At 60.2% G+C, this 57,671-nt stretch carries 48 protein-coding genes and 1 pseudogene (1 of these 49 running past the window's edge); 22 read left to right on the top strand and 27 right to left on the bottom strand.

The window, feature by feature from the left end; all coding sequences use genetic code 11:
* From BI327_RS35890 to BI327_RS35875, 4 genes are all read left to right on the top strand, one after another.
* A protein-coding gene (locus BI327_RS35890) for an ABC transporter substrate-binding protein (protein ID WP_083742351.1) crosses the window boundary here: on the top strand, positions 1 to 1,227 show its 3' portion. Its footprint begins 435 nt before the window's first position; 1,227 of the gene's 1,662 nt are visible here — the last part of the coding sequence; its start codon lies beyond the left edge, outside the window; its stop codon occupies positions 1,225 to 1,227.
* Between the two features lie 155 nt (positions 1,228 to 1,382).
* On the top strand, positions 1,383 to 2,351 hold the full coding sequence (locus BI327_RS35885; protein WP_076866072.1) for an ABC transporter permease: 969 nt from the start codon (positions 1,383 to 1,385) through the stop codon (positions 2,349 to 2,351).
* 9 nt (positions 2,352 to 2,360) lie between these two features.
* A complete protein-coding gene (locus BI327_RS35880) occupies positions 2,361 to 3,185 on the top strand; it encodes an ABC transporter permease (protein WP_076866071.1) in 825 nt (274 codons plus the stop codon).
* A gap of 4 nt (positions 3,186 to 3,189) precedes the next feature.
* Positions 3,190 to 4,791, top strand: a complete 1,602-nt coding sequence (locus tag BI327_RS35875; protein WP_076866070.1) for an ABC transporter ATP-binding protein — start codon at positions 3,190 to 3,192, stop codon at positions 4,789 to 4,791.
* Positions 4,792 to 5,060: 269 nt separating this feature from the next.
* On the opposite strand, the gene BI327_RS35870 is transcribed toward BI327_RS35875, so the two are convergent.
* The 11 genes from BI327_RS35870 to BI327_RS35820 all read right to left on the bottom strand — a co-directional run bounded on the left by BI327_RS35870 (position 5,061) and on the right by BI327_RS35820 (position 20,378).
* Entirely contained in the window at positions 5,061 to 6,086 is a 1,026-nt protein-coding gene (locus BI327_RS35870) for a LysR family transcriptional regulator (RefSeq protein ID WP_076866069.1), read from the bottom strand.
* Positions 6,087 to 6,209: 123 nt separating this feature from the next.
* The gene (locus tag BI327_RS35865) at positions 6,210 to 7,592 is read right to left on the bottom strand and encodes an aminotransferase (RefSeq protein WP_076866068.1); all 1,383 of its coding nucleotides are present in this window, start codon (positions 7,590 to 7,592) and stop codon (positions 6,210 to 6,212) included.
* A gap of 116 nt (positions 7,593 to 7,708) precedes the next feature.
* The gene (locus tag BI327_RS35860) at positions 7,709 to 8,626 is read right to left on the bottom strand and encodes a LysR family transcriptional regulator (protein ID WP_076866067.1); all 918 of its coding nucleotides are present in this window, start codon (positions 8,624 to 8,626) and stop codon (positions 7,709 to 7,711) included.
* 41 nt (positions 8,627 to 8,667) lie between these two features.
* Positions 8,668 to 9,399, bottom strand: a complete 732-nt coding sequence (locus BI327_RS35855) for an enoyl-CoA hydratase/isomerase family protein (RefSeq protein WP_076866066.1) — start codon at positions 9,397 to 9,399, stop codon at positions 8,668 to 8,670.
* Positions 9,400 to 9,437: 38 nt separating this feature from the next.
* Positions 9,438 to 10,886 carry an NAD-dependent succinate-semialdehyde dehydrogenase gene (locus BI327_RS35850; RefSeq protein WP_076866065.1) on the bottom strand — a complete coding sequence of 483 codons (1,449 nt, stop codon included), beginning with the start codon at positions 10,884 to 10,886 and terminating at the stop codon, positions 9,438 to 9,440.
* Between the two features lie 38 nt (positions 10,887 to 10,924).
* Positions 10,925 to 13,222 (bottom strand): molybdopterin-dependent oxidoreductase, encoded by a 2,298-nt coding sequence (locus tag BI327_RS35845; protein ID WP_076866128.1) that lies wholly within the window; start codon positions 13,220 to 13,222, stop codon positions 10,925 to 10,927.
* Between the two features lie 17 nt (positions 13,223 to 13,239).
* Complete coding sequence (locus BI327_RS35840; RefSeq protein ID WP_076866064.1) at positions 13,240 to 14,010, bottom strand: enoyl-CoA hydratase/isomerase family protein; 771 nt, start codon at positions 14,008 to 14,010, stop codon at positions 13,240 to 13,242.
* A 68-nt stretch (positions 14,011 to 14,078) separates the two neighbouring features.
* Positions 14,079 to 16,175 (bottom strand): hydantoinase/oxoprolinase family protein, encoded by a 2,097-nt coding sequence (locus tag BI327_RS35835; protein WP_076866063.1) that lies wholly within the window; start codon positions 16,173 to 16,175, stop codon positions 14,079 to 14,081.
* A gap of 21 nt (positions 16,176 to 16,196) precedes the next feature.
* Positions 16,197 to 18,020, bottom strand: coding sequence for a hydantoinase B/oxoprolinase family protein (locus tag BI327_RS35830; RefSeq protein ID WP_089025690.1), 1,824 nt, complete (start codon positions 18,018 to 18,020; stop codon positions 16,197 to 16,199).
* A 608-nt stretch (positions 18,021 to 18,628) separates the two neighbouring features.
* Positions 18,629 to 19,180: a cysteine dioxygenase family protein gene (locus tag BI327_RS35825; RefSeq protein WP_076866062.1), complete on the bottom strand. Its 552-nt coding sequence runs from the start codon at positions 19,178 to 19,180 to the stop codon at positions 18,629 to 18,631.
* Complete coding sequence (locus BI327_RS35820) at positions 19,170 to 20,378, bottom strand: CaiB/BaiF CoA transferase family protein (RefSeq protein ID WP_283807828.1); 1,209 nt, start codon at positions 20,376 to 20,378, stop codon at positions 19,170 to 19,172. Before BI327_RS35820 ends, BI327_RS35825 begins: the two co-directional genes overlap by 11 nt.
* Positions 20,379 to 20,458: 80 nt before the next feature.
* Here BI327_RS35820 and BI327_RS35815 point away from each other — a divergent pair, with 80 nt between their 5' ends.
* From BI327_RS35815 to BI327_RS43835, 9 genes are all read left to right on the top strand, one after another.
* The gene (locus BI327_RS35815; protein WP_076866061.1) at positions 20,459 to 21,199 is read left to right on the top strand and encodes an enoyl-CoA hydratase/isomerase family protein; all 741 of its coding nucleotides are present in this window, start codon (positions 20,459 to 20,461) and stop codon (positions 21,197 to 21,199) included.
* 22 nt (positions 21,200 to 21,221) lie between these two features.
* Positions 21,222 to 22,031 (top strand): IclR family transcriptional regulator, encoded by an 810-nt coding sequence (locus BI327_RS35810; protein WP_143271756.1) that lies wholly within the window; start codon positions 21,222 to 21,224, stop codon positions 22,029 to 22,031.
* 643 nt (positions 22,032 to 22,674) lie between these two features.
* Positions 22,675 to 24,288: an ABC transporter substrate-binding protein gene (locus BI327_RS35805; protein WP_076866060.1), complete on the top strand. Its 1,614-nt coding sequence runs from the start codon at positions 22,675 to 22,677 to the stop codon at positions 24,286 to 24,288.
* Entirely contained in the window at positions 24,285 to 25,319 is a 1,035-nt protein-coding gene (locus tag BI327_RS35800; protein WP_076866059.1) for an ABC transporter permease, read from the top strand. Before BI327_RS35805 ends, BI327_RS35800 begins: the two co-directional genes overlap by 4 nt.
* Positions 25,316 to 26,161 carry an ABC transporter permease gene (locus BI327_RS35795; protein WP_076866058.1) on the top strand — a complete coding sequence of 282 codons (846 nt, stop codon included), beginning with the start codon at positions 25,316 to 25,318 and terminating at the stop codon, positions 26,159 to 26,161. Before BI327_RS35800 ends, BI327_RS35795 begins: the two co-directional genes overlap by 4 nt.
* A complete protein-coding gene (locus tag BI327_RS35790) occupies positions 26,158 to 27,855 on the top strand; it encodes a dipeptide ABC transporter ATP-binding protein (protein WP_076866057.1) in 1,698 nt (565 codons plus the stop codon). The genes BI327_RS35795 and BI327_RS35790 overlap by 4 nt, the downstream gene beginning before the upstream one ends.
* A gap of 10 nt (positions 27,856 to 27,865) precedes the next feature.
* Complete coding sequence (locus BI327_RS35785) at positions 27,866 to 29,095, top strand: CaiB/BaiF CoA transferase family protein (RefSeq protein ID WP_174683072.1); 1,230 nt, start codon at positions 27,866 to 27,868, stop codon at positions 29,093 to 29,095.
* 65 nt (positions 29,096 to 29,160) lie between these two features.
* On the top strand, positions 29,161 to 31,572 hold the full coding sequence (locus tag BI327_RS35780; RefSeq protein ID WP_347337686.1) for a molybdopterin guanine dinucleotide-containing S/N-oxide reductase: 2,412 nt from the start codon (positions 29,161 to 29,163) through the stop codon (positions 31,570 to 31,572).
* Positions 31,524 to 31,673 carry a glycoside hydrolase family 3 N-terminal domain-containing protein gene (locus tag BI327_RS43835; RefSeq protein ID WP_143271755.1) on the top strand — a complete coding sequence of 50 codons (150 nt, stop codon included), beginning with the start codon at positions 31,524 to 31,526 and terminating at the stop codon, positions 31,671 to 31,673. The genes BI327_RS35780 and BI327_RS43835 overlap by 49 nt, the downstream gene beginning before the upstream one ends.
* Positions 31,674 to 32,153: 480 nt before the next feature.
* On the opposite strand, the gene BI327_RS35770 is transcribed toward BI327_RS43835, so the two are convergent.
* Genes BI327_RS35770 through BI327_RS35760 form a run of 3 tightly spaced genes read right to left on the bottom strand, consistent with a single transcriptional unit; the run spans position 32,154 to position 35,239 of the window.
* Complete coding sequence (locus BI327_RS35770; protein ID WP_076866055.1) at positions 32,154 to 33,218, bottom strand: phosphotransferase family protein; 1,065 nt, start codon at positions 33,216 to 33,218, stop codon at positions 32,154 to 32,156.
* A complete protein-coding gene (locus tag BI327_RS35765) occupies positions 33,215 to 33,958 on the bottom strand; it encodes an SDR family NAD(P)-dependent oxidoreductase (RefSeq protein WP_076866054.1) in 744 nt (247 codons plus the stop codon). The genes BI327_RS35770 and BI327_RS35765 overlap by 4 nt, the downstream gene beginning before the upstream one ends.
* Before the next feature lie 12 nt (positions 33,959 to 33,970).
* On the bottom strand, positions 33,971 to 35,239 hold the full coding sequence (locus BI327_RS35760) for an acyl-CoA dehydrogenase family protein (protein WP_076866053.1): 1,269 nt from the start codon (positions 35,237 to 35,239) through the stop codon (positions 33,971 to 33,973).
* Between the two features lie 106 nt (positions 35,240 to 35,345).
* Between BI327_RS35760 and BI327_RS35755 the strand changes: the two genes are divergently transcribed.
* The gene (locus BI327_RS35755) at positions 35,346 to 36,332 is read left to right on the top strand and encodes a LysR family transcriptional regulator (protein ID WP_076866052.1); all 987 of its coding nucleotides are present in this window, start codon (positions 35,346 to 35,348) and stop codon (positions 36,330 to 36,332) included.
* Positions 36,333 to 36,651: 319 nt separating this feature from the next.
* On the opposite strand, the gene BI327_RS41210 is transcribed toward BI327_RS35755, so the two are convergent.
* From BI327_RS41210 to purU, 6 genes and pseudogenes are all read right to left on the bottom strand, one after another.
* Positions 36,652 to 37,464, bottom strand: coding sequence for an MFS transporter (locus tag BI327_RS41210; protein ID WP_245335036.1), 813 nt, complete (start codon positions 37,462 to 37,464; stop codon positions 36,652 to 36,654).
* Positions 37,465 to 37,472: 8 nt separating this feature from the next.
* Positions 37,473 to 37,775, bottom strand: a pseudogene (locus tag BI327_RS43830) (MFS transporter); the annotation flags it as partial.
* Positions 37,658 to 38,128: a hypothetical protein gene (locus BI327_RS43380; protein ID WP_245335035.1), complete on the bottom strand. Its 471-nt coding sequence runs from the start codon at positions 38,126 to 38,128 to the stop codon at positions 37,658 to 37,660. The gene BI327_RS43380 and the pseudogene BI327_RS43830, both read right to left, overlap by 118 nt.
* A 93-nt stretch (positions 38,129 to 38,221) precedes the next feature.
* Positions 38,222 to 39,130 (bottom strand): bifunctional 5,10-methylenetetrahydrofolate dehydrogenase/5,10-methenyltetrahydrofolate cyclohydrolase, encoded by a 909-nt coding sequence (locus BI327_RS35745; protein WP_076866051.1) that lies wholly within the window; start codon positions 39,128 to 39,130, stop codon positions 38,222 to 38,224.
* 8 nt (positions 39,131 to 39,138) lie between these two features.
* Positions 39,139 to 40,419 carry a glycine cleavage T C-terminal barrel domain-containing protein gene (locus BI327_RS35740; protein ID WP_245335034.1) on the bottom strand — a complete coding sequence of 427 codons (1,281 nt, stop codon included), beginning with the start codon at positions 40,417 to 40,419 and terminating at the stop codon, positions 39,139 to 39,141.
* Between the two features lie 15 nt (positions 40,420 to 40,434).
* Positions 40,435 to 41,307: a formyltetrahydrofolate deformylase gene (gene purU / locus BI327_RS35735; RefSeq protein ID WP_076866123.1), complete on the bottom strand. Its 873-nt coding sequence runs from the start codon at positions 41,305 to 41,307 to the stop codon at positions 40,435 to 40,437.
* Between the two features lie 263 nt (positions 41,308 to 41,570).
* On the opposite strand from purU, the gene BI327_RS35730 reads away from it, so the two are divergent.
* A complete protein-coding gene (locus BI327_RS35730) occupies positions 41,571 to 42,560 on the top strand; it encodes a LysR family transcriptional regulator (protein ID WP_245335033.1) in 990 nt (329 codons plus the stop codon).
* Positions 42,561 to 42,918: 358 nt separating this feature from the next.
* Here the strand turns inward: BI327_RS35730 and acs are convergent, their stop codons facing one another.
* The 4 genes from acs to madL form a co-directional block, all read right to left on the bottom strand.
* The gene (gene acs / locus BI327_RS35725) at positions 42,919 to 44,892 is read right to left on the bottom strand and encodes an acetate--CoA ligase (protein WP_076866048.1); all 1,974 of its coding nucleotides are present in this window, start codon (positions 44,890 to 44,892) and stop codon (positions 42,919 to 42,921) included.
* Between the two features lie 91 nt (positions 44,893 to 44,983).
* Positions 44,984 to 45,700, bottom strand: a complete 717-nt coding sequence (locus BI327_RS35720; RefSeq protein ID WP_076866047.1) for a GntR family transcriptional regulator — start codon at positions 45,698 to 45,700, stop codon at positions 44,984 to 44,986.
* Positions 45,701 to 46,465, bottom strand: coding sequence for a malonate transporter subunit MadM (madM, locus tag BI327_RS35715; protein ID WP_076866046.1), 765 nt, complete (start codon positions 46,463 to 46,465; stop codon positions 45,701 to 45,703).
* The gene (gene madL / locus BI327_RS35710; protein WP_076866045.1) at positions 46,462 to 46,902 is read right to left on the bottom strand and encodes a malonate transporter subunit MadL; all 441 of its coding nucleotides are present in this window, start codon (positions 46,900 to 46,902) and stop codon (positions 46,462 to 46,464) included. The genes madM and madL overlap by 4 nt, the downstream gene beginning before the upstream one ends.
* A 183-nt stretch (positions 46,903 to 47,085) precedes the next feature.
* Between madL and mdcA the strand changes: the two genes are divergently transcribed.
* The 7 genes from mdcA to BI327_RS35675 are packed head-to-tail and all read left to right on the top strand — an operon-like array spanning position 47,086 to position 53,101.
* Positions 47,086 to 48,732, top strand: a complete 1,647-nt coding sequence (gene mdcA / locus BI327_RS35705; RefSeq protein WP_076866044.1) for a malonate decarboxylase subunit alpha — start codon at positions 47,086 to 47,088, stop codon at positions 48,730 to 48,732.
* A 10-nt stretch (positions 48,733 to 48,742) separates the two neighbouring features.
* Positions 48,743 to 49,060, top strand: a complete 318-nt coding sequence (mdcC, locus tag BI327_RS35700; RefSeq protein ID WP_076866043.1) for a malonate decarboxylase acyl carrier protein — start codon at positions 48,743 to 48,745, stop codon at positions 49,058 to 49,060.
* Positions 49,057 to 49,971, top strand: a complete 915-nt coding sequence (locus BI327_RS35695) for a biotin-independent malonate decarboxylase subunit beta (RefSeq protein ID WP_076866042.1) — start codon at positions 49,057 to 49,059, stop codon at positions 49,969 to 49,971. Before mdcC ends, BI327_RS35695 begins: the two co-directional genes overlap by 4 nt.
* Positions 49,958 to 50,677, top strand: coding sequence for a biotin-independent malonate decarboxylase subunit gamma (gene mdcE, locus BI327_RS35690; protein ID WP_076866122.1), 720 nt, complete (start codon positions 49,958 to 49,960; stop codon positions 50,675 to 50,677). Before BI327_RS35695 ends, mdcE begins: the two co-directional genes overlap by 14 nt.
* A gap of 10 nt (positions 50,678 to 50,687) precedes the next feature.
* Positions 50,688 to 51,335 carry a malonate decarboxylase holo-[acyl-carrier-protein] synthase gene (gene mdcG / locus BI327_RS35685; RefSeq protein ID WP_076866041.1) on the top strand — a complete coding sequence of 216 codons (648 nt, stop codon included), beginning with the start codon at positions 50,688 to 50,690 and terminating at the stop codon, positions 51,333 to 51,335.
* Positions 51,332 to 52,180, top strand: coding sequence for a triphosphoribosyl-dephospho-CoA synthase MdcB (gene mdcB, locus BI327_RS35680; RefSeq protein ID WP_076866040.1), 849 nt, complete (start codon positions 51,332 to 51,334; stop codon positions 52,178 to 52,180). Before mdcG ends, mdcB begins: the two co-directional genes overlap by 4 nt.
* Positions 52,181 to 53,101 (top strand): acyltransferase domain-containing protein, encoded by a 921-nt coding sequence (locus BI327_RS35675; RefSeq protein WP_076866039.1) that lies wholly within the window; start codon positions 52,181 to 52,183, stop codon positions 53,099 to 53,101. It abuts the gene before it with no gap.
* A gap of 84 nt (positions 53,102 to 53,185) precedes the next feature.
* Here the strand turns inward: BI327_RS35675 and mdlC are convergent, their stop codons facing one another.
* The 3 genes from mdlC to BI327_RS35660 are packed head-to-tail and all read right to left on the bottom strand — an operon-like array spanning position 53,186 to position 57,643.
* On the bottom strand, positions 53,186 to 54,799 hold the full coding sequence (mdlC, locus tag BI327_RS35670) for a benzoylformate decarboxylase (RefSeq protein WP_076866038.1): 1,614 nt from the start codon (positions 54,797 to 54,799) through the stop codon (positions 53,186 to 53,188).
* Positions 54,800 to 54,840: 41 nt separating this feature from the next.
* Positions 54,841 to 56,289, bottom strand: a complete 1,449-nt coding sequence (locus BI327_RS35665) for an aldehyde dehydrogenase (RefSeq protein WP_076866037.1) — start codon at positions 56,287 to 56,289, stop codon at positions 54,841 to 54,843.
* 28 nt (positions 56,290 to 56,317) lie between these two features.
* Positions 56,318 to 57,643, bottom strand: a complete 1,326-nt coding sequence (locus tag BI327_RS35660) for an MFS transporter (protein ID WP_076866036.1) — start codon at positions 57,641 to 57,643, stop codon at positions 56,318 to 56,320.
* Positions 57,644 to 57,671 lie beyond the last annotated feature (28 nt).

Below are 57,671 nucleotides of genomic sequence, written 5' to 3'. Positions count from 1 at the left end.
CATCCACGTGGCTCGATCAACTTCAAGGAAGTCACGGCGGTCGACGCGCCGGACGACCTGACTGCTGTTTTCAAGTTGGCGAAGCCGGCCCCCTATATGCTCATGGCACTGTCCGGGTACGAGGCACCGATGGTGCCGAAGCATTTGTTCGTAGGAACGGATATCCGCTCAAACCAGCAAGCCAACGCACCCGTCGGCACCGGTCCGTTCAAGTTCAGAGAGTGGCGCCGCGGGCAGTTCGTAAGGCTCGACAAGAATGAAAAATATTGGCAGCCGGGTCTTCCGAAGGTCGACCGCGTAGTCTTTCGCTACATTCCGGATGCGGGCACGCGCACCGCGGCGTTGGAGAGCGGCGAGGTTCAGGTCGGTGGTTTCGGCGCTGTCTACTATTCAGACGTGCGGTACTTAAAGAAGTTGCCCAACATCGCAGTGACTGAAAAGGGCTACGAGATGATCTCGCCGATCGTTGAGGCCCATTTCAACACGAAGCGCGCGCCGTTTGATCAAGTAAAGGTAAGGCAAGCGATTTCCTATGCGCTCGATCGCCAGTTTATCATCGACAACATCTGGTTCGGGTTTGGAAAGGTGGCGACGGGACCAATGAGTTCGAATTTCGCGGTCTCTGGCCTCTACACCAGTGATGTTCACAATTACAACGTTCCGGATCGGATCGAGATCGCAAAAAAACTGCTAGACGAAGCAGGCTTTCCTTCGAACAAGGACGGCGTCCGTTTTCAGATGACGATCGACCCAACGCCGTATGGGGAGGAATGGCGACGATTCGGAGAGTACGTGATCGAAGCTCTGCGTGCGATCGGTATCCAGGCCAAGATGCGCTACGAGGACGTGCCGACCTGGTTGAAGCGGACCTACACTGATTACGACTTCGACTTGATGCTGTCGTGGGTGTCGAACCTTGCGGATCCGGTTATCGGCATGCACCGCGAGTATCATTCCAACTCGATAAAGCCGGGCGCGGTTTTCGTGAATGCGACTCGCTGGTCGACTCCCGAAACCGATGCGCTGATGGATCACGCCGCGAACGAGCCGGACCCGGCTAAGCGTGGCGAACTTTACCATCAGTTTCAAAAGCTGGTGGTCGAGGCTGCACCGACCGTCTGGATTATGGAGCTTGCATTCAGCACCGTGACAACCAAAGGTATCAAGGATGCTGTGGTTAGCCCCCTCGGACTATACGGCAACTTCGCCAAGCTCGGAATCGGCTGAGGCGAAGGCTGGCGAAGTCACGATCACGGCGGCCTCGCTGGACTTTGGCAACCAACCGCAGCGGAATTTCGTTCAGTGACCGTCACGGCCAGTGCGCCGGAGGCTCGCAGCAATGATTGGACCGCTTTGGCGCGGATCCTCGAGAAAGCTCGTTCATGATACGATTCATCACGCGCAGACTGGCGCAGGCCCTACCGACCGTCCTCCTGATCTTCGCGCTCAGCTTCTTCCTGCTCAAGCTCGCCCCGGGCGACATGGCAGCCGTGATGGCGGGGGAATCGGGCGGGGGCAGCGCCGAATATGTTCAGAATCTTCGCGAGCAGTATGGCCTCGAACGGCCGATGATCCTTCAGCTGTTCAGCTACTTAAAGAACGTCGCAACGCTGAATCTTGGCTACTCGTACCGCCAGAACATGCCTGTCTTCGATCTTATTATGTCTAGACTGGGTCCAACCGCCCTCCTGATGTTGACTAGTTTCGCCGTCTCTATTCTGGCCGGGGTTGCCCTCGGCATCGCGGCGGCGCGTAACGTCAACCGCCCAGTTGACCGCGTCATCTCGGTGATTTCCACGCTGGGTTATGCGACTCCGCTTTTCTGGGTGGGTCTGATGCTCATCCTGCTCTTTTCGATCACCTTTCGGCAGCTTCCGACGAGCGGCATGGAAAACGTCGCGGCCTTCAATGAGGGCTTCGCGCGGGTCAAGGACATCGCCTGGCATCTTGTGCTGCCGGTGGTGTCGCTGTCACTCTTTTACACCGCCGTCTACACCCGGTTGATGCGCGCTTCGCTACTGGAGCAGTCTAAGATGAACTACGTGGTGACGGCCGAAGCTAAGGGACTTGCGCCTCGCAAGGTGATGTACGGCCATGTGTTGCGTAACGCGCTTTTGCCCATCCTGACTATGGCGGGCGTTCAGATCGGCAGCATGCTAGGAGGCTCGATCATCATCGAATCTGTCTTCGGTTGGCCCGGGATGGGCCTGCTGGCCTACGAGGCGCTTTTCGCGCGCGACTTGAACCTTCTTATGGGCATATTGATCGTCTCCTCCGTGATGGTCATTCTCATCAATATCGCTGTCGACGTCCTCTATGCCGTTGTTGATCCGCGCATCCAGCTAAACTAGGCATTGCAAATGAGCTCGACGGCCGAACGTTTCTTCAGTAACAGGACGGCGGCGACCGCGACAATCGTCATCGGACTGATCGTGCTCGTCGCCCTGGTGGGACCGTTCCTATATCCCAACGATCCTTCTGCCGTCGTGGCTAAACCGTTCGAACTTCCATTCGGCGCTTATCCGCTAGGAACGGATGTCCTCGGGCGGGATGTCGCGGCGGGTCTTATCTACGGTGCTCGAACTTCGCTCACCGTCGCGCTGGTAGCCAGTCTCGCGGCGTTGCTGGCGGGCACGCTCATCGGCGCAACCGCAGGCTACTACGGCGGATTGCTGGGCGATATGCTGATGCGCTGTACCGAATTTTTTCAGACGATTCCGACCTTTCTTTTCGCCGTAGTCATCGTTGCGGTCTTGACGCCTTCGATGACGTCCATCGCGGTCGGCGTCGCCGCGGTTTCCTGGCCCCCGGTGGCAAGGCTCGTCCGCGCTGAGTTTCTGTCCATGCGACAAAGGGAATTCGTGCACGCCGCGGAATGCCTTGGAGCGCCGGATCACCAGATCCTGTTCCAGCACATATTGCCCAACTGCCTTGCGCCGATAATTGTCATGGGGTCTCTCACGGTGGCGCAGGCGATCCTGCTTGAATCTGCTCTCTCGTTTCTCGGCCTGAGCGATGGGAGTACCTTTAGCTGGGGATACATGATCGGTGCGGGACGCACTTTCCTGCGCTCCGAATGGTGGCTCTGCGCTATTCCGGGTATGGCCATCCTCGTCACGGTCCTATGCATCAACATCATCGGCGAGGCGCTGAACGATGCTCTCAACCCTCTCCTTAAGGATTGATCGCATGGAGGAGCCCCTCCTCGATGTCCAGAATTTGGCGATTACGTTGCCGAGCGACGCCGACCGGCGCCATGCCGTCAGCGATCTCAATTTCACGCTGCGCCGCGGTGAGACGTTGTGCGTCATTGGCGAGTCGGGATCGGGTAAGTCGCTGACTGGACGGGCGATCCTGCAGCTATTGCCAAAGCCGCATGTCCGTTTGTCGCAAGGCCGGATCCTGTTCGAGGGGACGGATCTGGTCCAACTCGGCGAGGCTGGCATGCGCAAAATCAGGGGGAACAGTATCTCCATGATTTTCCAGGAGCCGATGACGGCGCTCAACCCGGTGCTTAGCATCGGCCGTCAGATCGATGAGGTGCTCATTGCGCACACGTCCCTGAGCAGGACTGAGCGCGGGAGGCGCATGCGCGAGATTCTCGCCGAGACCAACCTCGTCGATCCGGATCGCATTCTTCGCTCCTATCCACATCAGCTTTCGGGCGGGCAGCGACAGAGAGCGATGATCGCCATGGCGCTGATCCTCGAGCCGAAGCTTATCATTGCGGACGAACCCACCACCGCGCTCGATGTGACAACTCAAGCGCAGATCTTGCGCTTAATGAAGCAGATTCAGGAGCGGCATCGAGCCGGTCTCCTTTTCATCACTCACGATTTCGGCGTGGTCGCCGAGATCGCCGACCGGGTGATCGTCATGGAGCGCGGCCGGGCCGTGGAGAGTGGGCCTGCCAAGGAGGTTTTGCATGCTCCCAGCCATCCCTACACGAAGAGCCTCATGGCCGCGGTCCCCTCGCTGACGCCCAGAATCCGGGACGGCCAGACGGCCCTCGAGCCCACCACTCTTCTAGCGGTCGACAGCCTTTCGAAGGCCTACCTGCTTCCCGGAGGCCGTTCCATAAAGGCCGTTGACAACGTCTCGCTACGGCTCGGCGTGGGTGAAACACTGGGTATCGTCGGCGAGTCCGGATCGGGCAAATCGTCGCTGGCGCGTCTGCTTCTGCGATTGTCCGAACCGGACGAGGGCAGCATCCGGCTCGACGACGTAGATCTGCTGGCACTCAACCGGTCGCAGTTGAGAGACAAACGGCATCTCTTCCAGGTTGTCTTTCAGGACCCCTACGGCTCGCTCAACCCTCGCTGGAATGTTGGGCGGATCATCGGCGAGGGGCTGAGGTTGCGCAAGGAGCCCGAGCGAAAGGTCCAAGAGAAATCCGAGGCCATAATCGAACTGGTCGGCCTCGACCGCAGAGCGCTTTCGAGGTTTCCCCACGAATTCTCCGGCGGGCAGCGACAACGAATCGCCATCGCGCGCGCCCTCATTATGGATCCTAAGCTGCTAATCGCAGATGAGGCCGTTTCGGCCCTGGACGTATCCATTCAAGCGCAGATTCTCAAACTTCTCGACAACATCAAGCGACGGCTGAACCTCTCGATGATTTTTATCACGCACGACCTGCGGGTGGCCGCAAATATTTGCGACACCGTCATGGTCATGCAATCTGGGCGGGTCGTTGAGGCCGGACCGGTCGAAATCATCTTCAGGGCGCCCCAGCAGGAATATACGCAGAACCTCTTCGCGGCCGTTCCAGGCCGCCTGGAGACGGATTGACCCCGACGTTCAAGCAGGTGCAGGCGCGCTTCTGCGGGAGTTTCGGCAAGAAACATCTTTGCAGGATGTTCATCACTTGGCACTAGACGACGCCAAATGCGTGAACGCGTCTCGTCACTATGAACCGCGACGACGGACGGCACAAGCTGACGATACCGCGCCCGTCAGGCCAACTTGTCAGCGCGTGGACGTCGCGATCGTGAACGGGCGATCGTCGTTGGTCGCTACGCTATCATAGCCTCAGCCCTGTATCCGGCATCTAGGCAACGCTATCCTGCGTCGTTTGCCGATACTACAGAAGAAGCCCTCTTAGCCTTGTAGGCAGCTTTCCGGGGCATGTCTGCTGACCGAAGTGAGCCTACAGTGGGTAAGGCCTGTCGTAGAAGCGGCTCAGTAACGGATGACAATCGAACGAACCTGCTCTCGGTAAACAACCTTCGAATAGCTGCATCAAACGCTTTGGCTGCACTCGACAGCGGCTTGTCGGATGACCACACGATCCACCGGTCACGTTCGATCGTCGGTTCACAAATGGGAACAACGGAGAACTCCCCAGATTTCATCCCGCAGAAAGCGCTTGCAGGCATGATGGAGAACCAGCCTGGCTGGCGTAGAACTCCAAAGATCAGACTAGCATCATCGACCTCAAGAGCCGGCGAGAGTTCCAGGCCGGCTCGGGCGAAATCATCTTCAAAGCGGCGGCGCAATACTGGACTCAACACGAGACGCCGCTTCATCAGCTCAGCAGCCGAAATGGCCTCCATCCCGCTAATTCCTGAGTCGCTGGCACTTACACAGAGCAAGCGTTCCGAGCCCAGGTACGCGTGCGGAAGCCGCTCATGCTTCCTGATTTTGCTCACAACGGCAATGTCGATTCGGCCTTGCGCCACACCGTCGAGCAATTCCTCGTTGAAACTCTGGCGGCTGGTGATACAGCAGTTGGGAAACAATCCTACGACTTCGTTCAGCGCCGTGGGTATGAAGCTGTATCCGCCAGACGGCAAAGAGCCAACAGCGAGCTTAGTCGGAACCTCGATATCCTTGCTGCGTAAGACCTCCGACGCTGCAGCCACGTGATCCAGAATCTGCAAACATATCTCGTAGAGACCGCGCGCCTTCTGGCTGACAACAACTCCGCGTGCGCTGCGGTCGAACAGGACAACGCCGAACTCGTCTTCAAGTTTGCGCAATGACATGCTTACAGCTGGCTGCACGACGTTCAAACGTCGCGCAGCACCTGTTACGCTGCCTTCTTCGACCACAGCTACGAAGCATTTTATCTGACGGAGATCCAAATTATGCTCCTAGGTCGCGTTGACGAGCGGTACTAAGCCTGCTTCAGGCAACGAGCGCCAATACTCTTGACCTGCAGGTTGGACAGGATGCCTCGCCGCCCTCGGCGTGGTCGATTGTATCGCTTATGACCTTGCGCTTCGAATGTCAGCCAAGGCTCCATTCAAAGCCTTCATTGTTAAACGTTGCATCTCAGCGATCTCGTCTTCGCTGATGATGAGCGGGGGCGAGAACGCAATGCGGTTAGCTGGAGTTGTCCGAAGGATGATACCACTCGCCTCCGCATGCCTGTCGATGATCTCGTTGATGCGCGCTTGCGGCGGAAAGCTCTTGCGCGTTTCCTTACTCTCTACGATCTCAATCCCTCCGAGAAGGCCTACGCCCGACCCTTCGCCGACTAGCGGATGATCCGACAGCGATTTAAGCATCGCGAGGAACGGCGCCTCCAGGGACTTCACCCGCGAGACGATATCAATCTCGTCATAGATCTTGAGCACTTCGAGAGCCACTGCGGAAGCCACGGGATGGCCGGCGTAGGTAAAGCCATGTATGAAAGCTCCGATTCGGGCGCTTTCCCCTACCATAACGTCAAATACGCGCTGATTGATCAGGAGCGCCGAGATCGGCAGCATCGCGGCAGATAGGCCCTTTGCGCATGTGATCATGTCCGGTTTTAGACCGCAGGTCTGACTGCCCCACATGTTGCCTGTCCGACCAAAGCCGCAGATGACTTCATCCGCCACGAAGAGGATGTCATACTTGCGTAGCAGCGCCTGCACTTTCTCGAAATAACCTTTAGGCGGTGGCAGCGCACCGGCGTTGCCCTGGACCGGATCGGCAAAGAAAGCGGCAATCGTATCCGGCCCTTCGCGCAGGATTGTCGCCTCCAAGCTGTCCGCCAGACGCTGCGAGAAGGCCTCCTCAGTCTCTCCCGGCTCCCCGGTACGATAAAAATTGAGGCCATCGACATGGATGAAACCATCGAATGGCAAACCAAAACTGCGGTGATAACTAGTATTGCCGGTCATCGAGATCGCGACACAGGTTGAGCCGTGATAGCTGCCCATGCGCGTGATGATCTTGCGCTTATCAGGCTTGCCGACGCCGTGCCAGTAGTACCACGCCATCTTGACGGCGGTGTCATTGGCTTCAGAGCCCGAGCACTGCAGGAGAACCTTCGACATAGGAACCGGCGCGATCTTGAGCAGCTTTTCGGAGAGCTCGATTGCTGGACCATGCGAGTAACCGCGGAAAATCTGGAAATAGGGCAATTGGTGCATGGCATCATAGGCCACTTTGGCTACGCGCTCATTCTTGAACCCCAGGGCAGCGCACCAGAGCGCGGCGCCACTGTCCAAGAACCGCTTGCCCTTTTCATCGTAGACATAAATGCCTTCACCGTGGGTGATGATGCTTGGCCCCACGGTCAGGTGCTTCTGCAGGTTCGTTTGAGGATGAACGACCGAAGCGATGTCGCGTTCATGGAGGGCTTTGAAATGCCGATTCACCTGATCTCTCCAAGAGCATTTATGGCGAGTCCATTTCTAGCTCGTGAGACCGGGGAACGTGAAATGGTCATTGAGAACCGAGACGTCGCCGTTGGCGATGGCTGGCGACGGCCTCCTTACAGCGAAGTAAGATTACTCGCCTCGATCAAATGATCCAGGACCGCGCGTTGCGCGGGTGCAAGATTCTTGAGTGCACGCACGCAGACATGGTGTTCGCGAAGGGCCCAAGCGTCGGCAATGGGTATGACAAGGAGCCCCAATTGTGGTGCAAAGAACTGCGCGGCACCTTCCGAGACGACCCCGATGGCCAAGCCGTAGCTGACGATCTTGCAAACGGTGTCGTAGCCATCCGCAAATATTCGAACCGTCAGATATTCATTAAAGGCGGCAGCCGCTCGCGCGAGGAGCGTCATGAGGGCCCCTTCCGTCGCCTGCCCTACCACCTCATGCTTCAGGATCTGCTCCATCGACACCGTATCGCAAGCCGCCAGGGGGTGACTGCGGTGTGCCACGAGAACAAGACGATCTCGATAGATCGGTCGGTGCCACAACTCAATCGGAGGAACGTCACCAACGTAGATGCCGATGTCGGCTGCGTTTTGCCAGACCGCGCGCACCACCGCGGGATTTGTTCTTTCGGTCAGAACGATTTCCACCGCGGGGTAGGCTTCGTAAAACCGCGGCAGAATGCGAGGTACGAATTCGGCGAGCGTTGCTTCGTTGGCGCTGACGACGACACGGCCACTCAACCCTTCACGTGTAGCGCTAAGATCGGCTTCCAGCCCGCGTGCTTCGTGCAGCATACTGCGCGCGCGGCGCAGCACTATCATGCCCACGCTGGTCAGACCGACACCGCGCCGGTGACGTTGCAGGAGAGGCGCGCCGATCTCCTCTTCGAGCAGCTTGATGCGCTTGCTAAGAGCCGAGGCCGCGATCCCACTTTGCTGTGCGGCAGCGGCGATGCTCTCACTCTCGACTACCGCAACAAACAGTCGGGCCGTGACCAAGTCAAAGTGAGACAGTTGTCGGCTCATCCGCACTCCACCTACTCTGATGCGGCGGCGATTGCCAACTTTCAGCGTCCCTCGAAAACCGGCTTCCGTTTTTCCTTCAAGGCGGCCAGTCCTTCATCCCTGTCACGACTGGTCTTGATGAGAGCAACATCGCGGCTTACGGCGGCAGCTTGTTCCGCCGGGCCGATGGGAAGGATCGATCTGTTTACGAAGGACTTGAAGATATCCAGTACCATCGGTGCGGCATTGCTCATCCGGTCGGCCCAGTTCAAAGCAACGCTTACATGTTCGCCGTGCGAAGTCACCTGATTGACGAAACCGACCTCGTAGGCGCGGTGAGCACTCAGCTTCTGTCCCATCAACATGACCTCCATCGCGATCTTATGAGGAATTCGCGCTGCCAGCCCCGCGATCATACCGCCGGTAAACCCACGATAAGCCTCGGGATAGTAGAACTGCGTCGTTTCCGAAGCAATGACGATGTCTGACATCATCGCAATTACCATCGCGCCCCCCACACACCATCCGGAAGGTGCCACTATCAACGGCTTGGATATCTCGAAGCCAATCCCCGGAATGCAGCGCCAGAATTCGGGCAAGTCATTTACGTCGGCCCCGGAGCAGAATGAGTCGCCTTTGCCGGCCAAGACAGCAACGCGCTGATCGGATGCCTCGAATTCGCTAAATGCTTGCTGCATGTCAAATGCCGTCGCCCTGTCGATGGCGTTGAGCCGGTCTGGGCGGTTGAGCGAAATCAGTGTGGTCTTGCCATGAGTCTCAATGCTTAATGCCATCGGTTTCTCCCGAAGAGATGTGCGGCGATTTCTGTCGTTCAGGCTTCGAGTGACTGCTCGACGATGAGGCGCTTTACGGTATAGGACTCGATGCCTTCCACGCCGCCTTCGCGCCCATAGCCGCTGTCTTTGATGCCACCGAACGGAGTCTCGGCAAACGAGACCGTCATGCCGTTCACCGCGACCATTCCAGCATCGATCCGGCGCGACAATTCTGCGGACCTCTTTATCGACTTGGTGAAAGCATAGGCTGCCAATCCGAAAGGCAGACGATTAGCCTCCGCTACCGCCGAATCCAACGTGTTGAATCGGTTAATCAGCGCGATCGGGCCGAATGGTTCAGTGTTCATGACATCCGCAGACAAGGGGACGTCGGTCAACACCGTAGGCGAAAAAAAGGAGCCACGATTGTGTAGCCGCTTGCCGCCGATCGCGACGCGCGCGCCCTTTGCTGCCGCATCCGAAACGAGAGTCTCCATAGCAGCGATACGACGCTCGTTCAGCAGAGGTCCCATTTCCGTCGCTGGATCGAATCCGTCGCCAACTCTAATGTTCGCTGCGACCTCGCAGAAGCGCGCCACAAACACGTCGCTGACCGATTCCTGCACGAGAAAGCGCGTCGGCGCCGTACAAACCTGTCCGGCGTTGCGGAATTTTCCCTTGACTGACATCGTTACCACTTCGTCGATATCGACGTCGTCGCAGATGATAACGGGTGAATGCCCACCCAGCTCCATAGTCGATGTCTTCATATTCCGCGCTGCGAGACCGGCCAAATGCTTGCCCACCGGCACCGACCCCGTGAATGTCAGTTTTCGAATGACCTGCGACTCCAGAAGATGAGATGAGATCTGAGCTGGGTCGCCGAAGATCAAGTTTATAGCTCCATCGGGCACGCCTGCCTCTACAAATGCCCTAACAATCTCGACTGCCGCGCCAGGAACCTGCTCGGAAGCCTTGAGAATAACGGAACATCCTGCCGCAAGTGCGCCCGCGAGCTTGCGCGTTGGGGAGATTGCGGGAAAGTTCCAGGGCGAGAAGGCAGCCACTGGCCCTACGGGCTCTTGGATCGTATAGAGCCGTATGCTCTCCTCGGACGGCACGGTGCGTCCGTAGGTCCGCCGACCTTCTTGTGCGCCCCAGTCAACAATTTCCGCAGCCTTGAAGACCTCACCCTTGGCTTCCGCAAACGGCTTGCCCTGCTCCAAAGTCAGGATCTCGGCAATGCGGGCGGCTCTTTCGCGAATCAGCGAAGCTGTCTTTTGCAAGATGGCGCAGCGCCTCGCCGGAGCGATGCTTCGCCAGATCTCGAACCCACGCTCCGTCGAGGAGAGCGCCTCGTTCAAATCGGCGATTGTAGCAAGCGGCAGGTGACCGATGACTTCGTGGGTCGCCGGATTTTGTATCTCAGCGGTTTTTCCTTCCGAACCGCCGCGCCATTTGCCGTCGATGAAGAGTTCAAGGTCTGTATATTTCTGATTTGGCATGGGTGCTTCTTTTCACGATTTTCCGTAGATCCATCGGGTCAAAGAGTTGTAAAGCGCGGCGGTTCGAAGGCCGTGACCGGTGGCGGATCTGCGACCGGCCCGGAAATCTCGACTAAGCATGTCTGGGCCGAACAACCCTGCGAAAGTCCCGAAGAGCCGGTGTCGAGTGTCAGGACATTTGGATTCCCATGTTTCTCGAGATCGTCATCCGGATCGGGGTCGTACCAAGCTCCGGTAGCCAGTCGGACTACTCCGCGCATGATCACATCGGATACGTGAGCGCCCGCCAGGCAGCGACCGCGCTCATTATGGATCATCACGACATCGCCGTGGCGAATGCCCCGCTCGCGGGCATCATCTGGATGAATGAACACCGCTTCACGGTCCGCAATTTTTCCCCTGCGGCTCCAATCCGAGTGATCGAGCTGGCTGTGTAGACGCCGGACCGGCTGGTCGCTGAGTAAATGTAGCGGATAACTTTTCGCCTTTTCACTGCCAAGCCATTCCGGCGGTTCCTGCCAGCGGACGTGCCCTGTGCAATCAGGCAAGCCAAGCAAATCGATCTTGCTGGAATAAAGCTCAATGAGACCCGATGGCGTGGCTAGGGGATTAGCCTCAGGATCGCGCCGAAACTCCTCTAGCATCGAGCGCTGGACCTCTTCGCGTGGGACCTCGAACAGCCCCTGTTCCCAGAAGCTATTAAAGGATGGCGCCTCCACTCCAGCTCTGCCCCACTTCGTACGCGCGTCTTCGTAGAGCGTCTTCAGCCATTCCTCGACGTTACGGTCCTCGGTAAAAGCTTGCTGCGTGCCAAGTCGCTCGGCCAACCGAGAGAAGATCTCATAATCGTCGCGCGCCTCGCCGTTTGGCTCGACGATCTGCCGCATGGCGACCAGGTAGCCCTCCCGATTGGCGAAGGAGATGTCGTTGCGTTCCAAAGTCGTAGTAACAGGAAGAACAATATCGGCTCGCTTTGCCGTTGCCGTCCAGACCTGCTCGTGAACTACGATCGTTTCAGGTCTTTCCCAAGCCGAACGAAGGCGGTTCAAGTCTTGGTGGTGATGAAAAGGATTCCCGCCGGCCCAATAAATAAATCGAATATTTGGGTAAGTGTACTCCATGCCGTCGTAGGTGAACTTGGTGCCGGGGTTCAGCAGCAAATCGGCGATCCGCGCGACGGGAATGAATTCGCGTACGGGATTTGCTCCCTGCGGCAGCGTTGGTCCCGCCAGACTACGCTCGGGGCTGCCAATGCTGTTAGTCATGCCATAGCCTACTCCAAAGCCGCCACCAGGCAGCCCGATTTGTCCCAGCATTGAAGCGACCAGTATTACCCCCCAGTAAGGCTGCTCACCAAAAACCGCACGCTGGAGCGACCAAGCGACATTCATCATCGTGCGCTGCGCTTGCATCTGACGTGCAAGCAGGCGAATTCTTTCGCCTGGCACGCCGCAGATGTTGCTGGCCCACTCCGGCGTCTTCGGCGTCCCGTCCTGGCCTCCGATCAGATATTCGCGCACGATCTCGTAGCCGGTTGTGCATCGTTTGAGAAACGAGCGGTCCGCAAGCCCTTCCGTCTCGAGCACATAGGCTAGCGCAAGCATGAGCGCGACATCGGTGTTAGGTCGAAGTGGAATCCATTCGACATCCACGCCGTCGATGACGAGGTTGTCACGAACCGGGCTGATGTTGACGAATTTGCATCCAGCTGCGGCCATTGCCGCTATGCCTTCTTTCACGCGATGCCGCGCCGCGCCACCCGAGCTGACCTGTGCATTTTTGATTGGCAGACCGCCGAACGCGACGAAAAGGCGGGTATGATCCCGCAAAATGGGCCATGTCGTATGGCAGAATTCCAATTCCGACATAGGAGCCAAGACATGGCGCATAAACACCTGGACCGCGCCTATACTGTAGGAGTCCCGATGTCTGACATAGCCTCCGATGGTATTTAGAAAGCGGTGAATCTGGCTCTGCGCATGATGAAACCGACCTGCACTCGACCAACCATATGAGCCACCAAATATCGATGCGTTGCCGTGGGTCCGACGCACTCTTTCCAGCTCTTGTGCGATCAGATCAAGCGCCTCATTCCATTCCACTTCCACGAATGGCTCGCGGCCTCTTCCTTCGGTTCTGGCACCTGGTCCTTCACGCAGCCAACTTTCTCGAACAGCCGGCCGGACAACGCGACAACGATGCTGCGATGCGGTCAGAAAATGCAGACCGATCTCGGACGGATCAGGGTCTCTATGATAACCCTTCAGGACCGGTCGACCAGCGGCCTCCTCGACCTCGTAGATGCCCCAGTGAGATGAGGTGTACCGTTTGCCCATCGCCATGCTCCTCGCCGCTATCGCCCGACGAAGTTTGGCGGTCGGCGTTCGGCCATAGCTGCGATACCTTCCCGGAAGTCATCGGTACGGAAGTGCGCCTCCTGCTCGGCGAGCTCATGGCGGGTTATGGCAAGAACTTCATCGGCGAGCGCTGCTCTCATTGTCGCTCGCACCGATTGAACGGCTATCGGAGCGGAGACCGTGATTTCGGTTGCCAAGACCATGGCCGCGGTTCGTAGCTCGCTTTGCGGCACGAGTTGATCGGCCAACCCGATACGGTTCGCTTCGTCTCCCGATATACGGCGTCCGGTGTAGAAAAGTCGTTGAGCTTGTTGCCGACCGATTGCCCGTGGCAGGCTGATGCTAAGATCGAAGCCCGGGTGGAAACCCAGTCGGCAAAAATTGGCCGAGAACCGGCTCTCCGAACTCGCGATGCGGAAGTCTGCCACCATCGCGAGCCCCAATCCGCCTCCTATCGCAGCACCTTGGACGGCAGCGATAATTGGAAGGGGGCAGCGGAAGAGCCGTGCAGCATGGGTATAAAGATGATCGTCGTATCCGTCCTTTGCCGAAGCAACCGTCTCCTCAGCCGGCTTGGAGAAATCGGCTCCCGCACAGAAATTCCTGCCGGCCGCGCACAGAAGGATCGCTCGCTTGCCAGATGCCGCAAAGGCATCAAATGCCTCCGCCAGGGCGCGGATCAGCTCCTTGTCGAAGTAATTATGCGGCGGCCGGTTGATCTCGGCTATGCCGACATACCCATTGGTGCTGAGAATAACATCCGACATCACAGGTGAGACCTTTGAAAATCACGTAACGAGGCGCAGCGATGACTGCTTGAAAATCAGATACGGCGTCAGACGGCGAGCTCAATCTGCTTCTGTACAGGCATTGTGATCAGCAGCCCCCCCTGCGCAGTCACCCGACCGGATGCGTCGGGAGGCACAAAGTTGACGGTCACCGGTTCCTGCACCAGTGCGGGACCATTTATCCTCGCACCGACCTCGAGTCTCATGCCGTCATAGACCGGAATCCGGACCTTGCCCCCGCATTCGCGGATATCTCCTTCGGAATGTCCTATCAAAGCCGCTGCGGGATCCTTTTCGCCGTCCGATTCAGTGCGGCGCTCCTCGCCGGAAACTGGTCCCATCGCATCGAGATTCCATTCAGTGAATTCAACCCGTTCTCCCGTCGACCGGACCGCGTAGTAGGTCTCGTGCAGAGCATGGAAATTCTCGACCAGCGTCTCGAGGCCACCGGAGTCGAGTCGATCCGCCGCGAACGGCAAGGTGATCTGCCAGACTTGGCCCGCATAGCGCGCCTCGACGCTGAACTTGAGCTCCCGCGTCTCACGCGAGACGCCCATGCGGTCAAGAAAGGCAAGTCCGTCGGCGCGCAGCTTATCCAGAAGCGCGTTTACTGATTTGAAGTTGAACGCCTCGGAGTGTGTGAAGAGCGAATGGGCGAAGCTCATCTTTTTGGCGCCCGTCATGATGCCGTATGCGCTGAGCACTCCGGCGGCACGCGGTATGAGCACATTGCGGATGCCGAGTTCTCGCGCAATGGCGCTGACATGGAGTCCGCCTGCGGCGCCCCCTGAGACGAGTGTGAAGTTGCGGGGATCAACCCCACGCTTGATCGTGATGTCTTGGATCGCTGAAACCATGTTTTGTTCTGCGACCAAGCAGATAAGGTTAGCGGCCTCCTGCACATCCATGCGCAGAGGTTCGGCAATTTCTTCGCGAATCACCCGCTCTGCTGCGGCCACGTCAAGGACAAGTTGCTTGCTGGCGAACGTATCCGGCAGCAGAAAGCCGCGCACAAGGTTAGCATCTGTTACAGTCGGCCGGTTCCCGCCGCGCCCATAACAGGCAGGCCCTGGGATCGCTCCCGCGCTCTCCGGTCCTACGTGAATAAAGCCGCCAGCATCCAAATAGGCGATTGAACCGCCGCCAGAACCGATCGATTTCACCTCGACGGCGGGAACACCAAACAGGTGATTTCCGAGCATGACCTCGCGATGCATGGGCGTCTTCCAATCGACGCTTACGCTGACTTCAAAGCTTGTGCCCCCCATGTCGGTGGTGAGGATACTACCGGGCACGATCCCTTCGGATCGAGCAAGCCGACAGCCCGCTTGCGGTGCGCCGGATGGCCCGGACAGGCAGAGCGAAATGGGCCGCTCTATGACCTCGTCAGGAGAGGTTCGTCCGCCGCTGCTGGTGATGAAGGTCAATTCGCCAGAGAATCCGGCGCCGGAGAGGCGAGACTTGATCTCCTCGATACGAGCCTGCACAAGCGGTTTCAGCGATGCATCTATCGCAGCCGCTAGCGTCCGCCGATACTCTCGGATCGATGGGTTAACCTGATGTCCAAGACTATAAGGAATTCCGGGCATTTCTGCCTCGATGATCTCTCCGATGCGCTTCTCGTGCGACGGATTGACGATCGACCAGAGCAATGACACTGCGATCGCCTCGACATTTTTCTCTCGCAGTTCTGACAGCGTCTTTTTGACGGCAGCTTCGTTCAACGGTATTTCTACCCCGCCCTCGGCGTTGATCCGCTCAGGTACTCCGATGGTCAAGCAGCGTGGAATGTAAGGCGCGGGATAATCCATGTAGAAATCATAAGAATCCGCCTTTCCGCCTTCGCGGATAAGGAGCGTATCTCGGAAGCCCTCCGAGCAAATCAGTCCTGTCTTAGCCTGCCTGTTTTCCAGAATTGCGTTGGTTGCGATCGTCGTACCGCAAGCAAACGACGTGCACCGCCGGAGGAATGTCTTGATATCCAACCCTAAGGAGGTTGCGATCATCTCGATGCCGTTGAGAATGCCGTTTGAGATGTTCCCAGGCGTTGTGGATGTCTTGTAAATATTGACCTCTCGCCCCCCGACGCGAAGAACGAGATCGGTAAAGGTGCCTCCGACATCAGCGGCAAGTTCATAAGTCATCGTCGGTCGTCCCTCTCAAGGTCAAACATATGCTTTGAGCGGCACCGGTACGCGCGCGCTGATGTCAGCGCGCAGCCTGCCTGTCGCAGCGTGATCGGCGTGGTATTTGAACCCATCGCATTGAAGAACGACCCCGAAGGTCTGGCGAGCGCGCGCGGGACTCACCCAGCCTTCCTGTACATCGCGGGCGACGAGATCAGGATTACGGTCGAGCGGGTTACCATAACCACCGCCTCCCGAACCTTTAGAAACCAGCTTCTCGTCTTTGTTCAGAATGATATCGAAGGAGTTCGCCAAAGTATGACGTGCTCCGTCGCGCCCCTCCCAGAGCACGTCGTTCTGGCTACCGTCTAGGCCACCGGCGACGCCGAACGGCGGGAAGTCATGACCAGCCGCATTGCCCGTGTAACGGATTCCGTCCGTCCGGCTGCGGAATATACAATATGCGCCGGGTGCGCCGCACCATTCGCCCGCCCCGCCGCTATCCTCGATTATCTCGAGTGCCTCGACCAGAACCGGCTGCTGCTGCTCGACGATCTCGATACTTGATTGCCAGAGGGCACCCATTGATCCACTACCGCCATGAGTAAACCATCCGTCGTGGCCTTGAAGGCCAGGCCCACCCCAAAAGCCCATGATGATCTGATTGATAAATCTCTCGCCGTTTCGACGATCGTCCTGCCCACTGACTACGGCGCAGGAAGCTGGCATCCCCAACGTACCGCAAGCGCTGCCAAGACCTTTTCTGAGATCAGCAAAGGCGGAGCGCACCATCGGGCCGAGCAACTGGGTGAGATTCGTCGTCGCGCACGACGTCGCGGCAGGAAATTTCGGTCGTCCAATCGCCGCACCTTCACGGCTCAAGATGCGTATTCTGTTGTACGCTCCTGTACTCCGCGGGACGTCAGGACCCAGCACCGTTAGAACCGCGGTGTAGCAAGTGGCACGCATCGTCGCTTCCGACAAATTTATTCCAAGCGGAAGATTGTCCACATTGTTCATCAGGTCGACCGTAATCATTCCTTCCTCAGGGTCGACGTCGATGGTAACGCGGATCGGAATCCCCTCCGGATAGAGATCGGTTTCAGAATCGTACCTGGCTTCGCGCGTGACGCGACCTGCGGGCAATTTGCGGATTGCCGCGATCGCCATGGTCTTGGCATACTCTTGAAACTGCGCCAGAAACTTGCGAACCCGCGCCACACCGTATTGGCGGCAAATCTGCTGCATTCCGATCTCGCCGGTCCGAACAGCGGCGAGCGTTGCTAAGTAGTCTCCATAGAACTGGTTCGGCGCGCGAATGTTCGCCTGGCAGATATCGATTACTTCTTGGACGTCGACGTAGTTCCGCTGAATGCGGACGCAGGGCAATTTCAGCCCTTCTTCATAGATATCCCGCGAAAGTGGCCCGTATGTTGTAGGGGTCGGAAAGCCAATGTCTCCTAAATGCGCTCGCGCGATCGCATAGAAGATAACCTCGCCATCTAGGAAAACAGGCGCACACAAGGTAAAGTCGCCACAATGCGTGTTGCCGTGATAGGCGCTGTTGTTCGCAAAGCAGTCCCCGGGATGCTGGTCATCTCCGAATTTTTTCGCTATCGCTTTCGGGATAAGGTCGATCGCGCCAACGTGAACGGGCAGCCCGAGTGCGGTACTCACGGTACGAAACTCGCTATCGGTAACGCTGCACGAAAAATCCATCGCGGTGTTAAGAACGCCGGACCGACCTGTTCGGAATAGAGTGTTGATCATGTTGCGAATGACGGCCTCTATGCGACGGCGCAGAACGACCATGGTAAACATGTCTACTTCGTCGTGCTCGACGGTGCCCGCGACATCGTTCATCCGGTCAACTCTCCAATTTTGTAAGCCGTTCAATCGGCAGCACGATGTCGCGCCTTCTCAGCTCACGGCGGACTATCTCACGCGCGAAGTTTGTCTTCCAGAAACTTTAACTTATCAGCTGACTTCAGGATTTGTGATGACCTAATCGGCGCAGACGAGCTGGAGTCGACTGGGCCAGCTCCGCCGGGGCTTGGTTCATCGATAAAGAGAGATAGAGGCTGCTCTTGCCAGTGTTGACCGAGGAGACCAGTTAGCGGCGGGCTGCGGTGCGAATGAGACGATGACAGTTGTTGGGATGATCAATCGGCAAACGGGTCACGTTCCGCCCGCTGGACGCCAGCGCCCGCGTCGGCACTATGTCGAACACCAAGGCGCTCCGAGCGCATGCCCATCCGTTAGCGGCGGCGTCAACTCGCAGAAATGTGGTTGATAGCCTTGATTGTGCAATCGCTGGCCATGCAGGATCGCTTTCCTTCAGAGCCAGACGCTTTTGACGCGCGCACAATGCACCAGACCGGGCAGAGAGCCAGCAGATTCGGGCCGATCAACCACGCGCGCTTCGGTAGCGCAACAGTAAGCTATTTCTCTCGCACCTGGATTTGGCTTCCTCATGCGTTGGAGAAGCCGGAAACGAAGAGCTTTCCGACCCCGGTAGCCGCATCATAGACTTCACGAGCGACCTTGCCGATGTTGGCTCCATAGACATGAACTGAAATCGAGACGCGATCGTCAAAAGCATTTCGCACGGCATGAATGTCACCGACCGTTGGCGAAACGAAGTCGATCATTCCCGGCTCCAGACGCTCCTCGCCAATCGCCTGCATCGGCATACCGGGCGTCGGTCGCGCATATCGAATGCCAATCTCTGCGCCGCGCAGCACGCCGATCATCCCCCATACCGTGTGGTTATGAATTGGCGTTTTCTGTCCGGGACCCCATACGAAACTGACGATGCTGAAGCGTTCTTCCGGATCTGCATGGAGCAGGTACTGCTGGTAATAAGTATGATGTGGCTGCGCGAAGCGCGGCGAGAGCCAATCATCAACAGAGATCAGCTCTCTAAAGGGACCCTGGAGGCACTCAAAGAGTTTGTCCTCGGTTCTGCAACGAGCGAGGACGCTGTTAACTTCACCAACGAACATCTTAAGCTTACTGTCCATTTGCTTTGTCCGCCTCTACAGCATTAGACCTTCTCGCACTGGCCAGAAGCTCAGCGCGGATATCTGCACCATGCTCATCGAGTGCCGGCGGGCTTCGGATATCGGGCCCCACCCAACCGGAAATTCCAACCGGCCAGCCGAAGGTCCGAGTTACCCCGCCCCCCGGCAATTCCAGCTGAGAGACCCAGCCCGCGTGCGCAACTTGTGGATCGGCGAGTGCCTGCGAGATTGAATTAATTGGTCCTGACGGTACACCGGCAGCGGCGAGCAACCGCAGCCAATGCGCGACCGGCTGCGTGCGAAATACCACCTCGATTAGGTCTTTCAGCGCTCGCTGGTTGGTCGCCCGGTCGAGTTGTGTCTTGAAGCGTGAATCGGACGCCAGCCGGGTCAGGCCGGTGATTTCGCAAACCGAGATCCAGAGCTTGTCGTTGCCTGCCGCCATTACGAAATAGCCGTCCCCGGCCTCAAATGCCTGGTACGGCGCATTTCTCGGATGAGCCGACCCCAACGGCCCGGGGTCGATTCCGCTACCGAAGTACTGGCTCGTCTGAAGCGCGCTGACGCCGAGCGTCACCCCCATCATGGGTACGTCTATGTGCGCGCCTTTGCCGGTACGCCGTGCATCGAACAGAGCAGCGAGCGCCGCGTAAGCTGCATAAAGTCCAGCAGTAAAATCGGAGATGGGCACCCCGCACTTGACAGGCGGAGCGCCGGGCTCGCCGGTGACGGACATAACGCCTGCCACACCTTGAATGGTAAGATCGAATCCTCCCTCCGTTGCCCGTGGCCCTGTCTGACCGAAGGCGGAAATCGAGCAATAGACTAAGTCCGGCTTGATCTCGGCGAGTGCCGCATAACCTAGGCCGAGGCGCTCCATTACCTTGGGCCGATTGTTCTCCAACACGATGTCAGCGTCTCGAACAAGCTTGAGAGCTAGGTCGCGTTCTTCTGGCGATTTGAGGTTGAGAACAATGGAACGTTTTGAGCGGTTCAGCGAGGCGAAATTCTCGCTGTAACCGTGGTTGAAGGGAGGCCACTGACGCATGCTGTCGCCGCCTTGTCCTTCGATCTTGATGACGTCAGCGCCAAGGTCGGCAAACAGCATGCCGCAGAACGGTCCGGCCGCCACCTGACAGAACTCAAGCACGCGGATCCCCGAAAGTGGCCCCGCCGCCTTAACGATAGAGCAATCCACTGCGAGCTTTCTCCACTTTTCTATTTTATAGAAATCATTTCCATATTATAGAAATGTGGAAACGTCAACCTGGAGCCCTCATGCTTGATTTGGTTATCTCCGAAACGGTCGGTCGCTTAACCGTTCTGACCCTCAATCAGCCACAGACGGGGAACGCGTTGAGCGGGGCGCTCGTCGCAAGCATCGAAGCTAAACTCGATGCCATCGTGCCGGAGGCCTGCGACACCATAGTGTTTCGCGGGGCCGGCAAAGGCTTTTGTGGCGGACTCGACCTTTCCAACCTCGAGGCCGAGACGGACGACTCGCTTTTTGCGCGCCTGGTTCGAATCGAAATCTTGTTGCAGCGCATTGCTCGCCTGCCGCAAATGACCATCGCATTAGTTCATCGCTTTGCCTTTGGTGCTGGGGCTGATCTGGCCGTGGCTTGCCGCCGCCGAATTGCCGCGCCGGGCACACGCTTCGCGTTTCCGGGTGTGCGCTTCGGGATTGCGCTCGGTACCGGGCGGCTCGCACGTTGCGTCGGACCCGACCGCGCGAGGGAGTTTCTTTCGCGTAAAACCCCGATCGAGCATGACGAGGCGCTTGAGGGGGGGCTGCTTACCCAGTCGCTCGATGAGCCACACTGGCCGCAGCTGATTGCGAGGAGCGGAATGCAATGTAGCGCGTTGGACGCCCGGATGGCATGTATAGTGACGGAACGACTCGCCTCCGGTTGCGACGACTCCGACCTCGCAGCCTTGGTGCGGTCCGCGGCACCAAATGGCCTGCGAAACCGCATCGAGCAATACGTGACTCAGACGAAGGCATCCTGCGGAGAGTAGTGAACTTTATGCAACTGCGCGCTTGCAGGTCCAATTGTTAATCGCGACACTGTCGGCAATGGTGGATAAGGCTTTCATAAAAGGGTTGGGTCTTTTGGTGGCGCTAGCTAAGAGCCGAGAGCCGCGCGCGCTTACCAGCCTCGCCACTCAACTCGGCTTAACGAACAGCAACACGCATCGCCTGCTGACCACGCTGATAGATCAGGGCTTTGCAATGCAGGATGGCGAAAAGGGCCTTTATGGCCCGACCACCCTGATTTGGGAGCTCGGGACTTCGGTTATCGCGCGAATGGATGTGCTGAGCGCTTCACGCCGCGTGATGGCGCGACTAGCTGAAGATACCCGCGAAACGGTCCATCTTTCGATCCTGGCGGAAACCGAGGTCGTTTATCTCAACAAGATCGACGGCGCACATGCTATCCGTGCCTATACTGAGATCGGAGGTCGCGCCCCGGCGCTTTGCGTGGCAACAGGGAAAGCGCTCATGGCTTATCGCTCTGCCGAGGCAATTTCGAAAGCCAGCGCGATAATGCCGCGCGCCACGGCATACACACTTGCCGATCCTGAGACAGTCGCAGCGGAATTAGCGCGGGCGCGTGAGGAAGGCGTTGCATACAACCGCGGAGAATGGCGCGAGGATGTTGCCGGCGTGGCGAGCGTTATTCGGAACGCGAACGGCACGGTGATCGCGGCAGTCGGTATTTCCGGTCCTCGCACAAGATTGCTGCAAGGTGGGATAGAAAGATTTGCCGAACCTGTAAAAGCCGCGGGGCGCGAGATATCGTCGCTAATGGGCTGGCCCGGCACCAAAGCGCAGGCCTTAGAGTGGTAGAGTGCGGCAATATCGACAGCGCACCGCTGCACTCTTTTAACGGCAATCCAATCTCGACGCTTCTATTACTGCTCATTCCGTTCGTGACTTCCGCAAGAGCAAACGCCCCGCTCTTTTGAGGACCGATCAGCAAACTCACGCTTCAAATGGTTACATTGCAAACCATCTTGAACAATGCGGTGACGCGACGCTTGTGCTATTGCACCATCTGAATCGGCGGCTACCGATAATCCGCCTGGAGCGGCGCGGCAGCCTGCACTCAAGACGGCTCGCGAACGGCTGAAGCTTTCGGAAACAACGCGCTTTGCTCGACGCCCCCCGACATCGCAAGGTTGTTTTACCTAGTCCCGCGATCTTAACGATTGCCTCAAGCTCCTCCACACCGTTCTCGTTCTTCGGCGCAATCGGCGCGCGCTGAATGCGCACTATCGGATGATGGGCGTTCATCACTCAAACTTATTTGTGCGGCGGAAACGGCCTTGCGAAGATGGGCAGCCTTGGACCGCCCCCTGCTTGATCAAAGTTTGATTCTAGCTGGGCCAAAGAACCGCTGATCGTTCTACGAGCAGGCTCCTTGGGCGGAGAACACTGTCGGCCGCCTGGTGCACAGGCCTGCAACACGAGCCGTAGGAACGGGGGATACATGAGTCTGAATAGAAGAGAGTATCTTTCGGGAAGCCTCGCACTGGGACTGACTTCACTTGCAGGGCCTACATTTGCGCAAGACCGCAAAGCGACCCTGCGTCACCTCATGGGTGGCAGTGTCAATTCGCTGGATCCTAGTGCCCTAGGGGCCGCGCGCGAGTGCTACAGCGTCACGCAAAGCGTCTACGACCGTCTAATCGGGTTTCGACGCAAGAAGGTTGACGGCCAATGGACTTTCGACGAGAGCGTTATCGTCCCCGAACTCGCCGAGCGCGTCCAAAGGAGCGCTGATGGGCTAAAATTGACATTTCATTTGAGGCCTGACGCTACTTGGCACGACGGAACGCAAGTAACCGCAGAGGACGTCAAATGGTCGCTCGATCGTATGGTGTCCGCAAAATCGAACGCCGCTGCGCAACTCTCCAGCGGAAGCATGACGAAAACGGAACAGTTCGTCATTGCTGGGCCGAATGTGGTCGAGATAAACTTACCTGATGCGAATCGTCTGGCCTTACCCAACCTCGGTTTGCCGTTCTCAGTAATCATCAACTCGAACCTCGCAAAACGACATGCGAGCGCCGATGATCCTTGGGCATTGGACTGGCTGAAGAACAACGCGGCCGGCTCCGGCGCCTATAAGGTCGAGACCTTCCGCCCCAGCGAACAAGTCGTCCTGCGTCGCCATGACAACTGGAAGGGCGGCCGCGACCGAAAGATCGCATTTTTCGAACGGGTGATCGCTCAGACCGTGCCGGAGCCGGCGACCCGGGCCAATCTCGTGGAGCGAGGCGACGCCGACATTTGCCTCGATGTTCAGGCAAGCGACATTGCTTCGCTCCGCAAGCGCGGAGTTGCCAAGATCCTTCCCATCTCACCGACCAACGTCTTTACCCATATCTCCTTCAACACAAAACTGGCGCCTTTCGACAATCCCAAGGTCCGTCAGGCCATCGCCGCAGCCTTACCGTATGAGGAAATGTTCGAAGCAGCCATTTTCGGTCGTGGCCGCAAGCTCTTCGGAGCCAACTGGACAGGCGAGCCGCCGACTTCTGCATTTCCGTTGCCGCTTCCTAACCATACCGATTTGACGCGTGCGAGCGTGCTGCTGGCGGAAGCTGGGCATGCCGCCGGTTTTGATACAACGTTCACCTTTGCGACTGGCTATGCAGCCGTCGCAGAACCAATTGCGGCACTCATCAAGGAATCTCTCTCGAAGATCGGCATCCGCGTGACTATCCAGAAGGTACCGGACGCGCAATTATTCACGATGCAGGCCGAGAAGAAGAACCTACCGTTCTACATCGATACCGGCAGCGCATGGCTCCCTGAGACGTTCTACTTCTTCTGGATCTACTACACCCGTGATCAGCGCTGGAACCTGGGCAACTGGACAAACGCGCGGATCGTCGAATTGGTGACGGCCGCCAGAACCGAGACTGACGCCGCCAAATACGACGCATACTGCAAGGAAATGATCAAGATACTTGCAGAGGAAGCGCCATCGGTTTTGACTTTCCAGGCGGCGATTGACGGGGTGACGACCCCTTCGATCGATGGCTTTACGTACCACTACCATCGCCAGACTGACTATCGGGATCTGATTCGGACATGAGCGTCTGGAGATCAATTGCGCGCCGCTTCATACGACGCGTCATCTCGTCCATTCCGGCAATCATCGGCGTCGTCATTGTTACTTTCATCCTGATGCGCGTCCTGCCCAGTGACCCCGCAGTCTTCTTCACCTCGTCATCGGTTACAGCCGGACAGGCAGAGATTGACTCAATGCGAAAGAAGATGGGGCTCGATCAACCTTTGCCGCTCCAGCTAGGAATGTACTTGAGAGATGTGGCGCGAGGCGATCTTGGCAATTCCCTGACAACTAACCAACCAGTTGTGAAGGATTTGTTGAGACGACTTCCCGCGTCGCTCGAACTGACGTTCGTCGCTTTGGTTCTCGCGCTGGCGACCTCGATCCCACTCGGTGTCTTGTCAGCTCTGAGATCGGGATCGCTCATCGATCACGCCGTCAGGTTTCTCTGTACAATCGGTGTCTGCATGCCGACCTTCGTCTCAGGCCTCATGCTGGTTTACGTGTTCTATTATCTCCTCGGGATCGCACCTGACCCGACCGGCCGGATTGACATCTTCGTTGCATCGCCGCCTGACATCACCGGCTTTCTCCTGATTGACCTTGCACTGATAGGCGACTGGGCGGGTTGGCGCTCTGCCCTGGACAACATCATTCTCCCGGCCTGCACCATGGCTTTGTTCGTCTTGGCTCCGCTAACTCGAATGACCCGCGCTTCGATGCTCGGCGTCCTGGGTAGCGAGTTCGTGCGGACTGCAAAGTCCGTCGGTCTACACAGTTGGCGTATAGTAGTGGTGTATGCCCTGCGCAACGCGTTGTTGCCTGTACTTACCATGGCTGGCGTCGTCTTCTCCACGATGCTTGGCGCCAACGTTCTCGTGGAGAAGGTGTTCTCTTGGCCTGGCGTTGCTTCTTACGCTCTCGACGCGCTGATGGCTTCCGATTATGCGCCGGTCCAGGGCTTCGTCTTGCTAATGGCCTTCATCTTCGTTCTCGTGAACCTCACCGTGGACGTGCTCTACGGCATGGCTGATCCTCGAGTGAGTATAGAATGAGCAGTACTCTTTCTCACGCCGTCTGGGTATTGCGCGGCAACACCATCACTACCTGCGCTATCTTTGGCGTCTTCTGCCTCTGCATTTTTGCGCTGTTTGCCCCTTGGCTCACGCCCTTCAACCCACTTGCGACGGACGTTGCTAACGCGTTGCAACCGCCGAACGCGCGGCACGTTTTTGGGACAGACCAACTGGGTCGCGACATCCTCTCGCGGCTTATCCTGGCGACACGTCTTGATCTCATAATCGCGGCATCCGCCGTCGTTCTATCCTTCGCCATCGGCTCGCTGATCGGCTCCTTCTGCGGCTATTTGGGAGGTTGGATCGACCGTATAGTGGGCCGGATAGTCGACGTCATCATGGCATTCCCTCTCTTTGTGCTTGCAATGGCGATGGTCGCGGTCCTCGGAAACTCGGTCCAAAACATCATCATTGCAACGGCGTTCATCAACCTTCCCATCTACATCCGCTTCGCGCGAGCCGAAGTAAACGTCAAGCGCGACATGGGCTGGGTCGAGGCCGCCCGCGCAAGCGGGCACAGCGACCTTTCCGTGACCGTGAGGTATTTGCTGCCCAACATCATGCCCGCGATGACCGTTCAGATCTCGCTCAATCTGGGTTGGGCGATCATCAACGCTGCTGGGCTTTCCTTTCTTGGCCTCGGAGTCGTCGCGCCCACTCCCGAATGGGGCATCATGGTTGCGGAGGGAGCGCGCTTTATCACGGCTGGACAATGGTGGCTGGTCGCCTTTCCCGGCCTTGCTCTAATGCTGACAGTACTGTGCTTCAACCTGATGGGCGATGGCCTGCGCGATATTCTAGATCCCAGGATGCGCACATGACTGGAGGCCTGAGCATTGACGACCTTCAGGTCGTGTTTTCCACCCGCAACGGACCGGTGGAGGCGCTGCGGGGTATATCGCTGGAACTTGGCGATGGAGAGACCTTGGGCGTCGTCGGCGAGTCCGGTTCGGGCAAGTCGGTTACGGCTTACGCGATCACTCGGCTGCTGGAAACGTCGGGCAAGATCGTCAATGGCCGCATCGTCTACAAGGGCTCCGACATCACACGTCTATCGGAGTCCGACTTGCGAACGATGCGTGGCGCCTCTATTTCAATGATATTCCAGAATCCACGCGCAGCGCTCAATCCGATTCGCGCGATCGGCTTGCAGATCGCGGATGCCATTCGTGCGCACACGGCAGTGACAGCAAAGGAGGCACGAGCGGAAGCTTTGGATCTGTTGAAGTCAGTGATGATTCGGGATCCTGAAGCGCGGCTTGATGCATATCCGCACGAGCTTTCTGGCGGCATGTGCCAACGCGTGATGATCGCGATCGCGATCGCGTGTCGGCCGCATCTTCTCATTGCCGACGAGCCGACGACCGGTCTCGACGTGACCACCCAGAAGACGGTCATGACTTTGCTCGCCCGAATAACGGCCGAACGCAACATGTCCATGATCTTGATCACACATGATCTCGGCCTGGCTGCGCAGTACTGTGACAAAATCGTGGTGATGGAGAACGGCCGCATCGTGGAACGTGGTACGACGCGCACGATCTTCCTGAATCCGCAACATCCGTACACAAGGCGGCTTGTAGCCGCCTCACCCACTCCAACGTCGACAATTGATGACCTCGCTCGTGTTGCGGAGGCGGAGCAGACGACACACGCACTCTCCGCGCGGCCCGCAGCAAAGCCTTATTCAATCACCGACGGGGCAATCCTTTTGCAGATTCGGAACCTGACGAAGCGCTACAGCTCGAACATCATTGCGGTGAACGACGTCTCCTTCGACATTCCAGTGGGCGGGAGCGTTGGCCTTGTGGGAGAGTCGGGCAGCGGCAAGACAACGGTTTCCCGTATGATTAGCCGCCTCATTGAGCCCTCCGATGGCAAGATCATCTTTGACAGCAAGGATATCGGTGCCATCCCAGCGCGCGTATTCCACAGCGTCGCAGAGCGACGGGACATACAATTGGTGTTTCAGGATCCGGACGGAAGCTTGAATCCCCGCTTCTCGGTGTTCGACTGCATCGCAGACCCGCTCCGAAAGCTCGAAAAATTGCGCAATGGCAAAGAACTGCGGGAGCGAGTACGCGAAACAGCTGCCCGCGCCGGCTTGGCGGACAATCTGCTCAGCCGCTTTCCGCACCAACTCTCTGGCGGCCAGAAGGCGCGCGTGGGAATTGCTCGCGCGATATCGATCCGGCCGCGCTTGCTTGTCCTGGATGAGCCCACGGCCGCTCTCGACGTCTCAGTGCAGGCGATCATCCTAAACCTGCTGGACCGGCTTCGACGCGAGGACAACATGGCATTTCTCTTTGTTAGCCATGATCTGAATGTGGTCCGCATGATGTGCGAGAGGGTTGTCGTTATGCGCTTGGGTAAGGTCGAAGAAATCGGCGGAAGCTCGCTATTTGGCAATCCGCAGTCGCCCTACACCCGCTCGCTGCTCGATGCCATTCCGCACTTCGATCCGAACGGGCAGCAAATCAAGGCACTTCCGAAAGCTAATGAGTACTCCCGCTAGGTTTTTTGGCATGATCGAGACGTCACAAATCACCTTCTCTTCCACCCAAGACAAGGGGCCGATGGACGGTATTACCGTCATCGACCTCACTCAGATCTACAACGGACCCTATGCTACATTTCTCGCGGCCATGGCCGGCGCGCGCGTGATCAAAGTCGAGCCGCCTGGCGGGGAGCATTTGCGCAAGCGTAGCGCACGTAGCGGTGCGGCCCTCCCATTTGCATTGCTCAATGCCAACAAGGAGGCGATCACATTAAACCTCAAGAGCCAGGAAGGACGGCGATTGCTGCTTCAGTTGGTCGACAGCGCTGACGTCCTCGTTGAAAACTTCGCTCCGGGAGTCATGGATCGCCTTGGACTGGACCAACGCACCATCAGGCAGCGCAATCCCCGAATAGTCTACGCGTCTGGCTCAGGCTACGGCCAGACCGGCCCGTACCGAAGCTATCCCGCCATGGACCTGACGGTGCAAGCCATGTCAGGCGTCATGAGCATCACCGGCCTCGCCGACGGTCCGCCGCTCAAAGCGGGGCCGGCGATATGCGATTTCTTCGGCGGCGTTCACCTTTACGGCGCCATTGCGACTGCCTTGTTGGGTCGTGAGCGAACCGGTATGGGCCGGTCCGTCGAAGTTTCCATGCTCGAAGCCGTTTACCATTCGCTGAGCTCAAGCTTGGGGATGCTTTATGAGGCTGGCGCCGAAGGTGCCATGCGGACGGGCAACCGTCACGGCGGCATGTCCCTCGCTCCCTACAATGTCTACGGCACGGCGGACGGACACATCGCGATAATCTGCAACAATGACGAGCATTGGCAGGCGCTTGTGGGCGTTATGGATCGGACTGACTTGCTCGAGGATCCGCGCTTTGTAACGATGCGCGCCCGAGTAGCAAACATAGACGTTTTGGACGCACTCATTGAGGATTGGTCGGCTCAACGCTCCAAGAGCCGGCTTTTTGAAGCATTGATCGCCGCTCGTGTGCCTTGTGCCCCGATCCGTACGCTCAATGAAATGACCAACGACCCGCATCTGCACGAGCGCGGCATGCTGCAAAGCTTTAAACATCCGGAGTTCGGAGACATCACTGCGGCACATAGCCCATTGCGGTTCTTAGACACGCCGATGGTACCATTGCGGGCCAGCCCCCGTCTCGGTGAGCATACCGATTCTGTGCTAGGTGGGCTCCTTGGTTACGACGGCGCGCAGATCCGAATATTCCGTGAGCAGGGAGCCGTTTGACAAGAGCATATTTGCGCGGTGCGCAAGGAATGCAGTCGTCCAATTTTGATCAACAAGAGCGACACGTGTCCAAGCCTAAGAAATCGGATTCTCTACGCACCTACACATCCATGCATTGGGGCATCTACGAGGTCACGAAGGACACGGACGGGCAGCCGCTCTTCCAGCCATGGCGCCACGATGGAAACCCTGCGACCATCGGCTTCCGCAAGGTCGATGATGACTTGAATCGAATGAGGGTTCGGCGCCCCGCCATCCGGAGAGGCTGGCTTAAAGATGGTCCCGGGGCGAACGATGGTATGCGCGGGAGTGATGATTTCGTTGAGGTCGGCTGGGATGTGGCACTCGACCTACTTGCTGCCGAATTGGATCGTGTCCGTGTTCGTTACGGCAACAATGCCATTTTCGGCGGCTCTTACGGCTGGGCAAGCGCTGGCCGTTTTCACCACGCGCAGAGCCAGATCCACCGGTTCCTCAACATCACCGGTGGCTATGTTAGTAGCCGCGACACTTACAGCCTCGGGGCCGGTCGCGTATTGATGCCAAATATCGTGGCGCCGATGGACGATCTCATGGCGTCGCATACATCTTGGGAGCTCCTTGCCGAGCACACAGAGCTCTTTGTGGCCTTCGGCGGGGTGCCAGCAAAAAATGCCCAAATATCGTCAGGTGGAGCGAGCGAACATCGAACCCGCCATGGCTTGCTCGGCATGGCTGACGCGGGCATCCGCTTCGTTAATGTTGGACCCGTTCGCGACAATCTAGATACAGGCAGTAAGTGGCGTTGGCTAAAGTTACGACCGAATACAGATACCGCCCTGATGCTTGCGCTCGCACACACGCTTTACGAAGAACACCTGTGGGATAAGGATTTCGTCGAGAGGTACTGCGTCGGATTCGAACAATTCGCAGACTATCTCCTCGGCAAGCTCGACGGAATACCGAAAACCGCGATATGGGCTGCGGAAATTACCGATGTTCCCGCAAACGATATATGTCAACTCGCTCGAGAGATGGCTCGTAGTCGTACGATGCTCAACGCCACGTGGTCGCTCCAACGAGCCGCGCACGGCGAGCAACCCTTTTGGATGCTGGTTGTACTGGCTGCAATGCTAGGGCAGATCGGCCTTCCCGGGGGCGGCTTTGGATTTTATGGCACAACGAACGCCCTTGGCAGCGCGCATCCTCTCTTGCCGGGTCCAACCTTTGGGCAGGGCCAGAATCCGGTCAGAGATTTCATTCCCGTTGCGCGCATAACGGATATGCTGCTCAACCCCGGGACGCCTTTCCAGTACAATGGCGGCAAATACATCTATCCGGACATTCGTTTGATCTACTGGGCCGGTGGAAACCCATTTCATCACCATCAAGATCTCCGTAGGCTACAAACAGCATGGCAGCGGCCGGACACGGTCGTCGTGCATGAGCAGTTCTGGAATGCGAATGCAAAGATGGCTGATATCGTACTGCCGGCGACGCTTTCGGTAGAACGTAACGACATCGGACATGCCAAGCGCGAGGGCGTGCTGATAGCCATGAAACAAGCGTTGCTTCCCTTTGCGGAAGCACGGGACGATTTCGTCATCCTGCGAGATTTGGCCGAACGCCTCGGACACAAGGCGGCCTTCGACGAAGGTCGCGACGAAATGCAATGGCTGGAATTCCTTTATGAAGAGTACCGAGCATCTCCCGCAGCGCCCTCGGTCCCGCCCTTCGCCGAATTCTGGAAGCGAGGTCTGCTGGACTTTCGGGCTGATCCGCAACCTGCCGTGCTGTTGTCAGAATTCAGGGCAGACCCTGATCGTAATCCCTTGCCAACACCGTCTGGTCGCATAGAAATATTCTCGGAAACGATCGCCGGCTTCGGTTTAGAGGACTGCCCAGGGCATCCGGTTTGGCTGGCGCCCTTCGAGTGGTTAGGCTCCGATCTCGCACGGCGTTGGCCATTGCACTTACTCTCGGATCAACCAAAAAGCCGCCTACATAGTCAACTTGATCATGGCTCGGTGAGCCGCTCAGATAAGCTCAATGGCCGCACACCGGTTTATCTGAATACGATCGACGCGAACCTCCGAAGTATTCGTAACGGTGACTTGGTGGAAATCCTAAATGACCGAGGCCGCACGCTCGCTTCAGCCAAGGTAACGAATGATATCATGAGCGGCGTGGCGCGGCTGGAGACCGGAGCGTGGTGCGATCCGGGTGCTGATGCTCATGGTCCGTTGGAAAAACACGGGAATCCGAACGTTGTAACGCTGGACCAGGGTGCATCTGGGCTTTCGCAAGGATGCGCGGCCCAAACCTGTCTTGTACAGGTTCGCCGCTATCGGGAGCAGCCCCCGTCGGTGACTGCATTCGAGATGCCTAGATTCGTTGATTGCCCAGAGATGAGACACTCAACCTCGCCTTTCGCGGCTCGATCGTCGGAATGCGGATCTTCGGGTCGGACCTCGACGCAATCCGCCGCTACTCGATGAAGCACATCGAGGTTCTGCAGGAGCACGGGATGGCAGCAAGCGCCAAGCATTGGCTTGGCGAGGGCCATGACGATCGCAACCAGCATCTGGTGATTGTGTGATCAATCCGCTTTCGATGGCGGAATGATACGGGAAATCAAATCGCAGATCATCGCCAATGGATGCAACGTGATCCTGTGGATGCGCGCGCCCGAGGAAGACGTGGCACGAAGCGCGATCTGCCGTGAGTCGACCGGCCGAACGCCCCACTGCGCGGTAGGCGGTTAAGGCGGCCCTTCGACCACGATCCGGCAGCCGCTCAACCAATCAATAAGGTCGTCGCGGACGCGGCCCTTTGGCACCGCCCCTGATCAAACAGACTTTCAGACTCCTGCAACCGCATGGGCGCGTGCTGGTGATAGCAGGAGGGATCAAAGTAGAAGGGATACGACGCCACGCTATCCTCAACGAATTCCTTCTCGGCGATAATAACCAATAAGCGGCAAGGTCGGCTAACGATTGGAGCGGACAAAGAAGACGGCGGAAGCAAGTCTTCAGAGATCGTTCCGCTTGTACCGGTTCGCGAGTTCAACATGTTTCAGCTATCTTCTCGGCACGCTGTTGTTGCGGCCAATGCGTGCTAAAGCTCGCTCGAAAAGAGCAACGGCAGTCTCGTGCAACAGCCGTCCGGTCTCGATCGGCGCCTTGCCATCGCACGCACGCGCGTAGGTACCCTCAAGGATTATTCCGAGCCGATAGCAAGCCAGCACGACGTACCATTCGATATGGGTCAAATCGCGCGAACTTAGACGGGCATAATGCTCAATCAGATCCTCGGCGCATGGGAACCCGTCCCAGGGCTCGACCTTCAGCACCGGCAGCTCAGGAACACCTTCGTCCCGCCAGGTCGCGATAATCCAGCCGAGGTCGACAAGGGGATCCCCGATGCTCGCAAGCTCCCAGTCCACGATCGCAGCAAGTTCCGGCGCATCGTGGCGAAACATGACATTGGCGAGCTGATAGTCGCCGTGCAGGATTCCCGGTGCAGACGCCGGAGGAAGATGATCGGCGAGCCAAGTCGCGACTTCCGCAACCCCGGGAATTACGGCCGGGCCCGGCCAGTTCTCATGCCGGGCATAGGCATCGAGCTGACGTCGCCAGCGTTCGACCTGACGGTCAAGATAGCCGTCCGGATTCCCGAAACCTTCAAGACCGAGTTTGCGAAAGTCCAGCCTGTGGAGCGCCGCAATCCCCTCGACAAGGGCGAAACCCATCCTGCGCCGCCACCTGGCATCCTCGTTATGGGGCGCGGGCAGGCCCGCGACTGGATTGAAGCCATCGACTGGCTCCATCAGGTAGAACGCTACGCCGAGCGGATCGGTCTCGCCGCAACTGGCGACCAGACGCGGATGGGGAACGTCGCTTTTGGCAATCGCGGCGAGCAGTCGCGCCTCTCGTCGCATGGTCTCGTTGCTGTCGGGTCGCAGCGCTGGCGGTGGTCGGCGCAGGACGTAATTCCGGCCCGATCGGGAGAAGCGGATTAATGCATTCTGCGTGCCGCCGCTCAATCGCGTGATACCGCTCATCGCGCCAGCGCCGAGACCATGAGCGTCCATCCAGCCCGCGAGCCGGTCGAAGTCGACAAGCTCGTTCGCCGCCGCGATCATAGAAGCATCCCGCCGTCGGCAAGGATGGTCTGCCCCGTGACGTAACGAGCCAAGGGAGAGGCGAGAAACAGCGCCACGCCCGCCATTTCCTCGGGCGTTCCGAAGCGTCCCATCGGGATGCGCGCCAGAGCGGCTTCGGAGCGTTTGGCATCGTCCGTCGTGATTGCAGTCAAACGCGTCGGAATGAATCCAGGCGCGATGCCGTTCACGCGGACGCCCTTGTCAGCAAGCGTCTGGGCGAGCGTACGCACAAGACCCACCGCCCCAGCCTTTGAGGCATTATAGGCAGGGTTTCCGCGCGTCGCATGAAAGGCCGCGGACGACGAGACGACGATCATAGATCCGCGCGATTCCGTCAGCATCGGCTCGAACTTGTTCGAGCATGCCATCAGGCTCGTCAAATTGATCCCGAGAACCTTCTGAAATGACGGCATCTCGTATTCCTGCCGCCGGTATAAGACGAAGCCCTGCGATTGGACGAGCACATCGAGCCGATCGAACGCAGGCTGATAGGCTTCGATCGCTCCGAAGTTGGAAACATCCATCTGTTGATAGTGAAGTCCTTCGAGATTCGAGTCGGCGACGTCGGAATAGGCTTTTGCGTCCGGTCTCGTGCCCCAGACGTGAACGGTCGCACCTTGAGCGCGGAAAGTCTGCGCGATTGCGTTGCCAATTCCGCCGCTTCCCCCAACGACGAGGACCGTCCGGCTTGAGAAATCGAGGTTGAACTGGGCGACCATGAGAAGCAACCGTCACTTCAGGCCGAACTGCGCGCGGGCAGTGGGCTCCCGCTTGAAGCGCAGATAGTCGGGAAACATCTGCTCCGTCGGCCGAAACGTCTTGAGGAGTTCGCGCGCGACCACGCCCTTGTGGACTTCGGTGGGACCGTCCGCGAGGCCGATCATGTAGCTGTTCATGATATGCCCGGAGAACGGGGCGTCCGTGGTCAGGCCAAGCGAGCCGTGAAGATGGAGCGCCATCGAGGCCACCTGATGCAGAACCTTCGGCATCGTCGCCTTCACCGCCGAAACGTTCTGACGAATGTCCTTCCAGCTCTTCCCCTGATCGGCGAGCCATGCCGTTTCCAGCACGAGCAGCCGAAACTGACGTAATTTGATCCAAGCGTCGGCGATGCGCTCCTGAACGCTCTGCTGTTTCCAGAGAACGTCACCCTTTGTGCGCCGAGACACCACGCGCTCGCAGGTGTATTCGAGGCATCGTGTCGCCTCGGCAAGCGCGCGCATCGCATGATGAAGCCGCCCTCCACCAAGGCGAGCTTGCGCCACCTCGAAGCCGGCGCCTCGCTCTCCAAGCAGATGGTCAGCCGGCACGCGCACATTGTTCCAGCGGACATGCGCATGCTCGGGCTCGGCTTGACCGAAATAGGTAAACTCGCGCACGATTTCTATGCCCGGCGTGTCGGCGGGTACAATGAACATGGACTGGCGGCGATACGGATCGGCCGCTCCCGCGTCGGTCTTCACCATTATGATGTAGAACGAAGCGAAGCGCGCGTTCGACGAGAACCATTTTTCGCCATTGATGACCCAATGATCGCCGTCGAGCTTTGCCGTGGCCTCTATCTGGAGAGGATCCGCACCACCCTGCGGCTCGGTCATGGCGAAGCAGGAGACGATCTCGTTGTTCAGGAGCGGCTTGAGATAGCGCCTCTTCTGCTCTGGCGTGCCGTACTGCGCTAGGATTTCGGAATTACCGGTGTCAGGGGCCTGCGCGCCAAAAACGATTGGGCCAAAGCGCGAGCGGCCGAACTGCTCGTTCATCAGTGCGAGCCTGAGTTGTCCGTAGCCCTTGCCGCCTAGATGCGGACCGAGATGGCAAGCCCAAAGGCCGCGCTCCTTCACTTCGGCCTGCAGCGGCCGAACCAGCTGCGTGAATCGCTCGTCGTGGATGTTCCACTGGCTACCCAGGACATAGTCCAATGGTTCGATGTTGCGGCGCACAAAGGCAGCAATCCAGTCGAGCTCCTTCTGGAACTCGGGCTCGGTATCAAACGACCACAAAGCACTTCCTCCGCTGGGATGGAGGAATATTGCAAGAAAGCTCCGGTCCTTACCAATACCGCATTGTTCGGCTATCAATAAAGGTTCCTTATGGAAGCACCTCCTGATGGATCTTGATGCCACTCCGTTTCGCGCCTTCCTGCAGGTAGCAAAGAGCCGGTCCTTTACGCGCGCCGCCCAGGAACTGCACGTCTCGCAGCCCGCGCTATCCGCTACGATCCGTGAGCTGGAACGCAGGCTCGGATTCGCGCTTTTCGAACGTACCAGCCGACGGGTGCAGTTGACCTGGGAAGGCCGCGCCTTCCTCGTCAATGCCCGGCGCGTCGTCATGGAGCATGATTGGGCGGCGCAGCGAGCCAAGGAGATTCTCAGCAACGACCTTCGCCTGGCGGTGCAGACCTATTCGGTGCTGATCAGCGATCGTGCCTTGCTGACGGACAGCTATGCCGCCGCAAATCCCGACGTCGACATTCAGATCATGCAGTATGGCAGCGAGCGCATCTACGACGTGGTGCGCGACCATGATGCCGACGTCGCCATCGTCATCGAGCCCTCCGATCGCCTCGAATTGTCGCCACTTAATCGCGCGTTGGGCTCCGAATTGGAAACGCTGCCGCTGGCTTCCCGACAGCTCGGCCTGTACGTCCCCGCAGGCCACCCTCTCGCGGATGTCGCCAGCATTTCGAGCGCCAACCTGAAAGGCGTGCGTATTGCTAAGATCGGTCGAGTTCATGGCGGCCCGCTGGCATCGGCCATCGGTCGCTATCTGGACGAAATCGAGGCCGAACCGGTCCGAATACCGGAAGGCGATGCCTTTTCGGTCGTCCGGCATGCCGAACACCACGCAATCGCGGCCATCGATCTGGGCTGGTTCGACGCCCGCGCCACCCTGCCGAATGTGCGCATGCTCCGCAAGAGCATAGACGGAGCAAGGCTTGAGACCGAAATGGTGGCGATCCGTCTGCGGCGGGAGCAACGGCCTGCTGCCGAGCGATTTTGGCGTTTCGCCATGCACGGTGCGTGGCGCAGCGGCGACGCGGCCGCCAGAGGCAAAGCGCAGTCGGACGAGACGGACTACCTTCGGCTGGCCTGAGCGTATCGAGGTTCGGCCGGAATACCGTCGAAGATCTGGGCGAATCACCTGCAGCTTAGCGTTACGACCAGCAATCCGCACGCCAGCTGTGGGCCTCGTCTGCCCGGCTCGCCCGAAATTGCAGGAAGTCTCGCGCATCCGCAACGCTGATACACCTGCAGTGACGTCCACATGACTTCATGTTTCGTCGGCAAGCCGCGATGGGCTAACAGTGAGACAGCGTGATGTCGGACTCCCGCAATCTGGGCGGATTCGTCTCGGATAATTTCCAACGGCTCACGCAGGGCTCATTGCGAGAGCGCCGCGCGATATTTTGCCCTCATTCAGCGCCATCGTGGCCGGCCGCATCTGCTCGGCCGGTCGTCGAACTGGATCGAAGCCGCGATCGAGGAAGACCGCGGGCTTCGATGATTGCCTGTCGATACCCGGTCAAGCGACGGAGCGCGAAGGCTCGTCCCGGATCGCGGCCTGATGTACGTCGACGATCGCTACCGCGACGAAGGTGATGGCGACGCAGGCGGCGATGACGGCGAAGAACATTGTTGCACCGTAGTTGAGCGCGAACGCGCCGACGTAGGCACTGACGATCGCCTCCCCGGCCGAAACCGGCGGCCGCCCCGACGCCGGTGGAACGGGCGCTCGTCGGATATACGTAGGCGGCCAGCGCGTAAAGCGAGCCTTGAGCGCCGAGCAGAAAAAAGCCTTCAATGCACAGAAGAAACATGATCAGCGGCTTGGTTTCGATCGAAACCGGCACCCAAGCCAAAACCGCCGCTCCCGCTGTCGCGGCGCCGGCGACTGTCAGGATTGGTGCCCGCGTGCCGAACCGGCCGATCGCCCAGCCGGTCACGATGCAACCGGCGACACCGCCAAAGTTGAACAATGCCAACGCGAAGCTCGCTGTCGGCACGTCGAACCCTTTGCCGGTCAGGAGCGTGGGAGCCCAAGCGTATAGAACGTACACGGGCAACAGACAAAAGAAGAATGCGACCCAGAGCGCCGTCGTCGTACGGCGAAGGGCGGCCACGAAAAGGGCGAGGAGCGAAGCTCCTTCCACTCCCGCGTCGCGTCTATCAACGAAGACGCTGGAGGCTGCGAGGGTCTCGTCGAGGATCCGCGCCGACTTCGCCACCTTTGCGCGTCCGCCCCCCGTGCCAGGAGATATTGCGGAGATTCCGGCAACGCTGTCGCGAGGATCACCGCAACGATCATCGGCAATACCCCACTGACCACAAACAACATCCGCCAACCGTAATCGGGCAGCAACTGAGCCGCGAGCACGTCGGCGATCATGCCTCCGATCGGAATGCAGACGATCCCCAATATCACCGAAAGACTGCGGTTACGCTTGGGCGTGAATTCCGCGATAAGTGCGGTCGCAGCCGGAAGCGCACCACCCAGCCCCAAGCCGGCGAGAAAGCGGTTGAGGCTGACCGCTTCCAGGCCATTAGCGAATGAGATGGCAAGCGTGGCCGCTCCGAACAGGAAACTGATGCGATCAGAGCAAACTTGCGTCCGAGCCAATCGCCAATGATGCCTCCGATCGGAGTACCGATCGTCATGCCCACGAAGCCTAGCGCGAGCGCGGGAGCGAAGTCGCCGCGAGCGACGCTCCATTCCTTGATCATGGACGGAATCGCGAAGCCGAGTATCTGGTTGTCCAGTCCATCCAGAATAATCGCGAGCGCGCACAGAAGCAGAACCTGCTTGCGCGCCGTGCTCCATACTCCCTCCTCCGCAAGAACTCCGATGTCGATAACTGGTTTGCGCAGTTCGTCCAGCACTTGTGTGGTCACGTCCTTCCTCCCCTTTGAAAGCTCGCTTCGATGGCTTTTGCTTGAAAATCCGTTGCGCGGATCTTCAAGAACTCTCGGCCGCCAAGCCGCGGTTCAGGCGGCGGTCGCCGGGTCGGCATCCGGCGCTTTGGATCTGGCTGCCTTCATTCTTGCGGCACTCAACGTGTTGGCGAGCAAACAGGCGATCGTCATCGGTCCGACGCCGCCCGGCACAGGCGTGATCGCGCCTGCGACTTTAACCGCCTCGTCGAACGCGACATCTCCGACGAGCTTCTCGGCGCCGGATCCCGATGTAATGCGCGTGATGCCGACATCGATGACCGTTGCGCCAGGCCTGATGAAGTGGCCGCGGATGAGACCGGGGACACCGGTCGCGACGACGAGAATGTCGGCCTCGCTGCACCGTCGTTCCAGGTCGGTCGTGCGAATGTGCGCGATCGACACCGTGCATAATTCCTGCAGCAGAAGCCGGGCCATCGGACGACCGACGACGTTCGACGCCCCCACCACGAGGGCTCCTAGCCCCGCGATGTCTTCATGCACCGACTTGATAAGGCGCATGACGCCGAGCGGCGTGCATGGCACCAACGCGCCTTCGATGCCCGCGGCGGTGCGTCCCACGTTCAACGGATTGAATCCGTCGACGTCCTTGTCGGGACGGATGGTCGTCACGACACGCGCGGTATCGATGTGCGGCGGCAGCGGAAACTGCACCAAGATGCCGCTCACGGTTGCGTCCCGGTTCAACGCCTCGATCAGTTCCAGAAGCCGTCGTTCCGTCGTGTCCGCATCCAGCAGGTATCGACGCGATCGCATGCCGGCGGCTTCGGTCTGTCGTACCTTGTTCGAAACGTAGACGTGGCTGGCGGGATCGTCGCCGAGCAGCACCACGGCCAGTTCCGGGACCGCCGCGCCAGCGCTGACCAGAGCGGCGACGCCCGCGGCGACTTCCTCGCGTACAGCGACAGCAAGTGTCTTTCCGTCGATGATGCGAGCGGTCATGAGCGGCTTTAGACCTTGGAAAGATCCGCGCGGCGATTGTCCTTCTTGTAGGGGGCGGGAGCCACCTTCGCTCGGATGTGCTTCTGCCGTCGACTGGGCTCGCCCCAGACCACAGCCACCTCCGTGCCAATCTCGGAATGCTCGACGTCGATCGTGCAGAGCGAGAGCATCTCGCGAAAGAAGTAGCTGTAGCCCCGCGAAGTGGTCACGCCAACGTCCTTGCCGCCGACCAGCACGCGGTCGGCGTACATGAAGCCACGCTGATCGCGCGGCATTTCCATATACTGGTACGGCTCTTGCTCCTTCTGGAAAAGCGAAGCGTGCACATCGGCGACGTCCTCACCGTTCCAGACCAGCGTCCGGATCAGACGTCGCGGGCTGGCAAGTTCCTTTTCGAGTGCTTCGCGCCCGATGAATTCATGGTCGAACTTGATGTTCTTGCCCCAGCCGAGTTCGACCGGACTTCGGTACCAGTCCCGGATGTCGTCGGACTGGAAGCTGCCGGCGATGTTGAACGTGGCGGCGAATCCTGGCATCGCGGCTCGGAACTCGTCCTGATACTCTTTCATGTCGTCGTGGAAGATCGCCGGCATGTAGTCGGTGACGATCGTGGGGAAGCAAGCTTCCAGATGATTGATGAAGATGGCGCGGCCGCCGATGCGCCGTAGGCCGAACTCCCGGCCGGCGGAGACGATCGCGTCGTAGACCGCAGCGGCCTCTGTCATGGGGCCTTGCAGCTCGAAGCCGATTTCGCCCGACATGCCTTGACGTAGCGCGAGCATCTTGCATCCGGCGATCTCGATTTCGCCGGAGTGCATGAACTTCACGTCCCGCAACGACTGCTTCGAGACCTTCTCGAGGACCGCTAGCGACCTCGGTCCTTGGACCTGGAAATTGAACCAGTCATCGGCCGCGGCAGTAACGTCGTAGTTGCCGTGGCGGCGGACGTAATCCACCCAGAACGTACCGCGTCCGAATAGCATGAATTCATCTTCGGACAGTCGCGTGAGAATACCCTCCGCGATGACCTTGCCCTGCTTGGTTGTGTGGACGACGTGCTTCGACTGCCGGATGTCAAACTTCTGGAAGCTGTTGACGGAGGTATCTGAGAACAGCTTCAAGGTGTCGGGCCCCTTGAAGCGACGCTCCCACAGGAATGACCAGTCACCGATCGCGCAAGTCTCCTTCCAGGACATGCTCTCGTCGATCCAGTCCGTGTACTCGGGAAGGCCCCAGCGCGAGGTGAAATAGCCTTCCGGCGTTTTTCGCATTTCCTTGGGTGTTGGCATTTTTTCTCCGATGGTTCAGTCGGCGAAGACGATGGTTCGCTCGCCGTTGATGATCACGCGATCTTCGAGAAACAAATGAACCGCGCGGGATAGGACCCGGCGCTCGATGTCGCGCCCCTTTCGGACAAGATCTTCCGGTGTGTCGCGATGGCTCACACGTTCGACGTCCTGTTCGATGATCGGTCCCTCGTCTAAATCGCTGGTCGCGAAGTGTGCGGTTGCCCCGATGAGTTTCACCCCGCGCGCATGCGCCTGGTGATAGGGTTTGGCACCTTTGAAACCCGGCAGGAAGCTGTGGTGGATGTTGATGCAGCGACCCTGCAGATGCCGCATGAGATCGTCCGACAGAATCTGCATGTATCGCGCGAGTACCACCAGATCGGCCTTCGTCTCGTCGAGGAGCGCCTTGATCTGAGCCTCCTGCTGCGCCTTCGTTTCCTTCGTGACCGGCAGGTGATGGAATGGAATGTCGCCGATTAGGCTGACCGCGAGCGCGGAGCGCGGATGGTTGGAGACGATGCCGACGACGTCCATCTGGAGCTCGCCGAGCCGATTGCGGTACAGGAGGTCGCCAAGACAATGATCGAATTTGGAGACGAACAGCAGCACGCGTTTGCGCTCGGCCTCGGACCGCAACTTCCACTCCATTCCGAACTTTTGGCCAATTCCCTCGAGATCGGCCCGCGCCCCCTTCGCTCCGTCTTTCGGCAGGGTGACGCCTACCCTCATGAAGAAGCGCTCGCTGATGAGCTCGTCGACCTGCTCGGCCTCGATGATGTTGCCGCCATTATCGAACAGACAGCGCGATACGTCGGCGACAATTCCGGGGACGTCGCGGCACCACAGAGTTAGGATGTACTTATTGGTTATGACACCTCCAGCGTGCATGATCAGGCACATCCTATCCTCGTAGCCACAGGCGTTCTGGTCCGGCGGCACCGAAGTGAGCGGATCGATAAACAATGAGCAGATCGACCGGAGAAATAATCGGCGCCGAGGCTTCGACATGCCGAATGGTTACGTCTCTGATTTCGCTCCCAAAGTCCGCATTTGCAGGACGTTGTCCGTCAACATTGCTTAGAAATCAGACATTGAAAATCCGGTATTATACAATACAAGCTATCAGCATTATGGATATCAGACGCCTCGACTTGAACCTTCTCTTGCTGCTGGACGGACTGTCGCGCGCGCAGAACCTGTCCACGGTTTCCCGTCAGTTGGGAATGAGCCAACCGATGGCGAGCGCCGGCCTGCGCAAGCTACGGGACTTTTTCGGCGATCCGCTCTTCTTGTCCACCGGGCGCGGAATGCGGCCGACGCCGTTTGCGGAATCGATCGCGGAGGCCGTGCGGACGGTGCTCTCGACGGTTGATCAGCAGATCCTCCGTAAACCGTGCTTCGTGCCGGAGGCGAGCGACCGCACCTTCACGGTCACGACTTCAGACATCGGCGTTCTGATCTTCATCCCGCCTATTCTGCAACGTATCCGCGCGATGGCTCCCGGAGCGTACCTTCGATGCGTGCCGACGTCTCACGAACATCTAGAGGATGCTCTCGATAGGGGCGAGATCGATCTCGCGATCGGCTATTTTCCGGATCTCGTCGGCCCGAACGTCGTCACCGAAGCGCTGTTCGATCACCCCTTCACTTGCATCGTCCGAAAGGACCATCCGACCATCGGCAACACGCTGTCGCTCGAGCAGTTTCTCGCGGCGGACCACATCGTCGTGAACCAACAGGGACGGAGCCAGGAGATTTTCGAACGACGTATCCGTGAGCTCAAGCTTCAGCGCCGGGTTGTGCTGCACCTGCCGCACTTCATGAGCGTTCCGCAATTGATCGCTACGAGCGATATGATCGCCACCGTTCCGTTTTCGCTCGGCGCCTGGTACGCCGATGCGGGTCTGAAGCTCTTACCGCCTCCGGTCTCGATTCCTCTTATCGAACTGAAGCAGCACTGGCATCGCCGAATGGACAACGAACCCGCGGTTCGCTGGCTTCAGTCGATCGTCGCCGAAGAATTGCGCGATCGCGATCCCGCGCTGGCGATGTCGGCCGATTATGCCAAGTCCCGGGCCAAGGCCGCTTCTCCAGTCGACGCAGCACGGACGGCGCCGAAAGGGGGCCCCCGACGCAGGTGATGCGGAAGTAAGCCGGCTGTGGCGCGACAATCAGCTGCGCATCGAGCATACCTGAGCTCGGGACGAAGCCTGAAAACCGGCGACCTTCCTGGAACTCAGACTGGGCGCCAGCTCATTCGTGCAATACGCGAACTCGATAGTAGGCCTCGAACGCAACAGTCGGGAGCGCAAAATCGTCGAAGTTCGTAGATTGCCGCGCGTCAACTGCGGGCGCGGCGTTGCTCAAGAACGCGCATGTTCTGTGGCGATCACGGCCACCGTAACGCCGACCGTCTGATCTAGCGATGATCGCCGACATCACCTCCCCTATTGACGTTTGCCGCCCTCTCGAGGGCATACGGGAAGAAGCGTTCCGAGCTTAGCGCGAGCGCTTGTTCTGCCGGTTCTGCACGAGGTCGTCGACCACGGCGGGATCAGCCAGGGTCGAGGTGTCGCCGAGGCTTGACGGCTCGTCCTCGGCGATCTTGCGCAGGATGCGGCGCATGATCTTGCCGGAGCGGGTCTTCGGCAGGCCGGGCGCGAACTGAATCAGATCCGGCGAGGCGATCGGGCCGATGTCCTTGCGGACCCAGGCGACGAGCTCCTTGCGCAGGGCCTCGGTCGGCTCGGTGCCCTTCATCAGCGTGACATAGGCGTAGATGCCCTGGCCCTTGATGTCGTGCGGATAGCCGACGACGGCGGCTTCCGACACAGCCTCGTGCGCGACCAGCGAGCTCTCGACCTCGGCGGTGCCCATGCGGTGGCCCGAGACGTTGATGACGTCGTCGACGCGGCCGGTGATCCAGTAATAGCCGTCGGCATCGCGCCGGCAGCCGTCGCCGGTGAAGTACTTGTTCTTGTAGGTCGAGAAATAGGTCTGCTCGAAGCGGGCGTGGTCGCCATAGACCGTGCGCATCTGGCCCGGCCACGACTTGGCAATGCAGAGGTTGCCCTCGGTCGCGCCGTCCAGCGTCTTGCCCTCGGCATCGACAATTTCAGGTACTACGCCGAAGAACGGCCGCGTCGCCGACCCCGGCTTCAGCCTGGTGGCGCCGGGCAGCGGCGTGATCAAAATGCCGCCGGTCTCGGTCTGCCACCAGGTGTCGACGATCGGGCAGCGGTCATCGCCGACCACGCGGTGATACCACTCCCAGGCCTCCGGATTGATCGGCTCGCCGACCGAGCCGAGCAGGCGCAGGGACTTGCGCGAGGTCTTCTTCACCGGCTCGTCGCCGCCCTGCATCAGCGCGCGGATCGCGGTCGGTGCGGTGTAGAAGATGTTGACCTTGTGCTTGTCGACCACATTCCAGAACCGGGAATTGTCCGGGTAGTTCGGCACACCCTCGAACATCAGCGTGGTCGCGCCGTTGGCGAGCGGCCCGTAGAGAATGTAGCTGTGGCCGGTGACCCAGCCGACGTCGGCGGTGCACCAGTAGATGTCGCCGTCGTGATAGTCGAACACATATTGATGCGTCATCGACGCGAACACCAGATAGCCGGCGGAGGTGTGCAGCACGCCCTTCGGCGTGCCGGTCGAACCCGAGGTGTAGAGGATGAACAGCGGGTCCTCGGCATGCATGTGCTCGGCCGGGCATTCCGTCGTCACGACAGCTGCGGCGTCGTGATACCAGAGGTCGCGGGTCGAGTTCATCTCGATCTTGCCGCCGGTGCGCTTCACCACCACGACCCAGTCGACGCCACCGACTTTTTCGATCGCGGCGTCGACATTGGCCTTCAGCGGCACCTTCTTGCCGCCGCGCAGGCCTTCATCGGCGGTGATGACCACCTTGGAATCGCAGTCCTTGATGCGCTGGGCGAGGCTGTCCGGCGAGAAGCCGCCGAACACCACCGAGTGGATCGCGCCGATCCGCGCGCAGGCCAGCATGGCGTAGGCCGCTTCCGGGATCATCGGCAGATAGATCGTGACGCGGTCGCCCTTCTTGACGTTCCGCGTGCGCAGGATGTTGGCCATCCTGCAGACTTCGTCGTGCAGCTGGCGGTAGGTGATGTGCTTGGACTCGGAGGGATCGTCGCCCTCCCAGATGATCGCGGTCTGGTCGCCGCGCTTGTCGAGATGGCGGTCGATGCAGTTCCAGGCGACGTTCAGCACGCCGTCCTCGAACCATTTGATCGAGATGTTGCCCGGCGCAAACGAGACGTTCTCGACCTTGATGAAGGGCTTGATCCAGTCGATCCGCTTGCCGTGCTCGGCCCAGAAGCCGTTGGGATCCTTGACCGAGTGCGCATACATCTCGCGATATTTGGCGTCGTTGACATAGGCGCGCTTGGCCCACTCGGCCGACACGTCATAGATCACCTCAGAGGAATGCGCCTTTTGATTGCCTTCATTCATGACAGCTCCCTAGGATTGCATTTGTAAGCGAAGAACGTTTGCCGGCTCCGTCTGTTTGGTCTTCATCAACAGCGGTTCACAACCGCAATTGTCAGGTGTTGTAGGGTTCACGCCCATCGACGGGTTTGAGGCGATCATCGATGTAGCGCCGAAGCGCGGCGGCGGCGTTCAACATGTGCGCACGCATCCTGCGCGAAGCCGTATCGCCATCGCCTTCAGCGATCGCATGCATGATGGCTTCATGTTCGTCGCGGGATTTGCGAATGCGATCACCCTGTCGCAATTGCGTGCGGCGGAAGGCGCTGAGCCGCGATCGGACGTCCTGGGCCTGCTCGGCCATGAACGAGTTGTGCGTCGCGCGGTAGATGCATTCGTGGAATTGTCGGTTGAATGCATCGTAGGCATCGACGTCGTTCGCCTCGACCATCGCCTGCGAGGATTCATGGAGTTCGATCAGCTGGCTGCGCTCGAGCGGCGTCATGCGATAAGTCGCGAGCCTGACGCACATGGCTTCCACCTCTGCGCTCGTCTCGAACATGTCCATGATGCGCTCAGGTGTCATCCGTGCCACGACAACCCCGCGACGCCCCCGCACCTCCACCAACCCGCTGACGGCGAGTTGCCGGAGAGCCTCCCGCACCGGAGTTCGGGAAGCTCCGAAGCGATCGGCGAGCTGTTGCTCTTCCAAGGCCGAACCGGCGACGAGCGTACCGGACGCAATCTCGTCCGTGAGCGCATTTCGGATGCGGTCAGATAGGAGGCCGCCATCTTCTTCTGCTTCAGCTGCGACTTTGAACAGGCCTGCCATTCAGCTTCCTATGATTGCGCGCACCGTGAAGTAAAGGATGGACGGCGCGACCAGGCATCCCAACCCGGTATGAAAAGTCGCGGTCAATGCACCGTAAGGCACCAGACGTCGATCCGTTGCCGCAAGGCCTCCGGAAACGCCGCTGACCGTGCCCATCAAGCCGCCGAACACCATTGCGCTGCGCGGATTGTTCAGGCCGATCATCTTCGCGACGAACGGCGTGCCGATCATCACGATCACCGCCTTGAATACACCGGTCGCGATCGAGAGCGCAATAACCGGCGAGGATGCGCCGATCGCAGCGCCGGTGACCGGTCCCACAATATAGGTGACCGCGCCGGCGCCGATCGTCGTCAATGATTCGGCGTCAGTGTAGCCAAACGCCGCGGCAACGAGAACGCCGAGAATAAACGGAACCACTGTTCCCAATCCGAGCGCGACCGCCCCGATCAATCCGGCCTTGCGCGCATGCACGACGTCGACCTCGAAGGCGGTCGCGACGATGGCAAAGTCCCGCAGCATCGCGCCTCCCATCAGCCCGATTCCGGCCAGCGCCGGCAGATCGGCGACGCCCTTCTCGCCACCGGTGGAGAGGCCCCCAAGAAAGGCCAGCGCGAGACCCAACATGATCGCGATCGCCGAGCCGTGAATGCGCCCAAAGGTGAGGTATTTCGAGATCGCTCCCGAGATCCACATCAGGATTCCGACGACCGCGAACGCGGTGATCAGCGAGTTCGCAACGAGAACGTGAGATATCATGCTCATCCGATCCTCCCGGACTTGAAGTGAGGCACCGGCGCGGCGAGCGCTTCAGCTTCCCGCGCCTCGATCTCGTCCATCGTCTCGACACGGCCGCTGAGCCGACCGATCAGGGCCACCATCGCGAAGCACACCACGACAGCACCAACGCCCGCGATGATGACGATCGGACCGCCCTTCGCGGCTGCGACGACGTTTTGTTGCGCGGCCATGGCGACCACGATCGGAATGTAGAAGCTGCCCCAGAACTCGACACCGGTCTTCAGACCGTGACTGAGCAGCTTGCGCCGCACCAGCCAGAGCCGGGCCGCGATCAAGAAAATCATCGCAATGCCGACGCCGCCGACATTGGCCTTCACGCCGAGGGCTGCGCCGAGCAGGTCCCCCAGGAAGCCTCCCAACAGCGTGCAGATCGCGAGCAGCGCCACGCCTGAAATGGTCACGGGCGCCTCCCCACCGTGAGCAGGGCTTCGGGGCGTCTCGTATGCATTCGCATCATAAATTTCCTCCTTTGTATGCGAACATTCGCAGCTTATGGCTTTTCGTATACACTAATTGACAACAGAAGGCAATACGCATACATTAAGCCTCACCAAGAGCCCGTCTCGCATGCCAAGGAGCCTGAAATGAGCGATTGGGGTATGCAAAAGGCCGCGCTGGGCCAGCGCCTGGCGGCCGGTCAACAACATGCCAAGGGCAAGGTCGTCCCGATCCCGAGCCTGCCCGCGTTTCTGAAGGCGGTGATCAGGTCAGGCGACCGCGTGTGCCTCGAAGGTGACAATCAGAAGCAGGCCGATATCCTCGCCTCTGCTCTCGCGAACCTTGATCCCCATGATGTCCACGACCTGCACATGGTGCAGTCAGGTGTGGTGCTGCCGGCGCATCTCGATATGTTCGACAAGGGCATCGCGCGGCGGCTCGACTTCTCCTATTCAGGCCCGCAGTCGGCGCGCATCGCGCGGATGCTGTTCGGGGGAAAGATCGAACTCGGCGCCGTCCATACCTATCTTGAGCTGTTCGCCCGCTACTTCATCGATCTCACGCCGAACGTGGCCTTGATCGCGGCGGTCAGCGCCGACAAGGACGGCAACCTCTATACCGGGCCGAACACCGAGGACACACCGACGGTCGTCGAGGCGACGAGCTACAAGAACGGCCTCGTCGTCGCCCAGGTCACCGAGATCGTCGACAAGGTGCCGCGCGTCGATATCCCCGGCGACCTCGTGCATTTCGTGGTGGAAGCCGGCCGGCCGTTCTATGTCGAGCCGCTCTTCACACGTGATCCGGCGGCAATCACCGAAACCCAGATCTTGACAGCAATGCTCGCCATCAAGGGCATCTACGCGCCCTATGGCGTACGCCGGCTCAATCATGGCATCGGTTTCAACACCGCCGCGATCGAACTCTTGCTGCCGACCTATGGTGAGAAGCTCGGCCTCAAAGGCAAGGTTTGCACACACTTCGCGCTCAATCCGCACCCCACGATGATTCCGGCGATCGAAGCCGGATGGGTCGACCAGATCCATTGTTTCGGATCGGAAGTTGGCATGGAGGACTACGTCGCCGCGCGCTCGGATGTGTTCTTCACGGGGCCTGACGGCTCGCTGCGATCAAATCGCGCCTTCTGCCAGACGGCGGGCCTCTATGCCTGCGACATGTTCATCGGATCGACGCTTCAGATCGACCTCGAAGGACACAGCTCGACGGTGACGACGAGCCGCATCGCAGGCTTCGGCGGCGCGCCTAACATGGGATCCGATCCGCGCGGCCGCCGCCACCCCAGTGAACCCTGGCTCAAGGCCGGTGCGGAGGCAGCGCCCGATGCCGACGCGGCGCTGCGCCGCGGCCGCAAGCTGGTGGTGCAGATCGGCGAGACCTTTGGCGAGCGCAATGCCCCCCTCTTCGTCGAACGGCTCGATGCGCTCGAACTGGCGCGCAAAGTCGACCTCGATCTGGCGCCGGTGATGGTCTACTCGGACGACGTCACCCACATCGTCACCGAGGAAGGGATCGCCAACCTCCTGTTGTGTCGGAACAAGGACGAGCGCGAGCAGGCGATCCGCGGTGTTGCCGGCTACACCGACATCGGCCGCGCCCGCGATTCCAAACTGGTCGAAAAGCTGCGCGCGCGCGGCGTCATCCGGCGGCCCGAAGATCTCGGCATCGATCCACTCGATGCCGATCGCCGCTTGCTGGCGGCGCGCTCAATCAAGGATCTCATGCTGGCTTCCGGCGGCCTCTATCGTCCGCCCAGCCGCTTCCGCAACTGGTGAGGAGTTTCGCATGGAAACGCTCAGCTTCCGACTATCTGCCCCGACGCGCGCCGGCGGCACCCGCATGCAGGCCATCGTCGGCGTCGTCGCCTCCGGCAATCTCGAAGTGCTGCTGGAACGCGCAGCGCCTGCCGACAGCTGCATGATCGACATAACAACTGCTGCCCACGGCTTTGGCGCGGTCTGGGAGGCCGTGGTCCGCGACTTCGTCGACCGCCGCCCTGCCGGCGGCCTGCGCATCTCCATCAATGACGGCGGTGCCCGGCCCGACACGGTCGCACTGCGCCTCGCCCAGGGCGTCCGCAAGATCGAGGAGCCGGAACGATGACCGCAGCCACCGCCAACACGGATTCGCTGAGCTGGTACGAGGCAAGCGCCCGGCAGCGCATTGATGCGCTGGTCGATGCTGGCAGCTTTGCCGAATTCATCGGTCCCGAGCAGCGCGAGATGAGCCCGCATCTGGCGATCTTCGACCTGCCGGAGCAATTCGACGACGGCATCGTCATCGGACGCGGCCGTCTCGACGGCTCGCCGGTCCTCGTCGCGGCCCAGGAAGGACGCTTCATGGGCGGCGCCTTCGGCGAGGTGCACGGCGCCAAGCTCACCGGCCTCTTGCGCGCGGCCCGCACGCTGCGCCAGGACGCGCTGATCCTGTTCGACACCGGCGGCGTCCGCCTCCAGGAGGCCAATGCCGGCGAGCTCGCGATTGCCGAGATCATGCGCGCGATCCTCGAGGCGCGGCGCGCCGGCGTCAACGTGATCGGTGTGATCGGCGGACGCGCCGGATGCTATGGCGGCGGCAGCCTGATCGCCGGCACCTGCTCGCGCCTGATCGTCTCCGAACAGGGCCGGATCAGCGTCAGCGGTCCCGAGGTGATCGAGACCAACAAGGGCATCGAGGAGTTCGACTCGCGCGACCGCGCGCTGGTCTGGCGCACGATGGGCGGCAAGCACCGCTATCTGATCGGCGGCGCCGACACATTCGTCGACGACGAGACGCTCGCATTTCGGCAGGCCGCGATCGATGCGCTCAAGGTCACGCGCGGTTGCGGGGTCGCGGTTCTCGAAGCCGAGCAGTCGCGCCTGGAGCGGCGGCTGCAACGCTTCGGCGCGGCCCGAGATGCCGTCGATATCTGGCGGGCGCTCGGCATCAGCGGGCCAACCGATATCCCCGCGCTTCCGACCGACGCGTTTCTTGCCGCGGCGAACAACAGGGAGAATGCCGATGACGCTCGATGACATCCTGGCCGGCCTGTTTCCGAACGGCAGCGACATCGGCGTTGCCGGCGCGATGATTTCGGGATCGGCGATCCATCCCGGCGCAGGCTTGGTCCACGTACTTGGTATCAGCCAGGGACAGCCGCTCGGCGTCGACGAGGCGATTGTGCTCGCAAGGCGCGTGATCGAGATCGTCAAATCAGGCGATCGCGCACCGATCCTCTTCCTGGTTGATTCCGCGAGCCAGCGCATGAGCAAGCGCGACGAACTGCTCGGCCTCAGCGAATACCTGGCACATCTCGCCAAGGCCTTGCTGCTGGCGGAAGCGGAAGGACACCGCACCGTCGCCCTGCTCTACGGCGGCAGCGCGGCCGGTGCATTCATCGCGACGGCTCTTGCGACCGGTACGCTGGTGGCGCTTCCCGGCGCACATCCAGCCGTGATGGATCTGCCGTCGATGGCGCGAGTCACCAAACTTCCGATCGATGTCCTCAAGGCCAAAGCGGAAGCGACGCCGGTGTTCGCGCCTGGGCTCGAGAACATGGTGCAGACCGGCGGCATTCACGTCATCTGGGACGACAATGCGCCTTTGGGACCCCAGCTTGCGGCCGTGTTGCAGCGACCGCAAGGACAGGACGATCGCGCCTGGCTCGGCACCGAGCGCGGCGGCCGGCGGAAAGCAGCCGAGATCACCGATCGAGTTGTCGCGCTCGCAGCAGCCTCGTAGGAAGCGCAACATGGCTCAAGCTCTGGCGCGCCATTCGATGGTGAAAGCCTCCGCGGCCGGTTGGGCGGCCGTAATGAGCCGCAATCCCGAACTCGCCGGCGAGCCGATCATCGAAGGGTGGACGCGCGCCGGCCGCCCTCTCATCGTTCGCCGGCCAGCTTGCAGCGACGCCACCGGCCTGATTCCGCTCGGCCTGCCGCTGCCGCCGAGCCATGGCAAACGGCGCATCGCAGTCGCGCTCGCGGCGAGCGACATCATCGCGTCCGCTCCGCCGCCATCGCTCGCCGATGCGGCTGCAGCGGCACCTGCGGCCTGGGGCGCTACCATCGACCTGCTGCTCCAGCTTCTGCCGGAAACCCGCACCTTCGGCAGCCTGGCCTGGCAGCATCTGACGGGCCTCTCCTATCTGTCGGATGGTTCCGACCTCGATCTGCTTTGGCCGCTGTCGTCGGCCAAGCAAGCCAACACTTTGCCGTTCGACATCGCCCGGATCGCGAGCCAGGCACCGATGCGGCTGGACGGCGAGATCGTTGGTCGCGCCGGGGGAGTGCAATGGCGCGAGCTGACCGGCGCCGACGAGGACGACGTCCTCGTCAAAGGCCCGGCCGGAGTCCACAGCAGCACGCGCGCAGCCTTTCTCGCGGGTGGCATGTCATGAACGTCGCGCTGAGATGGCAACCGCAGAAGGGACGCGCACTCCACGCGGAGCGGCTCGGTCATCTGGCATCGCTTTGTCTGAAGCTCGAAGTCAAAACCTATCCGAAGCCGGGGCTGGTCAGCCATGTCGACAATGGCGCTCACAGGGACATGGACGCCGAACTGTTGTGCCGGAGCGCCGACACGCTGGAGCCATTCTTCCGCGATTTGGCGTCGGCGGGCGCTGAGGGTGCAGGCATGAACCGGTTGCGCGCGATCGGGGTTGCCGCGGAGCGCGTCATGTTGGCTGCGACCTCCGGCGTCAACACGCATCGGGGCGCGATCTTCGGACTGGGCCTGCTCTGCGCCGCGGCCGGATATCGCGGCGCTGTCGGCATCCAGAGGCCGCTCGGCAGCCTGGTGTCGCAGCGTTGGGGCGCAGCCATCCTCTCCGGGCCCGCGTCGCTCCGCAGCCATGGCGCCGTGGCCGCGCGGCGCTACGGTGCCGGCGGCGCCAGGGCGGAAGCAGCCGGCGGCTTCCCGTCGGTCTATGATATTGCCCTCCCCGCCTTGCACGCGGCGCGGATGCTCACTCCTCACGACGAGGAGGCGGTCCGGGTTCAGACCTGCATGGCGCTCATCGCCCAAGTCGCCGACACCAATCTCCTGCACCGGGGCGGAGCTGACGGATTGCGCTTCGCGCAAACCAGCGCATCCGCATTCCTTGCCACGGCTGGCGTAGGATCTTCTGGGTGGCGCGAGCGGGCGGCCGAGATCCATCACGCATTCGTCGCGCATAATCTCAGCCCCGGCGGCTCGGCGGATCTGCTCGCCATGGCGCTCTTCGTCGATCGGCTGGAGGGCTGAATGCTTGCATTGCTCTGCGGCGGACAAGGCACTGTTTCGAACAAGATCTATGATCTGGTCGCGGGTCAACCTGCCGCAGAATCGGTATTCGCTGCGGCAACCGCCTGTCTTGGTGAGGATCCGCGGGAGCTCGTTAGGACTCGCAGCGCGGAGGAACTGTCCGCCAATTATGTCAGCCAGATCCTGACCGTCACATCGGCTCTCGCGATCCACACCTGCATGGCCGACCTGCTGGCCGATCAGACCGCTGTTACAGGGTACAGCGTTGGCGAGATGGCGGCCTGGAGCATTGCGGGCATATGGACTGCCGACGAAGCGTTGCGATTGACGGAGGTCCGCGCCCGGCTGATGGACCGCGTGGCGGGACCGGATAGCCGCCTGGGCTATGTCCGCGGGCTCGACCGGACCGCGCTCCAACCGCTACTCGAAAAGCACCGCTGCGCGATCGCGATCAGGAATCCCGATCATCTCTTCGTGGTCGGTGGCGCAGAGCACGATGTCATCGATCTCTGCCGTGAGGCGGCAACGCAAGGCGCGGTGCGCTCCGGTCTTCTCGCGGTCAAGATCGCATCGCACACGCCACTGCTCGACCAGGCCCGCGTTCCCCTGCAACGGGCGCTCGGGGCAAGCAGACGCTCCTCCATCGCAAACCAGCGGATCCTGCTCGCTGGCGGTGACGGCGAACGCATCTTCTCTCCAGCGAGCGCCACATCGAAGCTCGCATGCCAGGTCGCGCGCCCGATCGACTGGGCCGCAACGCTGGAGGCCCTTGCTGAGTTCGGGGTCGAGCGGGTGCTGGACCTGGGTCCAGGACATGCGCTTGCCGAGATGATGCAAGGCGTCCTTCCCTCCATCCGCTGCTATGCGGCCGACGGATTTCGCACGGTTGATGGCCTGCGAAGCTGGGTTGCCTCGGAATAGCCAAGAGCGCCCACCTAGATAGACAGCGGACGCCCGAAGCGCTTGAGTTGCTCGACGCCCCGTGCTCCAACTGCCTTGCGACAATCAGTTCGCGGGGCCATGGCTGAAGAGGTCGACTGTCGCAGCGTCGACGATGACATCAACGAGTGCGGGCCCCGTTGCCGCGAGCGCATCGCGGAGCACCGAGTCCAGATGCTCGACCTGCGCCACCCGCTCGCCAGGACAACCAAGTCCCTTGGACAATGCGACGAAGTCGATTCCAGGCAGGTCGATCCCGGGCGGTCGATGTGCCTGCATGATCTGGCTGAAGGCGCGCATCGCGCCATAGCCGGAATTGTTCATCACCACGAAGGTGACGGGCAGGCCGCGCTGCGCAGCGGTCCAGATCGCCTGGATACAGTACATCGCCGATCCATCACCGATCAGACATACGATGCGGCACCCTGGCCTCGCCAAGGCAACGCCGACCGAAGCCGGCAGGCTGTAACCAAGTCCGCCGCTCGCCATGGTGTAAAAGCTGTCCGCGCCGCGCATCGGCAAAAACTGCTGGATTGCCGGTCGATGCGACGGTGCCTCCTCCACAACGACGGCATCCCGTGGCATCAGGTCCGATAATCGGCTGAGCGCATAGGCCGGAGGAATTGGATTCGTCGCGGCGGGAACGGTTGGCCGCGGGCGCGCGGCTGGCGCATCGCGCTCCGCGACGCGAGGCAGCGCAGACAGCAATGCGCCGAGTGCCTTGGGCAGCGTGCCGATGATAGTGTCGCCGACAGCTGCGGACGCGGCCTCGGTCGGATCGTCGGTGATCTGCCAGACCGCCGTTCCGTCCTCGATTACCTCGCATTGCCCTTCAACATGGAATGTGAACACGGGCGCCCCGATCACAACGATCAGGTCCGCACCCCGCAAGGCGCGCGCGAGCGCAGCGGGCGACGCCGGGAGGAAGCCGGCAAATTGCGGATGCCGTTCCGGGAAGCTCGACCGGCTCGACATCGGGCTCGCCCATACGGCTGCCTTCGCCCGTTCGGCGATGGCGACCATCTCGTCCACGCTCCCGTTGCGATCGACCTCCGGCCCGACCACGAATGCAGGCCTTCTTGCTGCGCCGATCGCGGCGGCGAGTTGATCGATGGCAGCCGGATCGGGAGCAAATTCCGTCGCGATGCGGCGAACGGGCACGGGCGACGCAGGTCGCGTCCAATCATCCGACGGCACGGACACGAAGGTAGGGCCGCGCGGATGCTGCATGGCCGAGTGAAATGCCTGCGCAATGGCCGCAGGGACATCCTCTGCCCGAGCGGGCTCCGAGCTCCATTTCACATAGGGCTTGGGAAACTGCTCGGCGTCCTCGGCGAACAGATAGGGCCGCATCCGAAGCAGGCTGCGCGCCTGCTGCCCGGCAGTCACAACCATCGGCGTCTTGTTACGGAACGCCGTGAACAGATTACCTAGGGCGTGGCCGAGCCCGGCAGCCGAGTGCAGGTTGACGAAGGCCGGCCGACCGGTCGCTTGCGCATAACCATCCGCCATGCCGACGACGCAGCCTTCCTGCAAGCCGAGCACGTAGTCGATGTCATCTGGCCAATCGCCGAGAAAGGCGAGCTCGGTCGAACCCGGATTGCCGAAGACGCGGTCAACGCCGAAGGAGCGAAGCACGCCGAGGGTCGCTTCCCGAACCGTTAGGACTTTCGATTTCATCGACTGAGTTCCTGGAGGCTTCGCGCCATGTCATGGCGCAGTCAGAAGGGATAATGCTGGGGCTGCGTCTCGATCGTGATCCAGCGCAACTCGGTGAACTCGGCAATCCCAGCCTGGCCGCCGAAGCGGCCGTAGCCCGATCCCTTGATGCCCCCGAACGGCATCTGCGCCTCGTCATGCACCGTCGGTCCGTTGACGTGGCAAATGCCACTCTCGATGCGCTGCGCAACGGTCAGCGCCCGCGCAACATCACGGCCGAACACCGCCGCCGAAAGGCCATACTCGGTGTCGTTGGCAAGCCGCACCGCCTCGTCTACCCCGCGCGCGCGGATCACCGACACGACAGGCCCGAAACTCTCCTCGGCGTAGATGCGCATGCTGGGCACTACGCGATCGAGCACCGTTGCCGGGACGATCGTGCCGTCACGTTCTCCGCCCGCGAGCCTGACAGCGCCCTTGCCGATCGCGTCCTCGATCAGATCGATGACATGCTTGGCTGGAGCCTCATCAATCAACGAGCCAATGACCACCGGACCTGACCGGGGGTCACCAGCCGGAAGCGCGCCTGCTTTCTTCGCAAGCTTTTCAACAAAACGATCGGCGACCGTCTCATCGACGATCACCCGCTCCGTCGACATGCAGACCTGGCCCTGGTTGATGAAGGCGCCAAACGCCACGGCCGCGACAGCCGCATCGAGATCGGCATCATCGAGCACAACCAAAGGGGCCTTGCCGCCGAGCTCGAGCAGCACAGGCTTGAGATGCCGCCCGGCGAGCTCGGCGATCACACGGCCGACGCGGGTCGAACCGGTGAAATTGATCCGCCTGACAGCCGGATTGCCGATCAGTCGTTCGACGACGGCCGGGGCATCAGCTGGCGCATTGGTCAGGACGTTAACGACACCGGACGGGAAGCCGGCGTCGCGAAACACCTCACCGATCAGCCGGTGTGTTCCCGGACAGAGCTCGGACGCCTTGAGCACGACGGTGTTGCCGCAAGCGAGCGGTGTCGCCACCGCGCGGACTCCGAGAATGATCGGCGCATTCCATGGCGCGATCCCCAAGCAGACGCCAGCCGGCTGCCGGACGGACATCGCAAGGCACCCCGGCTTGTCGGAGGGAATGACCTCGCCGGTGATCTGGGTGGTCAGTGATGCCGCTTCGCGCAGCATGCCGGTTGCAAGCTTCACGTTGAAGCCGGACCACACGTCGGTCGTGCCGATCTCGGCCATCATGATCTTGACGAAGTCATCACGCTTGGCCTCGAGCACGTCGGCAGCCTTCAGGAGCAGACCGCGCCTCGCGTTGGGGCCAAGCGCCGACCACCCCGACAGTGCGGCAGCGGCCGCCGCCACCGCGGCGTCGGCATCCGAAACCGTCGCAGCCGCCGCCCGGCTCGCGAGTTCTTGCGACAACGGATTGCGCCGTTCGAACAACTTGCCGCCGGAAGCGGCCTGATCATGCCCGTTGATGAGAAGATTGACGTCCATGAGAACCTCCCTTGCGCTGACGCCGGACCTAGCCGAGCAGCCGCGATCTGCTGGTTTCCTGCGCGAAGCCAAGCGCGATCATCGCCGCCAGCGCGAGCGCGACGTAGTATCCGGTGATCGCGTAGGTGGTGCCCGTCTGCGCAAACAGGCTGGTGGCAACAAGCGGCGCAATACCGCCGCCAAGCACCGTCCCGAGCTGCTTTCCGATCGAGACGCCGGTGAAGCGGATCCGGGTCGGAAACAGTTCGGGGAAATAGCTTCCTTCGGTGCTGAACATCAAAGGATGGATCAGCCCCGCGGCCAGGATCACCGCGGCCGTTACCAGCAGCGTGTCACGGCTCGCGACGACGCCGTAGAACGCGAACATCGAGATGGTTGCGAGCGCGACGCCAGCCAGGAACAGGCGTTTTCGTCCGATCCGGTCGGACCACGCACCAATCAATGGCATCGCGACGAGGCCGACGAGATTGGCGAACAGCACGGCTTGCGTGATCACGTCCTTTTGGACGCCAAGCTGGCGCGTCGCGAACGAGATGGTGAAGATTGCGGTCAGATAGAAATAGGACGTCTGCGCCATTTCTGCGAAAAAGACGATCAGGATCGGCCGCCAGTGTCCTTTGACTGCCTCAACGGCAGGCACCGCCTCAGCCTTCCCCGCCTCCCGGAATGCCGCACTCTCCTCAATACGCAGCCGCATGTAGACGCCGAGGGCGACGAGAACCGCACTGATCAGAAACGGGACGCGCCAGCCCCAGGACAGCAGGTCCGCCTCCGACAGCCGCGAAATCGCCAGCGCGGCAAACGAGGCGAGCACGACGCCAACCGGCCCTGCGGCCTGGATCACGGCGGCCGAGAAGCCGCGCCGGTCGCCCGGGGCCGTTTCGATCGCCATCAGGATCGCCGCAGTCGACTCACCGCCGAGCGCAAAGCCCTGAAGGAAGCGCAAGGCGACAAGCGCGATGGTCGCAATCGCACCGGCGCTGGCGTAGGTCGGCAGCAATCCGATCGACATGGTCGCCAGTCCCATCATGAGCAGCGTGCACAACAGGACGGATCTACGACCCAGCCGATCGCCGAAATGTCCAAACACCAGCCCGCCAAGCGGGCGCGCCAGAAATCCGACGGCAAATGTCGCGAAGACCGCGATGGTCGCGGTAAGCTGATCGAACTTCGGGAAAAAGAGCTGATCGAAAACCAGTGGCGCGATCAGGCCGTAGATGAAGAAATCATACCATTCGATCGCCGTGCCGATCGTGCCGGCGATCAGGATGCGCCTGCGGCTAGTCGTCGTCTGCTCGGGGCCGGTGGCAGCAGCCGCCTGCTTATCATAGTCCTCGAGTGTCCCTGTCGTCACGTTCTTCTCCTCCGGTGTTATTGTCGTT

The sequence above is a fragment of the Bradyrhizobium mercantei genome (genome assembly GCF_001982635.1).
GTDB classification, from domain to species: Bacteria; Pseudomonadota; Alphaproteobacteria; order Rhizobiales; family Xanthobacteraceae; genus Bradyrhizobium; species Bradyrhizobium mercantei.
Note: the sequence above shows the minus strand (reverse complement) of the source record. Positions and strands in the feature narration are given on the sequence as shown.

Excerpts from the sequence above, each read along its gene's own strand:
- BI327_RS35675 (WP_076866039.1), top strand. The coding sequence starts at position 52,181 with ATGCTTGCATTGCTCTGCGGCGGACAAGGCACTGTTTCGAACAAGATC.
- BI327_RS35815 (WP_076866061.1), top strand. The coding sequence starts at position 20,459 with ATGCTTGATTTGGTTATCTCCGAAACGGTCGGTCGCTTAACCGTTCTG.
- BI327_RS35665 (WP_076866037.1), bottom strand. The coding sequence starts at position 56,289 with ATGGACGTCAATCTTCTCATCAACGGGCATGATCAGGCCGCTTCCGGC.
- mdcE (WP_076866122.1), top strand. The coding sequence starts at position 49,958 with ATGACGCTCGATGACATCCTGGCCGGCCTGTTTCCGAACGGCAGCGAC.
- BI327_RS43835 (WP_143271755.1), top strand. The coding sequence starts at position 31,524 with ATGCGGATCTTCGGGTCGGACCTCGACGCAATCCGCCGCTACTCGATG.
- BI327_RS35860 (WP_076866067.1), bottom strand. The coding sequence starts at position 8,626 with ATGAGCCGACAACTGTCTCACTTTGACTTGGTCACGGCCCGACTGTTT.
- BI327_RS35795 (WP_076866058.1), top strand. The coding sequence starts at position 25,316 with ATGAGCAGTACTCTTTCTCACGCCGTCTGGGTATTGCGCGGCAACACC.
- BI327_RS35885 (WP_076866072.1), top strand. The coding sequence starts at position 1,383 with ATGATACGATTCATCACGCGCAGACTGGCGCAGGCCCTACCGACCGTC.
- BI327_RS35825 (WP_076866062.1), bottom strand. The coding sequence starts at position 19,180 with ATGGACAGTAAGCTTAAGATGTTCGTTGGTGAAGTTAACAGCGTCCTC.
- BI327_RS35830 (WP_089025690.1), bottom strand. The coding sequence starts at position 18,020 with ATGAACGATGTCGCGGGCACCGTCGAGCACGACGAAGTAGACATGTTT.
- BI327_RS35765 (WP_076866054.1), bottom strand. The coding sequence starts at position 33,958 with ATGGTCGCCCAGTTCAACCTCGATTTCTCAAGCCGGACGGTCCTCGTC.
- BI327_RS35875 (WP_076866070.1), top strand. The coding sequence starts at position 3,190 with ATGGAGGAGCCCCTCCTCGATGTCCAGAATTTGGCGATTACGTTGCCG.
- BI327_RS35695 (WP_076866042.1), top strand. The coding sequence starts at position 49,057 with ATGACCGCAGCCACCGCCAACACGGATTCGCTGAGCTGGTACGAGGCA.
- BI327_RS35835 (WP_076866063.1), bottom strand. The coding sequence starts at position 16,175 with ATGACTTATGAACTTGCCGCTGATGTCGGAGGCACCTTTACCGATCTC.
- BI327_RS35855 (WP_076866066.1), bottom strand. The coding sequence starts at position 9,399 with ATGGCATTAAGCATTGAGACTCATGGCAAGACCACACTGATTTCGCTC.
- BI327_RS35745 (WP_076866051.1), bottom strand. The coding sequence starts at position 39,130 with ATGACCGCTCGCATCATCGACGGAAAGACACTTGCTGTCGCTGTACGC.
- BI327_RS35880 (WP_076866071.1), top strand. The coding sequence starts at position 2,361 with ATGAGCTCGACGGCCGAACGTTTCTTCAGTAACAGGACGGCGGCGACC.
- BI327_RS35850 (WP_076866065.1), bottom strand. The coding sequence starts at position 10,886 with ATGCCAAATCAGAAATATACAGACCTTGAACTCTTCATCGACGGCAAA.
- mdcA (WP_076866044.1), top strand. The coding sequence starts at position 47,086 with ATGAGCGATTGGGGTATGCAAAAGGCCGCGCTGGGCCAGCGCCTGGCG.
- BI327_RS35800 (WP_076866059.1), top strand. The coding sequence starts at position 24,285 with ATGAGCGTCTGGAGATCAATTGCGCGCCGCTTCATACGACGCGTCATC.
- BI327_RS35755 (WP_076866052.1), top strand. The coding sequence starts at position 35,346 with ATGGATCTTGATGCCACTCCGTTTCGCGCCTTCCTGCAGGTAGCAAAG.
- BI327_RS35720 (WP_076866047.1), bottom strand. The coding sequence starts at position 45,700 with ATGGCAGGCCTGTTCAAAGTCGCAGCTGAAGCAGAAGAAGATGGCGGC.
- BI327_RS35785 (WP_174683072.1), top strand. The coding sequence starts at position 27,866 with ATGATCGAGACGTCACAAATCACCTTCTCTTCCACCCAAGACAAGGGG.
- mdcG (WP_076866041.1), top strand. The coding sequence starts at position 50,688 with ATGGCTCAAGCTCTGGCGCGCCATTCGATGGTGAAAGCCTCCGCGGCC.
- BI327_RS35740 (WP_245335034.1), bottom strand. The coding sequence starts at position 40,419 with ATGCCAACACCCAAGGAAATGCGAAAAACGCCGGAAGGCTATTTCACC.
- BI327_RS35840 (WP_076866064.1), bottom strand. The coding sequence starts at position 14,010 with ATGTCGGATGTTATTCTCAGCACCAATGGGTATGTCGGCATAGCCGAG.
- madM (WP_076866046.1), bottom strand. The coding sequence starts at position 46,465 with ATGAGCATGATATCTCACGTTCTCGTTGCGAACTCGCTGATCACCGCG.
- acs (WP_076866048.1), bottom strand. The coding sequence starts at position 44,892 with ATGAATGAAGGCAATCAAAAGGCGCATTCCTCTGAGGTGATCTATGAC.
- mdcB (WP_076866040.1), top strand. The coding sequence starts at position 51,332 with ATGAACGTCGCGCTGAGATGGCAACCGCAGAAGGGACGCGCACTCCAC.
- BI327_RS35805 (WP_076866060.1), top strand. The coding sequence starts at position 22,675 with ATGAGTCTGAATAGAAGAGAGTATCTTTCGGGAAGCCTCGCACTGGGA.
- BI327_RS35790 (WP_076866057.1), top strand. The coding sequence starts at position 26,158 with ATGACTGGAGGCCTGAGCATTGACGACCTTCAGGTCGTGTTTTCCACC.
- BI327_RS35770 (WP_076866055.1), bottom strand. The coding sequence starts at position 33,218 with ATGATCGCGGCGGCGAACGAGCTTGTCGACTTCGACCGGCTCGCGGGC.
- mdlC (WP_076866038.1), bottom strand. The coding sequence starts at position 54,799 with ATGAAATCGAAAGTCCTAACGGTTCGGGAAGCGACCCTCGGCGTGCTT.
- BI327_RS35845 (WP_076866128.1), bottom strand. The coding sequence starts at position 13,222 with ATGGGCAAACGGTACACCTCATCTCACTGGGGCATCTACGAGGTCGAG.
- mdcC (WP_076866043.1), top strand. The coding sequence starts at position 48,743 with ATGGAAACGCTCAGCTTCCGACTATCTGCCCCGACGCGCGCCGGCGGC.
- purU (WP_076866123.1), bottom strand. The coding sequence starts at position 41,307 with ATGCACGCTGGAGGTGTCATAACCAATAAGTACATCCTAACTCTGTGG.